General features: G+C 58.8%; 49 protein-coding genes (2 of these 49 running past the window's edge). 23 read left to right on the top strand and 26 right to left on the bottom strand.

Features of this window, described 5'->3' with window-relative positions; all coding sequences use genetic code 11:
• A protein-coding gene (locus LDB26_RS08800) for a glutamine amidotransferase (RefSeq protein ID WP_257541704.1) crosses the window boundary here: on the bottom strand, positions 1–570 show its 5' portion. Its footprint begins 180 nt before the window's first position; only the first 570 of its 750 coding nucleotides appear in the window; it begins with the start codon at positions 568–570; the stop codon falls past the left edge of the window.
• A 180-nt stretch (positions 571–750) separates the two neighbouring features.
• On the opposite strand from LDB26_RS08800, the gene LDB26_RS08795 reads away from it, so the two are divergent.
• Positions 751–2,064 carry an aminotransferase class I/II-fold pyridoxal phosphate-dependent enzyme gene (locus tag LDB26_RS08795; protein ID WP_257541702.1) on the top strand — a complete coding sequence of 438 codons (1,314 nt, stop codon included), beginning with the start codon at positions 751–753 and terminating at the stop codon, positions 2,062–2,064.
• Positions 2,065–2,120: 56 nt separating this feature from the next.
• On the opposite strand, the gene LDB26_RS08790 is transcribed toward LDB26_RS08795, so the two are convergent.
• The 5 genes from LDB26_RS08790 to LDB26_RS08770 form a co-directional block, all read right to left on the bottom strand.
• Positions 2,121–2,267, bottom strand: a complete 147-nt coding sequence (locus LDB26_RS08790; RefSeq protein ID WP_373886195.1) for a rubredoxin — start codon at positions 2,265–2,267, stop codon at positions 2,121–2,123.
• A 63-nt stretch (positions 2,268–2,330) separates the two neighbouring features.
• Positions 2,331–3,239, bottom strand: a complete 909-nt coding sequence (locus tag LDB26_RS08785) for a diiron oxygenase (RefSeq protein ID WP_257542031.1) — start codon at positions 3,237–3,239, stop codon at positions 2,331–2,333.
• Positions 3,240–3,879: 640 nt separating this feature from the next.
• Positions 3,880–4,170, bottom strand: a complete 291-nt coding sequence (locus LDB26_RS08780; RefSeq protein ID WP_257541697.1) for a putative quinol monooxygenase — start codon at positions 4,168–4,170, stop codon at positions 3,880–3,882.
• Between the two features lie 55 nt (positions 4,171–4,225).
• Complete coding sequence (locus tag LDB26_RS08775; RefSeq protein WP_257541695.1) at positions 4,226–4,633, bottom strand: type II toxin-antitoxin system VapC family toxin; 408 nt, start codon at positions 4,631–4,633, stop codon at positions 4,226–4,228.
• Entirely contained in the window at positions 4,630–4,884 is a 255-nt protein-coding gene (locus tag LDB26_RS08770; protein ID WP_257541693.1) for a plasmid stabilization protein, read from the bottom strand. The genes LDB26_RS08775 and LDB26_RS08770 overlap by 4 nt, the downstream gene beginning before the upstream one ends.
• Positions 4,885–5,207: 323 nt before the next feature.
• On the opposite strand from LDB26_RS08770, the gene LDB26_RS08765 reads away from it, so the two are divergent.
• The 7 genes from LDB26_RS08765 (at position 5,208) to hsdR (ending at position 15,806) form a co-directional block, all read left to right on the top strand.
• The gene (locus LDB26_RS08765) at positions 5,208–6,413 is read left to right on the top strand and encodes a tyrosine-type recombinase/integrase (protein ID WP_373886179.1); all 1,206 of its coding nucleotides are present in this window, start codon (positions 5,208–5,210) and stop codon (positions 6,411–6,413) included.
• On the top strand, positions 6,410–6,658 hold the full coding sequence (locus tag LDB26_RS08760; RefSeq protein ID WP_257541689.1) for a sigma factor-like helix-turn-helix DNA-binding protein: 249 nt from the start codon (positions 6,410–6,412) through the stop codon (positions 6,656–6,658). Before LDB26_RS08765 ends, LDB26_RS08760 begins: the two co-directional genes overlap by 4 nt.
• Before the next feature lie 52 nt (positions 6,659–6,710).
• Positions 6,711–7,640, top strand: a complete 930-nt coding sequence (locus LDB26_RS08755; protein ID WP_257542029.1) for a nucleotidyltransferase and HEPN domain-containing protein — start codon at positions 6,711–6,713, stop codon at positions 7,638–7,640.
• Positions 7,641–8,234: 594 nt separating this feature from the next.
• Positions 8,235–8,744, top strand: coding sequence for a hypothetical protein (locus LDB26_RS08750; RefSeq protein WP_257541687.1), 510 nt, complete (start codon positions 8,235–8,237; stop codon positions 8,742–8,744).
• Positions 8,745–10,162: 1,418 nt separating this feature from the next.
• The gene (locus LDB26_RS08745; protein ID WP_257541685.1) at positions 10,163–11,614 is read left to right on the top strand and encodes a class I SAM-dependent DNA methyltransferase; all 1,452 of its coding nucleotides are present in this window, start codon (positions 10,163–10,165) and stop codon (positions 11,612–11,614) included.
• Positions 11,611–13,476, top strand: coding sequence for a restriction endonuclease subunit S (locus LDB26_RS08740; RefSeq protein ID WP_257541683.1), 1,866 nt, complete (start codon positions 11,611–11,613; stop codon positions 13,474–13,476). Before LDB26_RS08745 ends, LDB26_RS08740 begins: the two co-directional genes overlap by 4 nt.
• Positions 13,473–15,806: an EcoAI/FtnUII family type I restriction enzme subunit R gene (hsdR, locus tag LDB26_RS08735; RefSeq protein ID WP_373886194.1), complete on the top strand. Its 2,334-nt coding sequence runs from the start codon at positions 13,473–13,475 to the stop codon at positions 15,804–15,806. Before LDB26_RS08740 ends, hsdR begins: the two co-directional genes overlap by 4 nt.
• Before the next feature lie 154 nt (positions 15,807–15,960).
• Here hsdR and arsH read toward each other — a convergent pair whose 3' ends face one another.
• Genes arsH through LDB26_RS08715 form a run of 4 tightly spaced genes read right to left on the bottom strand, consistent with a single transcriptional unit; the run spans position 15,961 to position 18,554 of the window.
• The gene (gene arsH, locus LDB26_RS08730; protein WP_257541679.1) at positions 15,961–16,716 is read right to left on the bottom strand and encodes an arsenical resistance protein ArsH; all 756 of its coding nucleotides are present in this window, start codon (positions 16,714–16,716) and stop codon (positions 15,961–15,963) included.
• A gap of 4 nt (positions 16,717–16,720) precedes the next feature.
• Entirely contained in the window at positions 16,721–17,779 is a 1,059-nt protein-coding gene (gene arsB, locus LDB26_RS08725; RefSeq protein WP_257541677.1) for an ACR3 family arsenite efflux transporter, read from the bottom strand.
• A 3-nt stretch (positions 17,780–17,782) separates the two neighbouring features.
• A complete protein-coding gene (gene arsC / locus LDB26_RS08720; RefSeq protein ID WP_257541675.1) occupies positions 17,783–18,211 on the bottom strand; it encodes an arsenate reductase (glutaredoxin) in 429 nt (142 codons plus the stop codon).
• A gap of 13 nt (positions 18,212–18,224) precedes the next feature.
• Entirely contained in the window at positions 18,225–18,554 is a 330-nt protein-coding gene (locus tag LDB26_RS08715) for a helix-turn-helix transcriptional regulator (protein WP_257541673.1), read from the bottom strand.
• A 192-nt stretch (positions 18,555–18,746) separates the two neighbouring features.
• Between LDB26_RS08715 and LDB26_RS08710 the strand changes: the two genes are divergently transcribed.
• Positions 18,747–19,232: an arsinothricin resistance N-acetyltransferase ArsN1 family B gene (locus LDB26_RS08710; RefSeq protein WP_257541671.1), complete on the top strand. Its 486-nt coding sequence runs from the start codon at positions 18,747–18,749 to the stop codon at positions 19,230–19,232.
• 327 nt (positions 19,233–19,559) lie between these two features.
• Here LDB26_RS08710 and LDB26_RS08705 read toward each other — a convergent pair whose 3' ends face one another.
• From LDB26_RS08705 to LDB26_RS08680, 6 genes are all read right to left on the bottom strand, one after another.
• Entirely contained in the window at positions 19,560–21,101 is a 1,542-nt protein-coding gene (locus LDB26_RS08705; RefSeq protein ID WP_257541669.1) for a recombinase family protein, read from the bottom strand.
• A complete protein-coding gene (locus LDB26_RS08700) occupies positions 21,098–21,397 on the bottom strand; it encodes a hypothetical protein (protein WP_257541667.1) in 300 nt (99 codons plus the stop codon). Before LDB26_RS08700 ends, LDB26_RS08705 begins: the two co-directional genes overlap by 4 nt.
• Positions 21,398–21,659: 262 nt before the next feature.
• Complete coding sequence (locus LDB26_RS08695) at positions 21,660–21,923, bottom strand: hypothetical protein (RefSeq protein ID WP_257541665.1); 264 nt, start codon at positions 21,921–21,923, stop codon at positions 21,660–21,662.
• A gap of 125 nt (positions 21,924–22,048) precedes the next feature.
• Positions 22,049–23,539, bottom strand: a complete 1,491-nt coding sequence (locus tag LDB26_RS08690) for a type IV secretory system conjugative DNA transfer family protein (protein ID WP_257541662.1) — start codon at positions 23,537–23,539, stop codon at positions 22,049–22,051.
• Positions 23,540–23,579: 40 nt separating this feature from the next.
• Positions 23,580–24,353: a hypothetical protein gene (locus LDB26_RS08685; RefSeq protein WP_257541660.1), complete on the bottom strand. Its 774-nt coding sequence runs from the start codon at positions 24,351–24,353 to the stop codon at positions 23,580–23,582.
• Between the two features lie 80 nt (positions 24,354–24,433).
• Complete coding sequence (locus LDB26_RS08680; protein ID WP_257541658.1) at positions 24,434–24,775, bottom strand: hypothetical protein; 342 nt, start codon at positions 24,773–24,775, stop codon at positions 24,434–24,436.
• A 191-nt stretch (positions 24,776–24,966) separates the two neighbouring features.
• On the opposite strand from LDB26_RS08680, the gene LDB26_RS08675 reads away from it, so the two are divergent.
• The gene (locus LDB26_RS08675) at positions 24,967–26,187 is read left to right on the top strand and encodes a hypothetical protein (protein ID WP_257541656.1); all 1,221 of its coding nucleotides are present in this window, start codon (positions 24,967–24,969) and stop codon (positions 26,185–26,187) included.
• A gap of 53 nt (positions 26,188–26,240) precedes the next feature.
• Here the strand turns inward: LDB26_RS08675 and LDB26_RS08670 are convergent, their stop codons facing one another.
• On the bottom strand, positions 26,241–26,438 hold the full coding sequence (locus tag LDB26_RS08670; protein ID WP_257541654.1) for a hypothetical protein: 198 nt from the start codon (positions 26,436–26,438) through the stop codon (positions 26,241–26,243).
• Positions 26,439–27,016: 578 nt separating this feature from the next.
• Between LDB26_RS08670 and LDB26_RS08665 the strand changes: the two genes are divergently transcribed.
• The 10 genes from LDB26_RS08665 to LDB26_RS08620 all read left to right on the top strand — a co-directional run bounded on the left by LDB26_RS08665 (position 27,017) and on the right by LDB26_RS08620 (position 42,438).
• Positions 27,017–29,527 (top strand): DNA methyltransferase, encoded by a 2,511-nt coding sequence (locus LDB26_RS08665; RefSeq protein ID WP_257541652.1) that lies wholly within the window; start codon positions 27,017–27,019, stop codon positions 29,525–29,527.
• A 64-nt stretch (positions 29,528–29,591) separates the two neighbouring features.
• The gene (locus tag LDB26_RS08660) at positions 29,592–30,950 is read left to right on the top strand and encodes a transposase (RefSeq protein WP_197672717.1); all 1,359 of its coding nucleotides are present in this window, start codon (positions 29,592–29,594) and stop codon (positions 30,948–30,950) included.
• Positions 30,947–31,246, top strand: coding sequence for a type IIL restriction-modification enzyme MmeI (locus LDB26_RS21530; protein WP_306812063.1), 300 nt, complete (start codon positions 30,947–30,949; stop codon positions 31,244–31,246). The genes LDB26_RS08660 and LDB26_RS21530 overlap by 4 nt, the downstream gene beginning before the upstream one ends.
• Positions 31,243–33,303: a DEAD/DEAH box helicase gene (locus tag LDB26_RS08650; RefSeq protein ID WP_257541648.1), complete on the top strand. Its 2,061-nt coding sequence runs from the start codon at positions 31,243–31,245 to the stop codon at positions 33,301–33,303. Before LDB26_RS21530 ends, LDB26_RS08650 begins: the two co-directional genes overlap by 4 nt.
• Complete coding sequence (locus LDB26_RS08645) at positions 33,284–34,513, top strand: GIY-YIG nuclease family protein (RefSeq protein ID WP_257541645.1); 1,230 nt, start codon at positions 33,284–33,286, stop codon at positions 34,511–34,513. Before LDB26_RS08650 ends, LDB26_RS08645 begins: the two co-directional genes overlap by 20 nt.
• Positions 34,510–36,516 carry an ATP-binding protein gene (locus LDB26_RS08640; RefSeq protein WP_257541643.1) on the top strand — a complete coding sequence of 669 codons (2,007 nt, stop codon included), beginning with the start codon at positions 34,510–34,512 and terminating at the stop codon, positions 36,514–36,516. The genes LDB26_RS08645 and LDB26_RS08640 overlap by 4 nt, the downstream gene beginning before the upstream one ends.
• The gene (locus LDB26_RS08635; RefSeq protein ID WP_257541641.1) at positions 36,509–38,071 is read left to right on the top strand and encodes a hypothetical protein; all 1,563 of its coding nucleotides are present in this window, start codon (positions 36,509–36,511) and stop codon (positions 38,069–38,071) included. The genes LDB26_RS08640 and LDB26_RS08635 overlap by 8 nt, the downstream gene beginning before the upstream one ends.
• Positions 38,068–40,407 (top strand): hypothetical protein, encoded by a 2,340-nt coding sequence (locus tag LDB26_RS08630; RefSeq protein WP_257541639.1) that lies wholly within the window; start codon positions 38,068–38,070, stop codon positions 40,405–40,407. Before LDB26_RS08635 ends, LDB26_RS08630 begins: the two co-directional genes overlap by 4 nt.
• Before the next feature lie 273 nt (positions 40,408–40,680).
• Positions 40,681–41,592, top strand: coding sequence for an ArdC family protein (locus LDB26_RS08625; protein ID WP_257541637.1), 912 nt, complete (start codon positions 40,681–40,683; stop codon positions 41,590–41,592).
• Between the two features lie 171 nt (positions 41,593–41,763).
• Positions 41,764–42,438, top strand: a complete 675-nt coding sequence (locus tag LDB26_RS08620) for a hypothetical protein (protein ID WP_257541635.1) — start codon at positions 41,764–41,766, stop codon at positions 42,436–42,438.
• A 60-nt stretch (positions 42,439–42,498) separates the two neighbouring features.
• Here the strand turns inward: LDB26_RS08620 and LDB26_RS08615 are convergent, their stop codons facing one another.
• Positions 42,499–42,636 (bottom strand): hypothetical protein, encoded by a 138-nt coding sequence (locus LDB26_RS08615; RefSeq protein WP_157081375.1) that lies wholly within the window; start codon positions 42,634–42,636, stop codon positions 42,499–42,501.
• Between the two features lie 322 nt (positions 42,637–42,958).
• Between LDB26_RS08615 and LDB26_RS08610 the strand changes: the two genes are divergently transcribed.
• Entirely contained in the window at positions 42,959–43,165 is a 207-nt protein-coding gene (locus tag LDB26_RS08610) for a hypothetical protein (protein WP_257541633.1), read from the top strand.
• Between the two features lie 16 nt (positions 43,166–43,181).
• Here the strand turns inward: LDB26_RS08610 and LDB26_RS08605 are convergent, their stop codons facing one another.
• From LDB26_RS08605 to secA, 4 genes are all read right to left on the bottom strand, one after another.
• Complete coding sequence (locus LDB26_RS08605) at positions 43,182–43,352, bottom strand: hypothetical protein (RefSeq protein ID WP_257541631.1); 171 nt, start codon at positions 43,350–43,352, stop codon at positions 43,182–43,184.
• A gap of 257 nt (positions 43,353–43,609) precedes the next feature.
• Positions 43,610–44,893 carry a relaxase/mobilization nuclease domain-containing protein gene (locus LDB26_RS08600; RefSeq protein WP_257541629.1) on the bottom strand — a complete coding sequence of 428 codons (1,284 nt, stop codon included), beginning with the start codon at positions 44,891–44,893 and terminating at the stop codon, positions 43,610–43,612.
• Entirely contained in the window at positions 44,890–45,258 is a 369-nt protein-coding gene (locus LDB26_RS08595) for a hypothetical protein (protein ID WP_257541627.1), read from the bottom strand. The genes LDB26_RS08600 and LDB26_RS08595 overlap by 4 nt, the downstream gene beginning before the upstream one ends.
• A 423-nt stretch (positions 45,259–45,681) precedes the next feature.
• Positions 45,682–48,417, bottom strand: a complete 2,736-nt coding sequence (secA, locus tag LDB26_RS08590) for a preprotein translocase subunit SecA (RefSeq protein ID WP_062065708.1) — start codon at positions 48,415–48,417, stop codon at positions 45,682–45,684.
• A 208-nt stretch (positions 48,418–48,625) separates the two neighbouring features.
• Between secA and argJ the strand changes: the two genes are divergently transcribed.
• Both argJ and LDB26_RS08580 read left to right on the top strand, forming a co-directional pair.
• Entirely contained in the window at positions 48,626–49,852 is a 1,227-nt protein-coding gene (gene argJ / locus LDB26_RS08585) for a bifunctional glutamate N-acetyltransferase/amino-acid acetyltransferase ArgJ (protein ID WP_257541624.1), read from the top strand.
• Positions 49,852–50,649 (top strand): inositol monophosphatase family protein, encoded by a 798-nt coding sequence (locus LDB26_RS08580; RefSeq protein WP_257541622.1) that lies wholly within the window; start codon positions 49,852–49,854, stop codon positions 50,647–50,649. The genes argJ and LDB26_RS08580 overlap by 1 nt, the downstream gene beginning before the upstream one ends.
• 80 nt (positions 50,650–50,729) lie before the next feature.
• Here LDB26_RS08580 and trxA read toward each other — a convergent pair whose 3' ends face one another.
• The 4 genes from trxA to LDB26_RS08560 form a co-directional block, all read right to left on the bottom strand.
• Positions 50,730–51,050, bottom strand: a complete 321-nt coding sequence (gene trxA / locus LDB26_RS08575; protein WP_062065695.1) for a thioredoxin TrxA — start codon at positions 51,048–51,050, stop codon at positions 50,730–50,732.
• Positions 51,051–51,115: 65 nt separating this feature from the next.
• Positions 51,116–54,526: a double-strand break repair helicase AddA gene (addA, locus tag LDB26_RS08570; RefSeq protein WP_257541620.1), complete on the bottom strand. Its 3,411-nt coding sequence runs from the start codon at positions 54,524–54,526 to the stop codon at positions 51,116–51,118.
• Positions 54,507–57,482: a double-strand break repair protein AddB gene (addB, locus tag LDB26_RS08565; protein ID WP_257541618.1), complete on the bottom strand. Its 2,976-nt coding sequence runs from the start codon at positions 57,480–57,482 to the stop codon at positions 54,507–54,509. The genes addA and addB overlap by 20 nt, the downstream gene beginning before the upstream one ends.
• A protein-coding gene (locus LDB26_RS08560; protein WP_062065687.1) for a nucleotidyltransferase family protein crosses the window boundary here: on the bottom strand, positions 57,475–57,671 show its 3' portion. 514 nt of this gene lie beyond the right edge of the window; only the last 197 of its 711 coding nucleotides appear in the window; the start codon falls outside the window, past its right edge; the stop codon is at positions 57,475–57,477. The genes addB and LDB26_RS08560 overlap by 8 nt, the downstream gene beginning before the upstream one ends.

Genomic DNA, 57,671 nt, shown 5'->3' with positions numbered 1-57,671 from the left:
ATGTCCAATGAGCCATCGCTCGAAGCCCGGCCCGCCGGCTTCGGGATGGAATTGCAGACCGAGCGCGTTGCCGTATGAGAATGCCTGGTTGAGGCAAATGTCTGTTGACGCGAGATGCTCAGCCCCGGCTGGCAGATCGAACGTATCGCCGTGCCAATGCAACACCGGTGCCCCGCCGAGCGCCACGAGAGGGGACCGTTCGCCGGCCGGGCTCAGGGTGACGGGCTTGAACCCGATTTCCTTCGCGGGGCCGGGATAGACACGGGCACCGAGTGCGCGGGCGATGAGTTGCGCCCCAAGGCAGATGCCGAGGGTCGGGCGGTTCGCGGCGAGTCGCTCCCTGAGAAGTTTGAGCTCATCGAGCAGAAAGGGATACTTATCGTCTTCGTAGGCGCCGATCGGCCCACCAAGGACAATGAGAAGCTCTGTCTTGACAGGTTCGAGTGTCCACAACTCATCGACCCCGATGTCGTAGTAGTGGACCTTGAAGCCCGCCTTCAGGAGCACCGGTTCGAAGACGCCAAGATCCTCGAATGCCAGATGCCGGATTGCAACGGCGGTTTTAAGCACATGGCCTCCATAATGACATAGGACATTATGATATTGACACAATCCATTTGTAATGTCTTGAAGGTTGATGTTCAAGCGCAAACGGGGGTCGCAGTGGCAGCTAGTGATTTTCGGGCGGTAATCGGCCATGACATGCAATCGGACGAGGGACGCGAATTGGGGAAGGAGGACTGGATACGAATGAAGCTGATCTCGGGAAGGACCGCAGCCGAAATCGCCGGTAGCGTTGAACAGGCCATCAGGACGGGTCGGATCGGCGCGGGCTATAAACTTCCGTCCGTGCGCGATGTTGCGGATCAATTGGGGGTCAATCGCAACACCGTAATGATTGCCTATTCCCGGCTAAGAGATGCGGGCCTGATAACTGGGGCCGGCAGGCAGGGATCGCTTGTTGCGGGTGTTCAGCCCCTTGATGCCTACCGGCCCATCATTCCAGCCGACGCACGTGATCTTGCATCTGGTAATGTCGACGCTTCGCTGCTTCCTGATTTAAAGACCTATTTGCAGGACTTGGAGATTTCCTCCGGTGGATATGAAATGGTCGATGATGATCAGCTGTTCATCGAATTCGGGAAACAGGTGCTCACTAGCGAAGGCATAACGGCCCGGCAGATTGGCGTTGTCTCCGGTGCCATGGATGGAATTGAGCGCGCCCTTCGTGCGCATGTCCGTTCTGGAGATGCCATAGGTGTCGAGGATCCCGGCTATGTCTCGGTGCTGCTGCTTGTCCGAGCGCTGGGTCTGCGCCCTGTCCCGATCGCCATGGACGATGACGGCATTACTGTCGAAGCACTCGGGGCCGCGTTGACGGCGGGTATCAAGGCCCTTGTCATCACCCCCCGCGCACAAAACCCCACCGGCGCACGCCTGACCGCAGGCCGCGCCCGGGCCCTTCGCGATGTCCTCGACGCCTATCCCGGTGTGCTGCTCGTCGAGGACGATCACGCGGGGGGCGTGTCTGGGGCCAAGCGTTACACGCTCGCCCCGCGTGATGCCGAAAAGAGACCTTGGACGGTCATTCGATCAGTTTCCAAATTTCTCGGACCGGATCTGCGTCTTGCGCTGGCCGCCGGTGATGCCATGACGATTGCCCGTCTACGTGACCAGCAGGCGCTCGGCCCGCGCTGGGTCAGCCACATTCTTCAGCGACTAGCTTTTCGGATGTGGTCGGATCCGCAGACGACCCGGATCATTGACAATGCCTCCAAGACCTATGCCGGGCGTCGTGACAAACTCATATCCTGCCTCGCCGGGCGCGGATTGACGGGATATGGGGCGTCGGGTCTACATGTCTGGGTCCCGGTGGCGCGGGAGGCAGAAGCGGTGCAGGGCATGCTAGTGCGTGGCTGGTCGATTCAGGCCGGGGAGGTCTTCCGCCTTCGTAGTGAGCCCGGCGTGCGCATCGGTATTGCTGGTCTCAAACAAGGTGAAGAGGAAAGCGTGGCTGCGGCATTGGCCGAGAGCCTGATGCCTGGGCGGGCTGTCTACAGTTGACCGGTTCAGGACTCCCGCGCGATACCCCTGACAGGAGCGGTATCGCGCGGGTCAGTTCAATAATCTTTCAGGAAGAACTCAGACTTTCCGGCACCGCAATCCGGACAGCACCAGTCCTCATCGACATCTTCCCATGATATGCCGGGCGCTATCCCATGTTCGGGGCAGCCCTCGACTTCATCATAGACAAAGGAACAGAGCATGCATTTGTATTGCACGGGCGCTGCGTCCTGAAATGATGGTTGCATATTTCACCTCGAATATTTTCAGGCCGCAATGCCAAGGGCAAGGAAACCATCCTGGCCACATGCTGTGTCGAGAACGCCCAGGTTGCGGGCCAACTCTGTAACTCCGGAATAGTCGACGCGCAGGGCTGCATTCGCATTCAGCGGACGACAGTCGGCAATGATGCTTGCAGCGCCGGGAATCTGTAGTTGCTGGAGAACCGACTCCCAAACATCGAGCTCCATATCGGCGAACCAGGCTATGGGCTTGGGAAGAATCTCCGCGAAGAAAGCCTTTTCGACGGGCGAGAGTGCCGGATAGAACGCTTCCGCCAGAAGCGTGAAGATCTTGCTGTGCGCAAGCTCGTCGTGCCGATGCGCCGCGACAGTCGCGCGATTCATCGGTTGAATATCTTGGCAGTCGGAGAGTTGATGAAGATAGTCTGAAACGAAAATCTCCGAGACGACCGACGTCGCAAGTTGGATGAGGATGCGTTGCCATGGCTCGCTATAGCCAGCCTGTTCCATTTCCATAAATCGAACGAGATTAAACGTGGGAACGCGAATATGTCCGAGATCTCGGTGGAAGCGAGTCAGGCGATTGGCATTTTCCACGAGCAGAAGATGATAAGCTTCGTCGACCAAGGTTTCGCAGATGATATGGCGGAAAGTATCACCGCCAAGACCGGGAATTTGCCCGGCCAAAGCGTCATTGCAGGACGGCGTGACGATAGCTGTTTCGATTGCAACGGTCTTTTCATTGTATATCAACCATCCGCACGAAAGAATCTTCTGCCGGTCATTCGGTGAAAGCGACTGGAACCGTGGATGTTCGCAGAACGGTAGCAATTTCTCTAGGAAGTCCGCCTGCGTGGGGTCGAAGTCGAGTTCGACTGGCTCTCGTCGCACCTTCGCCCGTTTCATCCAGCCCTCCGCGATTCTGTGCAGCATAAGCTGCGACTGGGAGCAGGCATGCGTTTGGAGATCGATGGTTTGGCTCTGGCAGGTAAGCATTCGCAGATCCTTCCGTTTGCGTGGCTGACTTGATCCTTCACGTGCGTGGCGTATGTGCGCTCACAGAATAATGACCTATGCCAATATATAATATAGCATGGGTCATTATAGCGAATCGAAAAAGAGAGTCCAGCGGTAGAGGCCTGCTGGGCAGATGAGGTCGGTTACTGAAATTGAATAGCGGCGAAGCTTGTTGGCTGAAGGGAATGGCTTTGGTTCGCTTGCCAATTTGGTTTGGGCTATCGTGAAGCGCTTTAGGAAAGCGGGATCGTCTGAGCTTGGTCGCCCGCTTGCGGGTTCGGCGCTCTTTCGGGGCATTGCGGATCTCCGCGCTGGGCACCGAACGCCATTCTTCTAGCTCGAGACGAGTTACGGCAAAGCGGGTCCGCAGTCTCAGGGGGCGTTGCGGGGTCTCCTGCAGAAGGGGGTGTGCCGGCAACGCCAGTGCCGGTCAGGGCGAAGGCTTGCCCTCCTTGCAGACCTATCACGTCGTAAGGGCGGGAATACGCCAGAGCGGAAACACACAAAGCCGCCGATCAGCAAATATATTTTTCGCCGGGCAACCGAAAATCCTGGATCAAGCCGGAAACGCATCCATCAGAATGAATGTCGCATCCTGCCGCTGATGGGCATTAATGAGCAGCACCAGGCGCGTGAAATGCTCCCTCCGGCAATGAGCGTCCAGCGCCGCCCGATCCGGCCATTCCTCGCTGAAGATGAAGTGTCCGGGGTCTTTCTGGTCAATGAACAGGTCATGGGCGATGCAATGCTCTTCCTGTCGGGTTTTCTCGACCAGTTCGCGGTAGAGCGGCAGGACGATCTCGACCGCTTCCGGCTTGATGAAATCCTGGGCGATGACCTTGAGCATGAGACCGTATCTTTCTGGGAATTCGGCATTGCCGCTTTCCCTATTATGTTGCTGTTCAAGGGTGGATCACTGCGACTCCAGCGGCAACGAAGGCGCTATCGTCTCGTGTGGCGACCGCAAATCCGTGAACGGTGGCGATGGCCGCGATGTAGCCATTCGGTGTCGGAAAGCCCTTGCCAGCTTTGCGGGCGCTCACGGCAAGGTCGGCATAATGACGGGCGGCAGAAGTATCGAAGGGAAGGATTCTGCCGTCGAACAGGTCGAGCATCCCGTCGAGCGTGGCCGCGAGCTTTTGCTTGCGCCGTCCGTCCGGCAGGACTGCGATGCCGAACAACAGTTCGGCGACGGTGATGCTGGAGAGATAGAGGGTCTCGGCGGCCTGCTCGTCGAGCCAGTCGCGCACGGCGGGAGCCGGTTCCGGTTTCATCGCCTCGGAAACGACATTGGTGTCGAGAACGATCATTTAAAGCTCATGGGCTTGGCAGGCGTCCGATCGCGGCCCTGTTCCAGCGCCTCGAAATCGGCATTGGTCAGCCCGGCATCGCGGCTCAAGGCCGAGAGGGCCGAGCCGATGCGAAGACGGTTCGCGGGACGAACCGCCGCTTCAAGAATGTCGCGCATTTCGGCTTCGGCGCTGCGCCCATGATGGGCGGCGCGCACCTTGAGGGCGCGGTGTGTCTCGTCGGACAAGTTGCGAATGGTGACGGCGGGCATCTGATAGCGCCTCGTAAAAGGTGATGGCTATGCTATCAATATAGTTGAATTGCCATCATTTGCAAGGTGCGCTCGCCATCGCGCGTGTGCGTGGAACATCACGCATGGGGACCAAGTGGCAGCACTGGTCAAGCCGCCTCTGCCCACCTGAACCCAGATTGCTCGCTAATTTGTAGGGGCATGGAGGGCTATGGAGTAGATATAGTTCTCATCCGGGTCCCGCATGGCCCGCCAGGTTTCAATCCCACTCTTTCCCGAACCGTCTCCGAAACCCCAGCTTAGCTGCGGGTTTGAGATGCGATTCGCATCCCTGTGCGTCCCACATGATCCAGGCCGACATTTTTGCCAATGTGGGAACAAATTTTATGATCAGAGGGATGAAAAGCACTTCGAACGGGCTCTCGAGGCCCAAGGAAAAACAGCGGCGCGTGAGTCTCGGCGACGGCCTCATGCGCCTCGAACGGCCGGGGGGCACCAGCAGCTGGGTGTGCCGGGTCCAGAGCGACGGCGTGCGCCGCGATTTCGGCCTTGGCAGCTGCCAGAAAGTCAGTCTGGCTCAGGCGCGCGAAATGGCGCAAGAAATTCGCAGCCAGATCGAGATGGGCGTTGATCCTCAAATTGAGCGCCGCAAGCGACAGGCAGTGCCGACCTTCAAGGACGCCGCCGTCACAACCTACGAGATACACTCGAAGACGTGGCGCAACGGCAAGCATCACGCGCAATGGATGCGAACGATGGAGCTTTACGCCTTCCCGCACATCGGAAAATTCAAGGTCGATCAGATCACCGGTCCTATGATCCGCGACCTGCTCGCGGAAATCTGGCTAGCGAAGCCCGAGACGGCGCGCCGGGTCCGCCAACGGATCGGCGCCGTGCTCGATTGGGCTTATGCGTCGGGCTATCGCGATACCGATGCCCCGATGCGGGCGATCACGAAAGGCCTGCCCCGCCAGCCCCGCCGGGACAATCATTTCGCGGCGATGTCCTATGAAGATGTTCCCGCGTTCGTGCAGCGATTGCGTGAGCGGGAATCGTTCAGCCGCCTCGCGCTCGAATTTGCGATTTTCACGGCCGCCCGGTCGGGGGAGGTTCGCGGGGCGACGTGGGGTGAGTTCGACCTAGAAAAGAGGCTGTGGAAACTCTCCAAGGACCGCATGAAGGCCTATCGGGAGCATGTCGTTCCCCTCACCCGCCGCCCGCTGCGCATCGTCGAGCGGTGCGCGCGGCTCCGCATCAAGGGGTGCGATCTTGTCTTTCCCGGTATGCGGCGCAATCGACCGCTGTCGGATCAGACGCTGACCAAGCTGCTCCGGGAAATGGGCGAGCCATACACGGCCCACGGGTTCCGCTCGTCATTCCGGGATTGGGTGAGCGAGGAAACGAACCACCCGAGCGACGTTGCCGAAGCCGCCCTCGCCCACACGGTCGCGAATAAGGTCGAGGCCGCCTATCGGCGCGGCAACCTCCTCGAAAAGCGCCGCCTGATGATGGAGGATTGGGCGAACTATTGCGACGGGAGGAAGCGGTGAGCCGCTACACCCGCGCGCGGCGCCACCTGCTCCGTCAATATGAGCGCGCCGTCGATCGGATCGGCGAGGCCGACCGCGCCATCTTTCTCGGTCACCGTGTCGAGGAGCTCAGCTATCGCCAGCTTGCCGAGCGCCATGGCGTCAGCATTGCCGAGGTCGAACAAGCGATGATCCGCAGTTTGCGGGTCATCGCTCAGGCCGTCGATGGAAAGAACCGCAGGTGGTGGCAATTCTGGCGGCAGTGACGCCGCTTCGACCTTGCCAATCAGCCGCCGCGCCGACAGGGTGCCGCCAGCGATGAAAACCGACCTCGACCATCTTCCCGCCAACAAACAGCGCGAGCTTGAACGCGTGAAGGCAATCGTCTTCGAAGAGTTCGAAGATGCGATCGCACTCGGCACCATGGGCTGGAAGAAGAAAGGGCGGATCGACAAGATCATCCTTTACGGCAGCTACGCGCGCGGCGGCTGGGTCGATGAGCCGCACACCGCCAAGGGCTACCGCTCCGACTTCGACCTTCTCATCATCGTCAACGACAAGCGTCTGACGGAGAAGGTCGATTTCTGGGGCAAGCTCGAAGACCGGCTCATTCGCGAACTCGCGATCGACAAGACGCTCAAGACGCCGGTCAACTTCATCGTTCACACGCTGCAGGAAGTGAACGATGGCCTCGCCCATGGCCGCTATTTCTTCATGGACGTCGCGCGCGACGGAATCGCGCTCTACGAATATGACGACAAGCCGCTCCACACGCCCAAGCCAAAAACGCCGGAGCAGGCGCTGGCGATGGCGCGGGAATATTTTGACGAATGGTTTCCGTCAGCAATGGGTCGGGAAAAGCTCGCTCGATACGCGGTTCAAGAAGGCCTATTGAAGCACGCGGCATTTGAATATCATCAGACAGCGGAGACGCTTTATCATTGCGTCCTGTTGGTCTGCACCTTCTATACCCCGCACGTCCACAATCTCGCCTTCCTGCGCACGCAGGCTGAGCGCATCGACATGCGCTTGGTCGATGCTTGGCCACGTGAGCGCCGCGAGGACCGGGCAAGATTTGAAAAGCTGAAAGAGGCCTATGTGAAGGCCCGCTATTCGAAGCATTACCGCATCACCGGAGAGGAGCTGACGTGGCTTGGTAGTTGCGTCGAGGAACTCGGCCGCGCGGTCCACGCGATTTGCTCGGAGCGGATAGCCCAACTCGAAGCAAACGCTTCAACTCGCCCCTGATCGTCCAATGCCATACAAAAACCGCGCGGCTGCGCGCGGTTTCGCGTGCCGGGTATGGCATGTTTGCCCGGTGCCATACGCTCAAAGCCGCAGAAATCCGACCATCGCGTGCCGAAGGCTGGCACGGCTTTTATCTTGCCCTCTTAAAATCATCCTCACCAACTGCATTCCTGACGCAAGACCCCTCACCATCAACGGCTGAAATCGACCGATTGCGGACATCGGCTTTTCGAATAATACTAGCAGTATGAATCTGCGTCTCCTTCCTCTGCTAGCTGGACTTCTGTCGCTTGTTGGGTGCGCAAATCCAAATCGACCCATCGAGACGAAAGCTGGTAACCTCTCACAAGCGCAGGTTGATGCAATCGTTGAACGATGTGGCGGCACTTCGCGTATGGCTGTAATTGAGAGGGATACGCTGACAATTAAACCTGCGTCCGATTTGACGGTCACAGGGTGCGTGCTCAAAGCTTTGCACGCTACAGGGGAGACCTCGCTGCCCACCGTAGACAATCAGCGCTATGAGACGCCGGAACGGCGCTGACGCGCGTCCGCTTCCCACCCCATTTCGGGCGCTGCATCCGCGCTGCCGACATGGCGGCAAACGACCGTCTACCGACGTTGACAGTCGATGAGCCAACCCTTCATAGCCCGGCCATGCCCAACACTATTTATTTCGAATGCGAGTATCTGGACGGGCAAACACCTGCCCTGATGCCCTGTATCGACGGCAGTCGCCTCGCAGACCTTGTGGCTGAGTTCGAACGAGCAAGCGGTTTCAACGATCCTGCGGGTGGCTACGGCGGGATAGTGCCATCATACTCCAATCTCGGCCCGCTCTCGGACTATTTTTCTGGGCAGCAGGAACCAGTCGAAGGCGATGAATCGGGCGAAATCTATGCGCTGTTTTGCGATTGTGGTGAGGCCGGTTGCTGGCCCCTCATGGCTCATGTCCGCATAGAAGGGGAGCGCGTGCTTTGGGATCGCTTCGCGCAACCTCACCGACCCAATCGAGACTATTCTGGGTTCGGCCCGTTCGAGTTCGATCGATCAGCATATCGGCAAGCGATAGAGCGAATCGCGCCCTTCAGCGTCACGGATTGACGTCCGCTCCCACCCCATTTCGGCCGCTCGCCGCCGGGGATGGCCGAATGACGGCAAACGACCGATTGCTGCCGAACGGGATGTGAACCCCGGCGAAAGCCGGGGCCCAGAATTCCGATACGAACGTCACAGGTTGCCGCACTGGGCCCCGGCTTTCGCCGGGGTTCACGAGGGGACAGCTCCCCACCCCAAAACGGTCAATCGCCCCTGGGCTCGCTCAATTGCCGGAGCCGCATTTTTCGGGCCGCGATGCTTCGCATCGGACCCACAATTTATAATCACACACCTTACGCACGGGTGCATAGCGCTTTTCCGCCACTTATCGAGGCGACAATCCGACTACACCGCTGCCTCGTTTCCGCAAAGTGACGGTATTCTGCTACGTTTCGAGGCTGCGCATCGCACTCTCGCCGGACACGAATATGGCGGACGAAAATGACCTGAGCGGCGGATCAACCGCGCGCGAATTGGAAGCGCTGAACCGGCGTCCGGGTGACGTGTAGATCGTCCCTCCGGCCGAAAGCCGCTGTCCCTCGACACTCCGCCGGCGTCCGCAAACGCGTGGCGATGCTCCCGTATGCGGAGCGTCCGGCGACAACCCAGAGCATCCAACGGGGCGAGTTGCGGTAGCCGGGCGTAGAAAAACAGGCATTGGCGCACAAACGTCGTGTGGAACGGCGCAGCACAAATTTGGATAATCGGGCGAGACGGGGCGGCAACCCTTCCAGCCGCCCCGTCACCGTTCAAGAGCGAGGGTGCCGTTGTGCCATTTAAGTCCCCTGCCCCACCACCGTCCTCACCGCTTGCAATAGAGCCCATCAGCATGCGGGTTCCAGATGCTTGCCGATTTACGGGACTCAGCCGCAGTTCCCTCTACCTTCTCATCGCAAGGGGTGAAGTCGAGATCGTCAAGATGGGCGCCGCGACCTTGGTCCTGACGGAAAGTCTCCGCAACTTGATCGAGCGGCAGCGCGGCACTTCTACCAGCCAGACGGCGGTGCCAATCCGACGCCGCAGCGATCAGGGCGAAGTCCGGAAGTCTGGTCGGCAATCTCGCAGCAGGCGCGCGGCCAACGATTTTGCGTCTATTCCCCTCTTCGAGCGGGAATAGGCAGCTTCGCGCCCAATCCAAGCCGTTCGGTAGCCATTCTTTCCTGCCCGGAAGCGGCCATTAAATTGTGGCCGGGTCTGGGAACGAAGCCGTCGTTCCCGGCTCGCTGCTGGAATGACGGCTCTCAGCGAGAGCAGTCCCTCCCGCTTTGCAAAAGCGCCACTGGCGCTTGACGATGGTGGGTCGTCAGCGAACTGTGGGCCTATAACCTGCCATCTGAAAACTAATCCCAGGTGACTACGGATGACGAAAGGGGAGCGGTTATCCCCACTTGTGGTGGCTCGCCGTCCGCTGCTACCGCCGGTTCATGTTCGAACAGACCTTCAAGAACCTCGACGACATCCTGCGCAAGGAGGCCGGCTGCGCTTCCGAGTTGGACTACACGGAACAGACCAGTTGGCTGCTATTCCTGAAATACCTGGACGATCTGGAAGTCAGCCGCGCCACCGAAGCCGAGCTTCGCGGGAAAGCATACACCCCAATCATCGACACTGCGCATCGCTGGGGCCTGTGGGCCGCGCCAAAGGATGCCGCCGGCAAGCTCGATCACAATCGCGCCAAGACCGGGTCGGACCTGATCGCGTATGTGAACCGCGAACTATTTCCCTATCTCGAGGGGTTTAAGGGCCGCGCCACCAGCGCCGACACTATCGAATACAAGATCGGCGAGATTTTCGGCGAAATCCGAAACAAGTTCCAGTCGGGCTACTCGCTACGCGACGCAATCGACGCGATCGACCAACTGTCCTTCGGCAGCCAGATGCAGAAGCATGAGCTTTCGGAGCTGTACGAAGCCAAGATCAAGAACATGGGCAACGCCGGTCGCAACGGCGGGGAATATTACACCCCGCGTCCGCTGATCCGCGCGATGATCAAGGTGGTGAAGCCGACACTGACGGATACCATTTACGATGGCGCGGCCGGTTCCTGCGGCTTCCTGTGCGAAGCCTACGATTACCTCCGGCCGCTGGCGAAAACCGTCGACGACCTCGAAAAGCTCCAGAAGCGAACTTTCTACGCCAAGGAGAAGAAAAGCCTCGCCTACGTCATCGGCACGATGAACATGATCTTGCACGGGATCGAAGCGCCCAACATCGTCCATACGAACACTTTGGCCGAACCTGTGTTGGACATTCAGGAGAAGGACCGCTTTGACGTCATCCTGGCCAACCCGCCCTTCGGTGGCAAGGAGCGGCCGGAAATCCAGCAGAACTTCCCGATCAAGACCGGGGAGACAGCCTATCTGTTCCTCCAGCACTTCATCAAATCGCTGCGCGCAGGTGGATCGGCGGCGGTGGTGATCAAGAACACCTTCCTGTCAAACACCGACAACGCAAGCGTGGCGCTGCGCCGCGAGTTGCTGGAAAGCTGCAACCTGCACACCGTGCTCGATATGCCCGGCGGCACCTTTCAGGGCGCGGGCGTCAAGACCGTAGTGCTGTTCTTCGACAAGGGCGAGCCGACCCGCAGCATCTGGTATTACCGGCTCGATCCCGGCCGCAACATGGGCAAGACCAACCCGCTGAACGATGCCGACATGGCGGATTTCATCAATCGGCAGGCGAGCTTCGCCGAAGGGCCGAACTCGTGGAGCGTGACGGCGTGCACGCTCGATCCTGTGACCTTTGACCTGACCGTGCGCAACCCCAATACGCCCGAAGCCGAGACGCTGCGCAGCCCGCAGGAAATACTTGACGAGATTGCTGCGCTGGATGCTGAGAGCACCGAGCTTCTGGCGCGCGTGAGGGAATTGTTGTGATCAGGAGAGAGGTTGCTGCTCTAGGGACCGTGGCCCGATTTTGCGGCGGTGGCACTCCGTCGAAATCACAAGCGTCGTTTTGGAATGGCGATATTCCTTGGGTGTCACCTAAGGACATGTGGGTGGACGAGATCACAACGGCAGAAGACAAGATAACCGCTGAAGCTATTCGCAAGAGTGCGACCAACCTAGTTCCCGCGAACTCAATCTTGTGCGTCGTGCGTTCGGGCATCCTTGCACGCAGATTTCCCGTAGCCCTGACCAGTCGCGAAGTGGCGATCAATCAGGACATCAAAGCAATCGTTCCCGGCAAGAAGCTGGATGCTCGCTATCTGTTTTACTTTCTGAGAGCTTCAGAGCCGAGCATTTTGGCGAGCGTTACAACGGGAGCAACGGTGCATCGGGTTGGAACGGATGCGCTAAAGGCTCTGGAAATCCCCCTGCCACCTCTCGAAGAACAGCGGCAGATTGTGGCGGGGCTGGATGAGGCCTTCGCCGCCATCGCCACCGCAACCGCCAACGCCGAAAAGACCCTCGCCAATGCGCGAGAGCTATTTCAGGCCGAATTAGACGCCTCATTTGCTAAGCTCCATCCCGGATGGCGGCAGAGCAGCCTGGTGGACCTGATCGACATCACTCACGGTTTCGCGTTCAAAGGTGATGATTTTGTATCATCCGATGACGGCACTAAGCCGATTGTGCTAACCCCGGGGAACTACACTGAGGATGCCGAACTAGCGTTCAATTCTCGTAATACGAAGCGATTGATTAATGGAGAAACCCCGCCTGCGTTCACGTTCGATCCGGGTGATTTGACCGTCGTTATGACGGATTTATCATCGAAAATGAGAATATTAGGTCGCCCGGCATTTGTCGAAAATGCCAATGTTTTGCACAACCAGCGTATTGGGCGGGTAGTCTTTCGAGAAAAATCTGTTGATCCTCGACTGATTTATTATTCAATGCAAACTTCGACATCATTGTCGCGTATACGTGACACAGCGACAGGGACAATGGTCCGCCACACGGCACCAAAACGAATATTGGCAAATACAATTTCCTATCCTGCCGATCGGAATGAACAGAAAGCTTTGGTAGCGCGTCTGGACATGATCAGATTAGAGGCCAAGGCACTGCAAGCCATCCAAAAGACGAAGATGCACAAGCTTTCGGCTCTTAAGCAATCGCTTCTCGACCGTGCCTTTACCGGCGAACTCATAGCTGTTTCCACCTTGGTGGCCAACGATAACTGGAAAAGCCCTGCCTTTACCGCTCAAGTCATCGCGCTGGCCTATCGCAATCACGTCGCTTTGGGCACGCAGGCGACATTTGGACGAGTGAAAGCCCAAAAGGCGTTGCACCTCTGCGAAAGCGTCGGTGGTGTCGATCTGGGCCGCAATCCAGTCAAGGATGCAGCGGGGCCAAACGATTTCCAGCACATGCTCGCCGCAGAGGAATGGGCAAAGACGAACCAATTCTTCGAATTTGTGCCGCGCCCCTCCGGTAATGGCTACAGCTTCAACAAGCTTGCCCGTTTCGACGCTTTGGTCGCCAAGGGGTCGGCGGCTTTGCAGCCGGTGAAGGATCGCCTTGAGAGGGCTATCGGCCTGATTGCCCCGATGAACTCGGAGCAGGCCGAATTGCTCGCCACTGTCCATGCGGCTTGGAATAACCTGCTTATGGATGGCGCAGAGGCCAATGAAGCGGCCATCATCTATGAAGCTCGCGAAAACTGGCACATCGCTAAGCAGAAATTTGCCGAGGGTAAATTTTTCCAAGCGATTGCAACGATCCGGGCGAAGGGGATCGAGCCTGACGGATCAGCCAAACGCGTTGGTAGGCAGGAGGCATGGGTCTTTTGAATGAAGCCGAGACCCGCGCCGAACTGATCGACCCCGCGTTGCGCGAGGCCGGCTGGGGCGCGGTCGATGGCAGCCGTACCCGGCGCGAGGTGATCGCGCCCGGCCGGATCATGGGCAAGGGGAAGCGCGCCCGCGCGCTCTCCTGCGACTATGTGCTGGTCTATCGCAACACCAAGTTGGCCACGCTCGAAGCCAAGGCGGCTACGAAGAGCTATACCGAGGGTGTCGGGCAGGCGAAGGACTATGCCGCCCGCCTGCAATGCCGATTTGCCTATGCCAGCAACGGCAAGCAGATTTACCGGATCGACATGGAAACCGGCGCGGAAGGGCTGGTCGATGCCTACCCCACGCCGCAAGAACTATGGGATGCGACCTTTGCCGAAGCGAACCGCTGGCGCGACCGCTTCGCCGCAGTCGCCTACGAAACCGGCGGCGGGCGTTTCGAGCCGCGCTATTACCAGCACAACGCCATCGAGCGCGTGCTGGAGGCGATCAGCGAGGACCGTGACCGCATCCTGCTGACACTCGCCACCGGCACCGGCAAGACCGCCATCGCCTTCCAGATCGCTTGGAAGCTGTTCCATGCCCGCTGGAACCTCTCCGATTGGAAAACGGCGGATGAGCCGCAGCGGCATCCGCGCATCCTGTTCCTGGCCGACCGCAACATCCTCGCCGATCAGGCCTACAACAGCTTTGCCCCCTTCGACGATGGCGCGCTGGCGCGGATCACGCCAGGTGACATTAAGAAGAAAGGCGCGGTGCCGAAGAACGCCAGCGTGTTCTTCACCATCTTTCAGACCTTCACCAGCGGCACCGACGCCAACGGCGATCCCGCACCCTACTTCGGCGATTATTCGCCCGATTTCTTTGATTGCATCATCATCGACGAATGCCATCGCGGCGGCGCGAAGGACGAAAGCGAATGGCGCGCGATCCTCGACTACTTCGCGCCCGCCGTGCAGATCGGGCTGACAGCCACGCCGAAGCGGAAGAACAACGCCGACACCTACGCTTATTTTGGCCAGCCGGTTTACACCTACTCGCTGAAAGAGGGCATCAACGACGGCTACTTGACCCCGTTCAAGGTCCGCCAGATCGGGACGACGATAGACGAATATGTCTACACCGCCGACGATGCCGTGATCGAAGGCGCGGTGGAGGACGGCAAGCGCTACACCGAGGGCGACTTCAACCGCACCATCGAAATCCGCGAGCGCGAGTTGTATCGCGTCAAGACCTTCATGGACATGATTGATCAGCGAGAGAAGACGATCGTTTTCTGCGCGTCACAGCCCCACGCTGGCATCGTTCGCGACCTCATCAACCAAGTGAAGGCCAGCAACAATCCGAATTATTGTGTCCGCGTGACGGCCGCTGATCAGAAGATCGGCGACCAATGGCTGCGTACCTTTCAGGATAACGACAAGACAATCCCAACGATCCTCACGACCTCGCAGAAGCTGTCCACTGGGGTCGATGCCCGTAACGTCCGCAACATCGTGCTCATGCGTCCGGTCAATTCGATGATCGAGTTCAAGCAGATCATCGGGCGCGGGACTCGGCTATTCGATGGCAAGGATTATTTCACTATCCTCGATTTCGTGAAGGCCTATCAGCACTTTAACGATCCCGAGTGGGATGGCGAGCCGCTGGACCCTGAGCCGCCGAAAGGCCCGCGCGAAGGGAAGCCAGAGGGCGATCCACCAGAGCCATCCGAACCGGGGCCGGACCCCGAGCCGCCCAAGACCAAGCTGGTGATCCGGCTGGCGGACGGGAAGGAACGCGCATTCCAGCATATCAGCGCGACGACCTTTTGGAGCGTCGATGGCAAGCCGGTTTCGGCGCAGCAGTTCATCGAAGACCTGTTCGGCCAATTACCCGATCTGTTCCGCGACGAAGACGAGCTGCGCGCGATCTGGAGCCAGCCGGACACGCGGCGCAGGCTCGTGGAGGGCCTGGCCGAACGCGGATTCACCGGCGAGGCGCTCGACGGCATCCGCCGGGCGACGGATTCGCAGGAGAGCGACTTGTTCGACGTGCTAGCATTCATCGCGTGGGCACGTCCGCCCCTCAAGCGGATCGAGCGGGCAGACACTCGGCGCGCCACGATCCTTTCCCGATATGGCGATAAGCAGCGTGACTTCCTCGATTTCGTTCTCTCGCAATATGCGGCCATTGGCGAGAGCGAATTGGACGACGGTAAGCTTCCCGCCCTACTGGAACTGAAATACGGAACGCCAATGGATGCCGTGCGTGAGCTGGGGTCGGTTGCCGAGATCCGCTCCACGTTCCTGGGGTTCCAGCGCGGCCTGTATGAGCGTGAGCGCTGAAGCTAAGCTGATCGGCAGCTACCCAGTAATGCCGGTCGTTCATGTCTCAACATCGAGCGACTTAAGTTGGTCGGCACCGGGCGCTGGGTAAATGTCAGCTATCCACCTTCTCGCCCCTTAAAGCCGACGTTCGCCTACCGGCCAGAAATGCTCGTCAGGCGCGCGGAATTCCGGCCAATTCTGCCGGTGTCACTACGGGCTCTTTCCGATCTTTCCGCTCCGAATAGCGGTCGACGAGCTGATCGACATGGCCACGCGTGAGGACGGTGAAGCGCACTAGTTCCTCGGCGACATCGACCATCCGGTCATAATAGCTCGATGGAAGCATCCGGCCCGCCTCGTCGAACTCCTGATAGGCCTTTGCGACACTCGACTGGTTGGGGATGGTGATCATCCGCATCCAGCGGCCGAGGATGCGCAGCGTGTTGACGCTGTTGAACGACTGCGACCCTGCCGACACCTGCATGACCGCGAGCGTGCGGCCTTGCGTCGGCCGGAGGCCCTTATATGCGAGCGGGAGATGATCGACCTGCGCCTTCATGATGCCGGTGATCTGGCCGTGACGCTCGGGGCTGCACCACACTTGGCCTTCCGACCAGAGCGAATGCTGGCGCAGTTCCTCGACGGCCGGATGATCGTCATCGGCGACCTGATCGGGCAGTGGGAGGTCCGAAGGATCGAAGATGCGCGTCTCGCACCCGAATTGCTGCAGCAGGCGCGCGGTCTCCTCGACAACCAGCCGCGAGTATGAGCGTTCGCGTAAGGACCCGTAGAGCAACAGGATGCGCGGGGCGGGGGCGAGCGGCCCGAGACCGAGCGCGGGCTGCGCGCGGAGATATTCGGGGCTGAGCGCTGGAAGATGGTCAGGATCGGCGAGCGTGCGTAGGCGAGAGAAATTCTGGTCTGTCATGATTTCAATTGTCCGTAGGGGCCGTCGCGGGGAACCAGCGGCGGCCGAGCCGAAACGCGACGCTGACAAGCAGGATGAGAACCGGGACCTCGACGAGCGGACCGATGACCGCGGCGAAGGCAACCGGCGATGCGAGACCGAAGGCGGCGATCGCAACCGCGATCGCGAGTTCGAAGTTGTTACCCGCGGCGGTGAAGGCGACCGCGGTCGTGCGTGGGTAGTCGGCCGCGATGAGCTTGCCCATCCAGAAGCTGATGAGGAACTGGACCACGAAATAAATGGTGAGCGGGATTGCGATCCGGATCACGTCGCCGGGGATCGTGACGATCTCGCTGCCTTTCAGGCTGAACATGGCTACGATCGTGAACAGCAGCGCCACGAGGGTGATCGGCGCGATCTTCGGGAGAAAACGCGTCTCATACCATTCGTCCCCCTTGGCCTTCGCGAGAACGCGGCGCGTCAGGAAACCTGCGGCGAATGGAATACCGAGGTAGATAAGGACGGCCTCGGCGATCGTGCCGAAGCTGACATCGATGACGCTGCCTTCGAGGCCGAAGAGGGGCGGCAGCACGGCCAGGAAGAACCATGCGTAGACGCTGAAAAAGAGGATCTGGAAGATCGAGTTGAAGGCGACGAGCGCGGCGACATATTGATTGTCGCCCTTCGCGAGCTGGTTCCAGATGATGACCATCGCGATGCAGCGGGCGAGGCCGATCAGGATCAGGCCGGTCATATATTCGGGCTTGTCCGAGAGGAAAAGGATCGCGAGCACGAACATGAGGACCGGCCCGATGATCCAGTTCTGGATCAGCGAGATTGCCAGCACGCGGCGATCGTCGAATACGCGCGGCAACTCGTTGTAGCGCACCCGAGCCAGCGGCGGATACATCATCAGGATAAGACCGATCGCGATCGGGATGTTGGTCGTCCCGATCGACAATGCATCGATCGCGGCGGGCAGCCCCTCGAAGATCGACCCGAGCAGCACGCCGAGCGCCATCGCGAGGAAGATCCAGAGCGTCAGGTAGCGGTCGAGGAATGACAGCCGGTTGGTGTCGGCCATTGGTCAGTTGCCCACGCGGTTGCCGCCGGCGTCGACGACGGGCTCGCCATCTTCCTTGGCGAAAGCGCCAAGCTGGCGGGCCGGGAGAATGTCGAGCACGACCTCGGAGGGGCGGCAGAGCCGGACCCCGAGCGGCGAGACGACGAGTGGGCGGTTGATGAGCACCGGATGCGCCATCATTGCGTCGATGAGCTCGACATCGCCGAGCGCCCGATCGTCGAGGCCGAGTTCGGCATAGGGGGTGCCTTTTTCGCGAAGCAGGTCACGCGGCGCGATCCCGGCGCGGGCTATCAGCTGTTCGAGCAGCGGGCGCGACGGCGGTGTCTTCAGATATTCGACGACATGCGGTTCGATCCCGGCATTGCGGATGAGGCCGAGCGTGTTGCGCGACGTGCCGCAATCGGGGTTGTGGTAGATGATGATGTCGGTCACGGCTTCGCTCCGATCAGCAGCAGGCGAGTTCTGCAAGCAGGGGTTCGCAGAGCTCGGCGCGGCCCTGGCAGCAGTCCTTCGCGAGGAAAAGCATGAGGCCGCGAAGCGCATCTATGTCGGCACGCTGGATGAAGTGGCGCCCCCGCTTCTCCGACTGAACGAGCCCAGCCTTAGCAAGCACGGCAAGGTGCGTGGAGAAGGTGCTCTGGGTCAGGCCTGATTGTTCGACGAGTTGTCCTGTCGAAAGTCCCTCCGGTTCATGCTGGACGAGCCGCCGGAAAGCATCGAGCCGCGTCGGATGTGCCAGTGCAGCTAGGGCGAGCAGGGCTGAATCATTGTCCATGCATCGGAATTATACGATGCACATTGCCAAGTCAAATCGCATCGTGAATTTACGATGAGTTGACGGCAGCGACCTCGCTCAGCGTCTGGACTGGCGACGCTTGGGTACCGTGCATGCAGCAGTTGAGTGGTGTCTTGATTGTCCGACCGCGGCGGGTCAATGTGTCCAAGTCTGATTGGAAGTGGTGCAAAGATGGACGTGCGTCAGATAGACTTAGGGGACGCACCGGCAGTTCAGGCGATCTACGCACCCTATGTAACTTCCACCACCATCTCGTTCGAGGAAGCGCCGCCCGATATTGGGGAGATGGAAAGGCGCATCGCCGCCATTCTACCCAAATACCCCTATCTGGTCGCCGAAGTGGATGGGCAGGTTGTCGGTTACGCTTACGCCAGCGAGCACAGGACTCGCGCGGCCTATCGAACATCCGTCGATGTCGCAGTCTATGTGGCACCCGGCGCGCAGCGGGGCGGTGTGGCGCGTCGCTTGTATTCCCGTCTGCTGCCTGCCGCGGCGAGCTTGGGCTATCACGCTGCATTTGCGGGCATCGCACTGCCGAACGACGCGAGCGTCGGGCTGCACGAAGCTATGGGCTTCGAACAGGTCGGCATCTACCGCGAGGTCGGACGAAAATTCGATGCTTGGCACGATGTCGGCTGGTGGCAACGACTGCTGTGAGCGATGCGGAACAGCCATATCCGCTTCACACCATTCGCGCCCGCAAGGCGACCAGCCCCTTCCGGCCAGTCATACCCATCGAACGCCTCCCCGTTTGTTCGCTTCCCGATCTCGCACCTGCCAACTTCAGGCCTCAAATCTTCTGATGATAAATAGATTGGACTGTTGTCGATCTGCGATGGAGTACAAAAGAAAATGTTAGACAATCGTAGCGAACAATGGCAGAAGAGTTGCACGGACTGAATCATGAATTCAGACGCGCGGTGGAACCGTGTGGGTCCGAAATTACGTGGACGTGATTTGAAAAGTCATTTCAAATACATAGGTTTAAATTAATAAAACCACCCTGTCCGCCATTACTGTTTCTCGGTTTCCGAGCCGCCCTAACACCATGAACGGTAAGGATAATTCAGCGGTTCGAACGCCCTCATTCCAATCATATTTTAAATGAGAGCCTAAAGTGAGATTCAGCACGATCCGCTTGTCGTCGAACGTGCCATTAGTCCATAGATTGCAAGGGTTTGCGATGAAATCAAAAGCGGTTCGAAAAGTCGCATCGTAATCTCGCGCGACAGTGCCGCACAGAGCTGCCTTCTCGTTCAACACCAGCTTTTCCATTTCGAGTTTATCGACCTCGCTCTCAAAACGAGCGATCACCGAACGGCTTTCGGACTGGACAATCTTATCGAGAATTTGCCCGATCTTTTTCTCGATAGTCGCCATCTCACGCTTGATCGCGGCACGTCCGTCATGCGCTTTGGCTTCTGCCTCATTCCAACGCTTGCGGAAAATTTTCGCGAAGAGGCTGAGCAATTCCGGGCGCGGCGTCAGCTTCGTCAGCATCGCCTCGAATGCTCCTTCAACCGTATCCCGCTTCACGGACTTCCCAAAACGGTCGCAACCACGATGGCGGCAAACATAGTATGGGTAGCGGCCATTGCGCCCCTTGGTCCAATTCGCAGTCATTGGATGATCGCAGTCGCCACAGGCGACAAAGCCGCGCAGAGGGAAATCGACATGGATGTCCGAGCGCGTCGGGGCGAGCGGCTTGCCCGCAATCCGTTCCTGAACCTGATGGAAGGTTGCAAGCGATATGGTCGCCTCATGCTGCCCCGGACGCAGCGAAACGTCCCAAGCCTTGCTCTCGACGTAGCCCGCATAGATTGGGTGCGTCATGATGCGGTTGGCCTGCTCGTTCGTCAGGTGCCCGTGCCGCGTGACCGGAAATCCGGCGTGAGACTCGAGGAAGCGCTTCACTTCCGCCTTGGAGTTAAAGCGACCGCTGGCATAGCCTTCAAGGCCCTCCTGAATGATCGAGGCAACGGGTTCGTCGCGCACGAGAATGCTGCCACCAGCCGGACTCTTCTCGTACCGATAACCGAGCGGAGCCATGAACACCCAATAGCCGCCAAGCATCCGCGCTCTCATACGGTTGCGCGCCTGCTCGCCATTCTTCTGACGCTGATGCTGTGCAACGCTCGCCAACAGATGCTCAATGAGGATGCTGTCGGAGTCCGACCCGAACTCGATGGAAGGAGATTCCAGCGTCGCGCCCGCGCGAAAGATGGATTCTTTTAGATCGAAGTGGTTGCGGACATCACGCGCCATGCGGCTGATGTCGTCGATGATGACGACCATTCCAGCTTTGCGGCTTTTGCGGATCGAGGCCAGCATGTCGTCGAAGCCCGGACGCTGAGCCAGTTTCCCGGACACGTCATCGGTGAAGACGCCCACGACCTGATGGCCGCGATGCTTCGCATACTCGCGGCAGCGGGTTTCTTGGCTAACGAGGCCGTTGCCCTCTCTCGCCTGTTTCTTGGTGCTTACACGGCAGTATATAACTGCCTGCTGGTTCGTTTTTCTGGTCATGGCGCTAACTGCCTCATAGGGCCTTTGGTGTTGATCGCGCCCTCGCTATCGAGGTCAACAAGCTCCGAAACATCGGATTCCGGCAGATTAGCACGAGTTTCCGCGCCTTTGAAAGCATAGTTTGCGCGGTCGGACAGAGATAATTGAACAGAGCTTTTGCGGAAAGCCTGATGAATAAATGAGGCCGCAATGGCATCTAGGAAGCGGATGATTTCGTCTTTTCGGGATTCCGAAATAGCAAAGTCCGCAATTTCATTGCGAAGCTCCTGCATTTCTTCCGGTGACAACATTTTCATCAAACCCGCCCCGCCGCTATAGCGGCGCTCGATTGAGCAATGAGAGAGTCCGATTTAGAAAATAACCGTCATTCAGCCGGGGGGATTGTCCTCCCATGCTCTACAAATTTTAGTGGTTTAGCGGGGCTTTGGAGACAACGCTTCCGAGCCACCGCGTAGAGCATGTGAGTTTCGGATTTGCCAGTGGCAAAGATACGCACAATCCCCACAACCAGAATAGCATATTTTGTTACGGAATATCAACAAATCGCGAAGTTTTACTTCATCGTCCGAGATCGGTATTCTTAGATTGAAGCGTTTTCCCCGCGAGTAATTTTTCTGCGGCGCGATTTATCCCCGCAAGCCGTGTGGCATGATTACGGTTCACCATGTTCTCCGCCGCTCGCATCAGGTGAGCCTTGCGATCATCTGTTGCGCCCGGAGGCTGCAATACCAATCGCTCGCCGTCGCGGGCAAGAAGCTCACCATATTGACGACGTGTCCATTGCTCGCGGTTCTCGCGAAATTCCCTTTCCGCCCGCGCCATGGTGCGGTCTGCCCATGAGGCGATTTTCGCCGCTCGTTCAGGCGATACAGCTCGGGCGGAGGAACGCTCGCCGCTCGCGGCAGCGAAGGACGATGATATGACGCGAGACGCGGAGCCATCGGCGCTCATGGGGCCATTCCCTTATGCAGAGTGCGAACATCGCGGAGCTGATCTTTCCACGGATCGACATCATCGAAATGGACGCGCTCGCAGACGAGCAGATGGGACAGGCCCGCGACGCGGATAATCTGCCGCCCCGCCCCGATGCCACGAATGTCCTCACTTTGAAGGACGGCTCTTCGCGCTTCGCCAAGGTTGGCTCCGGCGGACTCTACCGTGCCACCGCTGCGATTGACCCCGTGCATGAGAACGGTGCGGTTCCCGCTCCATTTCTCGATGTCGCCCATGAGGTCGGGGTCTTCCACGGCGCTTGTGTTGAAGATCGCGGCCATATCCTCAAATTCCTTCACGGCTTCGCGCGACCACCGCTCTTCGAGCGAATAGCGACCCTGTGAAAATATCCAGAGCTGTAGCCCCTTACCCCTGTACAGTCGGAGGGTTTTAGTGATTGACGGCGAAGGCGGCAGCATAGGAAATTCGTCGAGCAGGAATGTCGTCTGCACAGGGCCGACCTCCCGCGCGACCGTCTCGATGATGTGGCTGATAATCAGGCTGATCCACGGAGCCGCAACGGCCAGCTTCTCGCTAGGAGCCATAAGGTAAACCGTGGTCGTTTCATGCTTGAGAATCTTGAAATCGAAATCGTGCGCGGAGGTCGCGCTATCTAGCGACTTCCCCGGCTCGAAAGGGTTGAGGGCTTCGATGCAGTCGGACTTGTACGCCTCAAATTGTTTCGGCGCATCCTTGGCGGTCGCCCGCAGAGCCCCTGCCTTGCCTTCCAGTCCCGACAGGCCGCATGTCGCCATCATGGCGAAGCCGATTTCCATCTCGTCCTGAGACGAGTTCACGAAACGCCACAGTCCGCTCAGCGTACAAAGCTCCGGCTCGAAGAGCGCCAGATATTCCATACGCACGGCGAGCAAACGACGTGCGCCTTTGCCCACCCAATCGCCGTCTTTGTTCTTCCCCGATGATGGGATGAGGATATGCGCGATTTCGTCGGCTTCCGTGTCGATTTGGTCGCCACGGCCCACGATGTCGATCAGGGTTTGAAGCGGATTGATCCGCGTGTTCAGAAGCCCCAGCAGTTTGAACGGATTGAGATAGACGCACCGCTGACCCAGCGTCTGGGAGCGATGCTCGCACGACGCAAAGCAGTTTTCTCCATCCTTTACGTCGATCACGATCAGGCTGCGATTACGGGTGTGCGCGAGGTTGGGCAGGATGAAATCACGGCCCTTGCCTGTGCCTGCACGGGCATAGGTTAGCAGCGGCGCATCGCCGTTATAAAAAAGGAGGCGCTGATTCAGCGCCCCCAAAAAGAGTCCGTTCGGATTGAGAAGGCCCGAACTTCGGACATCATGCAGGTTAGCGAGGCGACCGTTGCCTAAAACGCCGGAGGCTTGAGCAGATGCGATTTCGAGCCGCGTTTTTTCCGCCTCGCGCCGTGATGCCGCCGCGAAATCGGCTTCGACAGTTTTTTGATGCAGGGCCATGAAGCCCTGCATCCCCTTCATAAAGTTGCCGCCGCGCATTTTAGCGGTCGCTCCACGGGTTGCCGATAGTAACCCGCTGCTCACCCATCGGCGGCGGAGGCGGAAGGCGAAGCGGCTGGATGCTGGCGAGCTTCGCCGCCACTTCATCCGGCGTTGCCAGTCCACGCGCCCAATCGACGACCGGAGTACCTGCACCCTTCCGGGCTGCCTCCGTTACCTCATCCTGAAGCTGACCGCTGAGATCGTCGGCGTAGCCGAGCGCATTGTCACCAGCTCCGGCTTCCAAGCCATTCATGATGCGCCCGAACCCTCGCATGAAATTGATGATGCCGATGTCAGCGCCCTGTTCTTGAGTCTTCTGCCCCATGATCGTTGAAGCGTAGCGGCCCTGAAATTCGTATGCGGCTTGCGTTGCGATCTTCGCCTGATCGTAAGACGCGGTGTAGTTCGTCAGGACGCCTTCCGTGACAGCCTTGTATTGCTGGGATTGCTGATCCGCAGCGAGCTTCACGTTCGCAGCCCATGAGTCGAAACGGCTCTGCTGCTGCAACTCGGCAGCTTTGACGGCGGCTGCGATACGGGCATCGTATGTGCCCATGATTGTGGAAGGCCGATAGCCCTCTGGCGCTGCCGTCTCCATCGTGAAGAGGGCGGCTGCGCCAGCGAGAAAAACAGCGGTAGTTTTCAGGATGCTCGGAAACGCGAAGCCGCGCCGGGGAACTTCCACATACCGGATTGTAGGAGCGGATGCGCTTGCGCCGACCTCCTCGATTTGCTCGGGACGGTCGGCGGAGTAATCGACTTTGTAGGACATTAGGAATCTCCATGATGGTGGAGATTTCCGTTTTGCAGGATGGTGGGCCGCTGCCGGGGCGATAGCGGCCCAACATCAAATCATGGAAGAACGGGCGTCCCATTCATTTTCATCGCCGCATCCCAGAGAGCGAGGCGCAAAAGCATCGAATGGCGCGGACGCCGCTGAGCCGGACGACTGGCGAAGGTTTTGACTTCGCTGTTCCATGTGCAGGCTACATCCTGCCCATAGGAACGATCCACAATATCAGGATCGAGCCGGAGACGCCTTCCATCCCAATCGAGGATCACGCCTTCAAAGCTATAAATCTTGTCGGCAAGCCAGTCGGTGGTTTTGATCCGGGAAAGGTTCAGCTCGGTTATGCGATGCGCTAGGCCTTCGATGAAATCGAGGCTCAGCAGCCGCTCGCGCGGCAGCACCATAATGACGTTATCCATTTCGCTCTCCATCGGGAGGTGGGGAGCGGCCGCGCCTGAGTGCTGCTCAGGCCCCGATCGGTAACGAAGCTATGGATGAGGATTGGCCGTCACCGTGACCGGAGACGGCCCGTAGCAACCCGGAATTTGCCCGTAGGAATGGCGATCCCTATGCCGCGTGGGCTATGGGGTCGAAGATGGACCTGGAAGACATCGTTCGAGTATCGTCAGCCCTCAGGGCCGATTTGCGACGCGCCAGAAAGACTGGCTCACAAGCGTCCGCGCCACTGACGGCCATCATCGACGATTTGCAGTCGCGCTATGCTGGGTTCACCCCGAAGTATGAGGCCTTTGGTCGAAGGATCAGACCTTATGCCGAACAACTGAAAATCACCCTGAGAAAGGGGGACGCAGAGCTTCATAAGTGGATTGCTGATAATTTAGAGAATCTCAGAAAGGGGGCAGCTCCAAACCTTTCCAACCTGATAATATTTGATCTGGTCAGCACTAGACCATACTTTATCGCCGAACTAATCAACAACATAGAAGATTCAGGTCAAATACGCGGTTTGCCGGAAACCATAAATCGGCTACTTTCTGAGTTAGGCTCAACTCGGAAATTTGGTGCGCCGCTAATCACAGATAGGAAGACTCGCGGGCCGGAAAATATGTTTCATAGCAATATAACAGAAGGATTCAATTTAAGGGATTGGGAGATCGGGGCGCACAGGATTTTGCAAGAGCGCAAAAACCGGACTGGCACTCTCGACCTGTCCAAGCTTCGAATTGACTCTTTACCCGACACCGTGGGGGATATGGTTTGGCTTCGCGATCTGAGTTGCAGCCTCACCTCGATCACGAGGTTGGACGGAATCGATAAATTTGGGGATTTGGAAATCCTACATTGCAGCTACGGAAAATTGCGCGAGTTGCCGTCGTTGCGGGGCTGCGGAAAGCTTGTCCAGATAACGTGTGGCGTGACGCCTATCGCGAGTATCGATCCGCTCTCACAGTGCCCCTCGATCCAGAGATTATATTGCGGCAGCACCAACGTCGCCGATCTAACCCCGCTGCGTTCATGCCCGGAACTGACGATCCTGCATTGCGAAGATACGCGGGTGTCAGAGTTGTCCGGCCTTGAAAATTCCAGCAAGCTTCGCCTGCTGGACTGTTCCGATACGTCGGTGAAAAGCCTCCTCCCGATAGAAGGGCTTCCGTCACTCGAAACCCTATTGCTCAACGGCTGTCGTATCGAAGAGCACTCGCCAGCGTTGTGGCTGTCTCCCGCCTTGAAGGAAGTGATCTTTTGCCGGGGATCGCTGAAAGGGATTCCGGCCAGCATATTGAGCCGATCCTTCGACGAAAATTGCCTTCCTCGCATCCGGGAGTATCTGGAAACCTCGTCCCAGACCCTATGAAGCCGCAGGGTTACTGCGGCTTCGTCGGCAGATCGTCGTCGCGGGTACGATGGCTAAAACGGCACATCATCGTCGAGATCGTCGAGGTAGCCCGGAGGCAGTGACGGTCCCAGCAAGGCATCGGCTAGGATCGAATACAATGCGCGTTCCGGCGAACTCCATCCCGATGCGTCATTCAGCGCATCGGTCATTGCCGGATCGAACTGGACGTTGAAGGATAGGTCATTCAGTTTGGTGAGGTGAATCATCATGGCGCTTCCTTCCTGTGGTTGAGGAAGGTCGTGTGGCATCCACCGCACCTATGGGCGGGGCCATAGCGCAACGGCGCGTATCGGAAAAAGACGGGCTTACGCTGACCGCAAGATGTGCGTGGTAGTACCACGCCTATCTTGGCTAGGGAGACGCTGCGCTCTCCCGTTGCATCCCTCTGGCCTGCGGCGCTTCACAGGCATCGAGCCTGATCCGCACCGATGGGGAGCCTTCGGCGCTCCCCAAACCCCATCGACCAAGGGGCGTTCCTGCCCCTATGGAACCCAGCCGCCTCCGGCGTGGCAAGGGAGCGTTCCTGCTCCCATTGACCCATGACCAACCCTGCGCGGGTTGGATAAGCGGCGGGGACTTGGAGATATGCCTCTCCACCCCGCAACCGAACCATGCATCAAACGCGCCTGTAAATGGGGCCTCCCCCCTGTGGATAGATGATGCCCCGGCCTACCTTTCGGATGACATCCGAGGACGGTCGGCTTAGTCATTATGCGGGGCAAAACAGCGAGTCATCGCTGCTATCCGAAGGAGGCTCCGCATTTGACGTAATAGGACCGTGAAACGAATGAACGCAGTCGAGATTGAAGAAGCCGTGACCGCGTTGGCGGCTACCCCTTTCGACCGCGATGAGTTCCCTTTCGCGTTCCTTCAGGCGTTTGGAAACAAGGAAACCACCCTCAAGAAGTTGCGCTCCGGCACGTCGAACAAGTCCGACATTGGCGGCGTCCTTCAAACCAGCAACATCCATATTGCCGTCGCCGATCCGGGCGACGTGACCGCAAAGTTGAATGCGCTGCGGGCCAGCCCTGCAACCACGCGGGCCAAGGCCAAGTTCATTCTGGCGACAGACGGCGACGCGTTCGAGGGGGAAGATTTGCTGTCCGGCGAAACTCTCGCCTGCACCTTTGCCGAGTTCCCCGATCATTTCGGCTTCTTCCTGCCGCTTGCCGGGATCACCACCGTTAAGCAGGTGCGCGAAAGTTCGTTCGACATCCGCGCCACGGGGCGCCTCAACAAGCTCTATGTCGAGTTGCTGAAGGACAATCCCGACTGGGGCACTGCCGAACGCCGCCCGGACATGAACCATTTTCTGGCCCGGCTTATCTTCTGCTTTTTCGCGGAAGATACCGACATCTTCCACCGCAGCCATCCGTTCACTGGCACAGTGGAGAAGATGAGTGACCGGGACTCGTCCAACACCCATGAGGTGATCGGCGAGATTTTTCGGGCGATGAACACCGCGATCACGGATCGCGCTACGTCCTCGCTACCCCGATGGGCCGATGCGTTTCCTTACGTCAACGGCGGTCTGTTTTCGGGCAGTCTGGCTGTGCCGCGCTTCAGCAAGATCGCGCGGACCTACCTACTCCACATCGGCAATCTCGACTGGAAAAAGATCAACCCGGACATTTTCGGGTCGATGATTCAGGCCGTCGCCGACGACGAGGAGCGTGGAGCCTTGGGGATGCACTACACGTCCGTCCCCAACATCCTGAAAGTGCTGAACCCGCTCTTCCTCGATGACCTGCGCGAGCATCTGGCCGAAGCCGACGATAACCCCCGAAAGCTATTCAATCTCCGCAACCGCATGGCGCGTATCCGGGTTTTCGACCCCGCTTGCGGCAGCGGTAACTTCCTTGTGATCGCTTACAAGGAAATGCGGGCCATCGAAGCTATCATCAACGAGCGTCGCGACGAAAAAGAGCGGAAGTCGGACATTCCGCTGACCAACTTCCGGGGCATCGAATATCGAGACTTCCCCGCCGAGATCGCCCGATTGGCGCTCATCATCGCCGAGTACCAATGCGACGTTCTTTATCGCGGGCAGCAACTTGCGTTGAACGAGTTTCTACCGCTCAATGCCGAGAACTGGATTACTTGCGGAAACGCACTCCGGCTGGACTGGCTTTCTATCTGCCCACCGACCGGGACCAGCGTAAAGCTGGTTGGCGACGATCTGTTTCAGACACCACTGGACCAAGCCCAAATCGATTTTGAAAATGAAGGTGGCGAAACCTACATCTGTGGGAACCCGCCATATAAGGGAAATGCGAGAAAAACTGCTGAACAGAAAGAAGACTTGGAAAATCTTCTGGACGGGCGGTTTGAAAAATGGGGTCTTCTCGATTACGTATGCGGCTGGTTCTCTAAGGCTTATGATTTTTCGAGGGCAACTCCTTGTAAATTTGCATTCGTTGCAACGAACAGCGTAGCTCAAGGTCAGCACGTCTCGAATTTTTGGAAGCCGCTCTTTGACGGTGGGCTGCGATTCTTCTTCGGGGTGAGATCATTTAAATGGTCTAATCTTGCCGCAAATGATGCTGGTGTAACCGTAGTCATCATCGGCGCAAGCCTAGATCAAGGTGCAGCCACCTTGATTGATGGCGATAAGAAATTGAGTACCTCAAATATCAACGGGTACCTCTTGCCTCAGCCGAACTATTGGATTTCGGCGCGAAGCGCTGCGATTTCTGAGATTCACCCTATGATAAAGGGGAACTATTACGGCCTTTCCGACCACCTTATTTTTGATCAATACACCAAAAATGAATTGATCTCAGTCGGAATGCCGGAAGATATGATTATGCGCTTTTATGGATCCACAGAAGTCATCAATGCAAAGCCAAGGTATTGCTTATGGTTCGAGGAAGCCCCTGACGATAAAACTCTTGATATTGCCGATTTACGTGAGCGCATGGCATCAGGCGTCGCGACCAGGAGCTTGTCTAAGGACGCGATCTCCAACGGTATGGTAAAAAGGCCTCATCAATTCAGGGAAATGAATCGAGGGAAAACAAGAACTCTGGCTATTCCGGTGGTATCATCTGAAAACAGAGATTATTTGCCGATAGATATCCTCAATAGTAGGGCAATTATTTCAAACAAGTGCTTTGCTTTATTTGATGCGCCTCTCTGGAACATGGCTCTGATAGCGTCTCGTTTACATTGGGTATGGATCGGCACGGTTTGCGTGCGGATGCGGACAGACTTCTCATATTCCAACACACTCGGATGGAACACTTTTCCAGTGCCTACACTGACAGACAAGAACAAGGCTGACCTAACAGGCCGTTGACGAAGTCGGCGGTGGCTGATTCAGTGCGGCAGTGGGATTGTCTGGCGGGTTAGCGGCGATGGCGATGGGGCGTGATAGCGAGGTCCAGTCCGATTTGATCGTGACGTGGGCGGAGATACCGCGTTCACCGGGGCATGTTTTCTACGACAAGCTCCAGAAGCTGCTGGCCGAGGCGGGCTTCGATGGCTTTGTCGAGAAGACGTGCAAGCCCTATTATGCGCCGCGGATGGGAGCCCCGTCGCTGCCGCCGGGCCGCTATTTCCGCATGCTGCTGATCGGCTATTTCGAGGGCATCGACAGCGAACGCGGGATTGTCTGGCGCTGTTCGGATTCGCTGTCGCTGCGGGAGTTCCTGCGACTGTCGAGCCGCGACAAGGTCCCTGATCATAGCTGGTTGTCGAAGACGCGGAGCCGCCTGCCGCACGAGGTACATGACCAGATCTTCGGCTGGGTACTGGCCCTCGTCGCCGGGCACGATCTGGTGAAAGGCGAGCGGATCGGCGTCGATGGCTCGACCATGGAGGCGAACGCCGCGCTGCGTACCATCGTGCGGCGTGACAATGGCGAGACCTACCGCGAGATGCTGGTGCGCATGGCGCAAGAGAGCGGCATCGACACGCCGACGATCGACGACCTTGTCCGGCTCGATCGCAAACGCAAGGGCAAGAAGCTGTCGAATGCGGACTGGGCGAGCAAGACCGATCCCGACGCGAAGGTCGCGCGGATGAAGAACGGCTCGACGCGTCTGGCCTACAAGCCCGAACACGCGGTCGATCTCGACACGGGTGTTATCGTGGCAGCGCCGATCCACCCGGCCGACAAGGGCGACACGACAACGCTCGACGCCACGCTGGAGACGGCAGCACGCAACCTCGCCGACATTGGCCTGGCGCCGACGTCCGGGGATCCCTGCGATCTTGTGACCGATAAAGGCTATCATTCGCGCGAGCTCCTCAAGGGTCTCGACGGCGACATCTGGAAGACGCGCATCGCCGAGCCGGCACCGCCGAATGGATATCTGCGCTGGCACGGCGACGAGGCTGCCCAGAAGGCCGTCTACGCCAATCGGTCTCGCCTGAAATCCGCCGTCGGACGCAAGGCGATGCGCAAGCGTGGTGAGATGGTCGAGCGTAGCTTTGCCCACGTCCTGGATCGCGGCGGCATGCGCCGCGCGTGGCTGCGCGGGCGCGAGAATGTTCACAAGCGTTATTTGATCCACGTCGCCGGGTTCAATCTTGGCATTCTCATGCGCGCCCTGTTCGGTTGCGGCACTCCGAGGGGCGCCAGGGGCGCATCCAAGGCATTCTTGTTCGTAGTTCAGACCGATGTTGCGCTCGTCATCGCCCTCGTCGCCGAGTTCGACGGAGAAAGGGCCATGCTCCTCATCGTTTTTACCCCTGAAGGCGCTGACAGACCCGGCTGAAAACCGACTTCGTCACCGCGCTGCTAACGCGTTGCGCCGAGGACATCCTTTTAGCGCGAGAGGCTCATTTTCCAGCCACCATTGCCGAGCTCTACGAGGTCAAGGACGGAGAGAGCAAAATGCCCGCCGATTTGCGCGAGGCGCATGAGCGCAACGACGAGGTGCTGGAGCGCATCTACATCGGGCGGCGCTTCAGAAATGACACTGAACGGCTGGAAAAACTGTTCGATCTATACACCAAAATGACCGCATCGGCGGGAGCAACCAAAAGGCGGAAGGCAGGGGCGGCAGCGTGACGATAGAAAAGAAAACAGTTCCTTCCGTATCGGTTTCCTATGCCCGCAACGGCAGCACCAACAAAGCCAACGCCCATGGCATGAGGCCGATGCAGGAACGCGCTTATGAGAAGCGCGGCGAGCAATATCTGCTTATCAAGTCGCCCCCGGCCTCGGGCAAGAGCCGCGCGCTCATGTTCGTCGCGCTCGACAAACTGGCGAACCAAGGAGTTCGCCAAGCTATCATCGTCGTTCCGGAAAAAAGCATCGGCTCCAGCTTTGCCGATGAGCCGTTGACCAAATTCGGGTTCTGGGCCGATTGGACCGTGACGCCGAAATGGAACCTCTGCAACGCCCCCGGCGAGGATGGCGGCAAGGTCAACAGCGTCGGCGCTTTCCTTGAAAGCGATGACAAAGTGCTGGTCTGCACCCATGCCACTTTCCGCTTTGCGGTGGAGCGGTTCGGCGTGGAGGCGTTCGATAACCGTCTGATCGCGGTGGACGAGTTCCACCATGTTTCCGCTAACCCGGACAATGTGCTGGGCAAGCAGCTCGGCGAGTTCATAGCCCGCAACAAGGTGCATATCCTTGCCATGACGGGCAGTTATTTCCGTGGCGATGCCGAGGCAGTTCTTGCGCCGCAGGACGAGGCTAACTTCGATACCGTCACCTACACTTATTACGAGCAGCTAAACGGCTACGAATATCTGAAGTCGCTCGACATCGGATATTTCTTCTACTCCGGCGCATATTCTGACGACATTCTCGCTGTGCTGGACCCAGCCGAGAAAACCATCATCCATATCCCCAACGTCAATTCGCGGGAAAGTACCGGGCAGAAAATCAAGGAAGTCGAACACATCATCGAGGAGCTTGGCGAATGGCAGGGCATCGACCCGACCACGGGCTTCCAGTTAGTGAAAACCGCAGAAGGCCGCATCCTTCGTATCGCCGACCTTGTGGACGACGACGCGGCCAAGCGGGATCGTGTTTCTGCTGCGCTCAAAGATCCCGCACAAAAGAACAACCGCGATCATGTGGACATCATCATCGCGCTTGGCATGGCGAAAGAGGGCTTTGACTGGATTTGGTGTGAACATGCCCTCACGGTTGGTTATCGTTCCAGCCTGACCGAAATCGTGCAGATCATCGGTCGCGCCACCCGCGACGCGCCGGGCAAAACCCGCGCCCGCTTCACCAACCTGATCGCCGAGCCGGACGCGGCGGAATCCGCCGTGACCGAAGCCGTCAACGATACCTTGAAAGCTATCGCCGCCAGCTTGCTGATGGAACAGGTGCTTGCGCCCCGCTTTGAGTTCAAGCCCAAAAACCCAACCAATGAAGCCACCCCCGGCTTCGATTATGGCGAAGGCGGTTATCAGGCGGACAAGTGCAACGTCGGCTTCAATGAGGAACGCGGCACCTTTCAGATCGAGATCAAGGGACTTGCCGAACCTAAGACGCCCGAAGCTGCCCGTATTTGCCGCGAGGATTTGAATGAGGTGATCGCCAGCTTCGTGCAGGACAAACCGAGCATCGAGCGCGGCCTGTTCGATGAAGAGCTTGTTCCCGAAGAACTCACTCAGCTTCGCTTGGGCAAGATCATCAAGGACAAGTATCCCGAACTGGACGAAGAGGATCAGGAGGCCGTGCGTCAGCACGCCATCGCGGCCCTTAATCTCACTCAGCAGGCCAAGAAGATTGCTCTTGGCGATGACGGTTCCGGTGACGGGCCGGGCGTCAACACCGCTCTGATCGACGGCGTTCGCAAGTTCGCGATGGACGTGCGCGAACTCGATATTGACCTGATCGACCGGATCAATCCGTTTCAGGAAGCCTATGCCATCCTCGCCAAGACCATGAGCGAGGACAGCCTAAAACAAGTTGCCGCTGCCATTTCCGCGCGACGTACCAGCCTCACCCCCGAAGAGGCAAAGCAGCTTGCCGTGCGAGCGGTGCAGTTCAAGAAAGAACGCGGACGGCTCCCCTCCATCAGTTCAACCGACGCATGGGAAAAGCGCATGGCCGAAGGTGCTGCTGCGTTCGTGCGCTTCAAGGATGAGGGCCGCTATGAGTGACCTAGACCTTGATGAACTGCGGGATGAACTGTCCGATTTCGCCCAGCCAGAAAAGAAAGTTGGGCGCGGCCCACGCGAAGAACGCATCATCGCGGGGTTCGAGGAAATTCAGCGTTTCACCGATGAACAGGGTCGCGCACCGCAGCACGGCGAGGAGCGCGACATATTCGAGCGGCTTTATGCCGTGCGGCTGGACCGGCTTCGTGCGTTGGAAGAATGCCGGTCGCTTCTCGCACCGCTCGACCGTCAGGGACTTTTGACCGGCGCAGAAATCGCCGCGCCTGCTACCGCCGATGACATGGACACCGACGCGCTCATGGCAGAGCTTGCCGGGGCGGCTGGTGATTCCGAAATCACCGACCTCCGCCATGTCCGCTCAACCGCCGAAAAGCGCGCCGCCGAAGAAATCGCGAACCGCGAGCCTTGCCCCGACTTTGATCGCTTCAAGCCGCTGTTCGAGCAAGTGCGGATCGACCTTGATTCCGGCGTTCGCATTACCCGACAGTTTGTGAAGGATGCCGGATTTTTGAAGGCGGACATCACCGAAGGCCAGTTTTTCATCCTTGGCGGTCAAGTGGCCTATGTTGCGGAAGTTGGTGAAACCTTCCGCGCTCCTAACGGTGAAAGTGACGCTCGCTTGCGCGTCATCTACTCCAACGGGACGGAAAGCAATCTGCTACTCCGCTCGCTGCAACGGGCACTCTATAAAGATGAGGCTGGGCGGCGCATCACAGAGCCAACCGCTGGCCCGCTGTTTGCCGACGAAAGCGACGAAGAGGATATTGCGAGCGGGACAATCTATGTCCTTCGCAGCAAGGCCGACCACCCGCTTGTCGCTGCCAATCGCGATGTGCTGCACAAGATCGGCGTGACCGGCGGTGACGTAGCGCGACGTATTGCCAATGCGAAGCTGGACCCGACCTTTCTCATGGCCGATGTGGAAATCGTAGCGACCTACACGCTCTACAACATTAATCGCGTGAAGCTCGAAAATCTGATCCATCGCATCTTCGCGCCCGCGCAACTAAACATCGAAATAAAAGATCGTTTCGGCAATCCGATAGTGCCGAGAGAGTGGTTTCTTGTTCCCAGATTTATTGTGGATGATGCTGTTACGCGGATCAAAGACGGAACAATTACGGATTTCGTCTATGATCCAAAAACCGCCACCCTACAGAAGACGAGCGCGGATAACGGGGGCGTGGTATGAGCAATGTCAACGTAAAACGCCTCGTGGAGAATATTCGCTCTGGGACGAGTGTCTATACCCCGCTCGTTGAGCTGGTCGTAAATGCTATTCAGGCGATTGATGAAAAGAAAATCGCCAACGGATTGATCGAGATCGAGGTGATCCGTAACGGTCAAGCAGATATAATTGACCGTCTTGAGGACGTGGATGGTTTCATTGTGAAGGACAATGGGATCGGCTTCACGAAGGATAATCGGGACTCATTCGACACGCTTTATACCGAGCAGAAAATTACAGACGGCGGCAAAGGATTTGGCCGCTTCACATGCCTCAAATATTTTGACCGAGTAAAAGTCTCCAGTACGTTCGAAGACGGCGGCGCATATCATGACCGTTCGTTCGGCATGGGCTTGGGAACGGACATCATCGTCGATGAGGAGGTCGCCCCTTCTCAGGAGCAGAAGAGCGGTTCCGTCGTCGAGATTTCGGGCATCAAGTCCGTCAGGTTCCCCGATAAGCGGCTGGATATAATTAGCCGTGTCGTCGTCGAACGGCTGTTGCCCTATTTCGTTGACCGGGAGCGCAACTGTCCGCGCATCGTAATCCGGGACGCCAAAAATCCTGCCGCCCCCCTTTCACTCAACGACTATCTGGGCAAGGACGATAGCCAGATCGTTGAGATGAAGGTCGATGAGGGCACGTTCACGCTGTCGGCGAATGATGAGCAAAAGGCTTTTCAGGTTCGGGTTTTCAAGTTCTTCTCTCCCCGTTCGGCAAAGAGCAAAGTCAGCTTGGTCGCCCATCGCCGAGAGGTTACGGACAACGCCCTTCAAGCCTACGTCCCGGAGTTTGCTGAGGAGTTCTACGAGCCGGGGCTGGATCAGGATTTGGCGAAGGGTCGGAATTTCGTCATCAAGGCGTATGTTTTCGGCGATTACCTGAACGACAATGTGTCGCTGGAGCGCGGCGAGTTTCGTTTCCAGACTGATACCGATCTTCTCAACGGCATCTCCCAGACCGATATCGAGCAGCGAGCCGCAGAGATCGCCCAGACTTCGGTTGGCGCAGAGATCGCCGCGCGAAAGCAGCGGAAGCAGGCGCGCATCGTCGAATATGTGGAAACTCAAGCACCGTGGCATCGGAGCTTGAGCGGTGAAGTCGACTTCAGCGCGCTGCCGATGAAGCCGTCAAATCAAGACATCGAACTTCATCTTCAGAAGAAAAAATTCGAGAAGGAGGTGACGACGAGGACGCAGGTGGCGGCAATCCTGAACTCAGACAACCCCGACGATCTGGCCGAGAAGATCGACGAGATCATGAAGAATATTTCTGACACCAGCAAGAACGACCTCATCCATTACGTCTCGATGCGGAAGTGCGTTCTGGACATCTTTTCGAAATCTCTAGAATTGGATGCGGAAGGAAAATACAAATCCGAGGGTGAGGTGCATGACGTTATCATGCGACGGCGGAAGGACTCCGACGACCTTGATTACGACGATCACAATCTATGGATTTTAGACGAGAGGCTTAACTTTACGTCCTATGTCTCCTCTGACAAGCCTATCGGTAAATCGAAAGGAGACCGGACAGATATCACCGTCTACAACAGGCGCGTCGCATTCCGTGGCGAAAACGAAGCCAGCAACCCCATCACAATTTTCGAGTTCAAGAAGCCCCAGCGGGACAACTTTGCCGATCCGTCATCGAAGGAAGACCCGATCCAGCAGATCGTCCGCTATGTGAACCAGATCAGGGAAGGAAAATTTAAAACCCCTGCCGGTCGTGACATCCTCGTGAACAATACCACGCCGTTTTACGGCTACGTTGTGTGCGACCTGACGGCCAAGGTCAGGAAGTGGCTGGAACTTGAACAGCAGTTTACCCCCATGCCCGACGGCCTCGGCTGGTTCCGATGGTTTGGGAATATCAGTCTTTACATGGAAGTGATTAGCTGGACGAAGCTCCTTCGCGACGCAGAAATGCGTAACAAGGTATTTTTCAATAAGTTGGGCATTGACTGACAAATACGAGTGGGGTGGCGTGGAACTGGGGCAAGGATTTCCTGAATGGACGGAGCTGGGTCAGGACAGCGGGCTTGACCCTCTCGGGATGCAACGCCCGATTGAGGTGATCTATCAATCCCTTGTTCCCGGCATCAGTACGATCACGCTCCGATATCGCTATTATTCCTTTTTCCCGTTCATCCTTCGTCATTATGAAGAGAACATTCGGCATCCTGATCCGAAGGAGTTCAGGAAATTCCAGCGGAGATGCGAGGCGCTGTTCGCACTGATTTGCACTCACGGGGAAGCCGAGCTTGGTATCACCGGATCGGACTGGGCGAACAAAAGGCTCAACGAGGTATCTGGCGACGGCGGCGTCATCGATTTCAGTGTTGGGGCTGATGCCGATGCCGACGAAAGCCTGCGATACCTGAGAAATAAGGGTGGTGCGTTCGGCGCGATCTACTCGACGCAGATGTCCGAGATGGGGCTTGTCCACTTCCCCGGTCCCGATCAGCCTAATCCAAACCCGGTATGCTCCGATATCGCGCTTCAGCTTGCGGACGCGCTCGCGTTCGAACTGGGCGATATAGCGGGCAGATTTTTCAAAGTCGTGGAAGCTGGCAAAATTGAGGCCTCCGAACTCGGTTCATTCGCGGCAATGAAGCCGACAAACCTGCAACCCGGTAGCCTTGAACACGCTCTGCTCAAGGATGTCCTGCTTGGCGTCAACGATCCGCGCGGCCTCACCGCCCAAATGCGGAGAAGCACGCTGAGGATGCTGCTTGAGATCACCGACACGTTCGGCTCAGTGCCTCGCGCCGAAGCAGTGAAATGGCATTGGTTCGAGAACGTGCCCGCCAGAGATTCCGCTGAACGCCATCAGGTTCCGCAGCTGTGGTTTCTCTATCAAGCCTGCGACCTGACGCGGCTTGCCTATGAAGTCATCCTCTCAGCCGCGCTCACGATGATAAACGCAGCCCCGCGCCGCCGAATGTCGCTGGGCGAATTGACGGATGAATTGGCCGATGCCGTTGAGATTGCCTCCGGCGAAAGCTGGGACGACTTTTCGGGCGGCATCAACGCGGAGGCGGAAGTCTCGTCAGCCCAACAATACGCGACCGCTATGCTGGACGCGATGAACGCGGGCGAAACAGCCCAGCAGGTGCAAAACGCCATATCGCTGATCGCCATTCTAGCAGAGAAGGCAACGACGGAAGCTGCGTTAGTCGAAGAAGCCCTCAGCGGCGCGGATTATTTCCAGTCCCTTCGGACGGAAGCCCAGTTTCTTGGCCGGAACCGCGCTGGCGATGCGAGGCGGGTGATTTCGGATTTGATCCGCGAGCGAGTGTTGAAGCGGCATCTGTGGGTTGCCTCACGCAAATTCCGAAACCAGAAAGCTTACACCTTTCATATGGAGCCGGAAGAAGGCGTCCTGCGCTACCGTGCGCCGATCCGAGTCTCGCCTAGCAGCCCAAGGCTGGATCAGGCACTCCGCTTCCTCCGCGATATCAGCCTCATTGATGACGGCGGCGTGACGCTCATCGGCAAGGCGGAACTGGCGGCGGCATGAAATATTTCGATGCCTTCGGCGAAGGCGGTTTTCATTCCGCCTTCATGACCACCTACGCTTTCGGATCGCTCGCGTTCGAGGATATCCCGTTCCCGAAGTTGCGCGGGGCCGGATGCCGGAACATAGTCGTGCTGGCCGACACTGGCATGGTCAATCAGGCGTTTTCGGATTTCGGCCCGCCGCGCTTCGCGGGCACGAGCTATCACCTAATCAAAGCCGCCGCGCCGGGCGCATTCCACCCGAAGATCACCATGCTACTGGGTGAGTCCAAAGCTCGGCTGATGGTGGGGTCGGCCAATCTGACCGCTCTTGGCCTAGGCGGAAACAAGGAACAGGTCGCAAGCATCACCTGGTCGTCAGATGCCCCCGAGAATGCCAAGTTTTTCATGTCTGCGCTTGCCTATCTCCGGCGGTATATCCCGGCGGACGATCAGTGGTTTCCGGTAAGCTTGCAACGCGCACTGCGATCATCGCCTTGGCTTCGGGACGACAGTTTCAATCCCGCCTTCAGCACCGAGGGCACGGAAGCCCTTAATCTGCTTTTCGACCGCCCCGAAATCAGCATACTTAACCAGATCATTGCATGTGTCGGCGACGATCCTATCGAACGGCTTGTCGTCGTTTCCCCATACTGGGATTCCAAGCTGGAAGGCGTTGCCCGACTAAAGGCTGGCTTGGGTAATCCCGTGACGGATATCCTGATCGAGGACGACGCGAACGGATTTCCCGTCAGCGAGCTTCCCCGTCTTTCCGACGTCGCGCTCTTCGATATCAGCCCCAACGCCGCCGGGCGTTTCCTACATGCGAAGCTGATTATCGCTGTCGGCGAAGCATTCGATCACGTCGTGTCCGGCAGCATGAATTGCACCTTCCCCGCGCTGATTGGGCCGACGCTTGGCGGTAATGCGGAGGCTGCCATCTACAAGCGCGTTCCACGAGGCTCCGCGTTGGAGGCGCTGGGTCTCGCAGATTATGCAACTTGCCCCTTCGAGAAGGAGCAACTCGCTCGGCTTGAGGAGACGTTCGAAGAAATCGAAACAACACCGCCATCCGTCGATGGCGGATTGCTGATCCTTCAGGGCGGAAAAGTAACATGGACGGCCCCCATGAAGCTGCCGTCCGATCCCCTGTCGGTCCAGCTCTATGATCGCGACGGCGAGGCGCTGGCGCTTATAAACATAGGCGGCGCGAAATCCGCTTCGCTGTCGATAGCTCCAACCAGCCCGCGTCCGAAATATGGCGTGTTGGCTTTTGCGGAGGGCACAGCGTCCGCCCCGATACAGGTCGCAGATTTGGATTATCTGGCCGTCACGACATTGCCGCCGCAGAAGGGACGGAAAAAGCGGCTGATGGATACGCTGGCCGAAGCGATCCATGAAGACTTGGCCCTCATCGAAGCCCTCAACCAGCTTGAGGCTATCGAGGACGAAGAGAGATCGTCTCTCTCCATTCCGAAGGCCAAGCCGCACGCGCAGGAGGAAGCTGCCCGCGAATATGCTGTTCTTCCCTACGAGGAATTTATTCGTGCGCGCACGCTCGCCAACGCGAAAGGCAAGCCGTTCGGCCTTTATCTCAATAGCCGCCATGACCGGGCGGTAAATCTGGTCAGTCAGTGCCTCAACCAGATGATAGGCCTCGTCGGGCCGGATTTAGCGGAGAGCGAAGAGAAAGACCTACAGGCGATCAGCGCCGTCGATTTCAGAACCACCGAACCTCAGTCGGTGGAGGATGGGCAGCAGGAAAGCGGCGACGGCTCCGGCGTATCGCGTCCATCGGTTGCGCCATCACAGGTGCTCGCAACCGCCAAGAAATTTCAGGAGGCTGTCATCGCATTCGAAAAGCGTTCGAAGGCGCTTGCCGACAAGCGCATTTCAACATCGGAAATGGTCCGGCTTCGGGCGCTAATGCAGATCATTTTGAGCCATGCCCAACCCATTGCAGGACCGTATTCTGCTTCTCAGATTCTCCCGGTTTATACCGCTGACGCCTATGATTGGCCGCGCCTCATCGGTCGCCTTCTCCAACTGCACTTTGGAGCTTCACGCGCTTTGCAGAATTTGGCCGTCGAGAATGACGAGGCTGAGCAACAGCGGGTAATTGAATATCTCGCTTTGTCGAACTGGGCATCACAAGCGGCATACGGGGCTGTGATGGCCAATAAGAAAGCCGCATCTTTGAGGCTTCCCCTGCAACGACTGATGGCCGCGCTCAAAACGCAGACGGAAGCAATTCTCTCGCTTGTCGAGGCTGATCGGACTTACTTCGACGAACTATCCGTACAGCTTGATGAACGATTTGAGCGCCGTCTTGGTCTGGCTAAAACAATCTGCGCCTAGTGCCATAACCCGATGTGCTGCGGTGTCCGGGAGACGATCAAGGAGACCGCATTCCTTCCACAAGCAATGAAATTGAACGTCAAGATTCTGCGCTCTTCCGCCGTTTTCTGAGACAATGCCGCGAATATGGCCCGGTGCGCCGCCCGGTCAACGGGTTGCCCGCTCCATTCGCTTCGCTCCCGTGTTGCCCGTTTCGCCTGCGGCTGACCGTTCGGCTAATCCCCCGAGCCTTCTCCTTCGCGTCCTCAGGAAACAGCGAAAGGAGATCAGGACATGACAAACTCAGCTTCATTCCGCTTCGACGTGTACGAAGCCATCACCAATCAGATCGTATCTGCCATCGAAGCAGGTCAGGGTCAGATTCAACTTCCTTGGCATCGCAAGGGGTCCGCCATCTACCGCCCCGTCAATGTCGCATCCAAAAATGCCTATCGCGGCGTCAACACCGTCGCTCTATGGGCCGCTGCCGACGCACAGGGTTTCGCGAACGGCGTATGGGGCACATACCGCCAGTGGCAGGACCAAGGCGCTCAAGTTCGCAAAGGCGAGAAATCGTCGCTGGTCATCTTCTACAAGGATTATCCGCCAGCCGAGGGGGCTGCATCGGAAGACGATCCCGAGCGTCGCTTCGTTGCCCGTGCATCCCATGTGTTCAATGTCTCACAGGTCGAAGGATATGTTTCGCCCGAGGCAGAGGCGTCCGTGGACCTTATCAACCCATCCCAAGCTGCCGAGGCTTTCATCGCTGCAACGGGTGCAAAAATCTCCATCGGAGGGGATCGCGCATTCTATCGCCCGTCCGCTGACATCATCGCAATGCCGGATCGTCATCGCTTCAACGGGACCGAAACCAGCACCGCGACCGAGGGTTGGTATTCCACCCTTCTCCACGAACTGACGCACTGGACAGGTGCTTCCCATCGCATGGACCGCACGTTCGGAAAACGCTTCGGCGATGACGCATACGCGATGGAGGAAATGGTGGCCGAGCTTGGCGCGGCATTCCTCTGCGGCGATCTTGGTATCACCGCTGAGCCGCGTCCCGACCACGCAGCCTATATCGACAACTGGCTTCGCATCCTGAAATCCGACCGCAAGGCGATCTTTACCGCAGCGAGTGCCGCGAACAAAGCCGCCGAATATCTGGCTGGCCTGTCGAAGATCGAACGAAAGGAGGCGGCCTGATGGCCGCCTCTATGGCAAGCTGACGGGAGCGCAAACTCTGTTTTCCGCTATCTTCGCCGTATGTTACTATTGAGAATGAGCCAAAAATATGCGGCACTCGCCGCCTATCTCGAAAATCAGAATATTGACCTCGTGTCGCTGTCGTTCACGCAGATCGAGAATATCATCGGAATGGCGCTGCCGGATAGCGCACGGAAGCATGGCGTATGGTGGTCCAACTCGCCATCGCGCGGGCGGCATAATCAGGCATGGTTAGGCACGGGATGGGAAACTACCAACCGCAATCTCAAAGCTCAAACGATCAGCTTTCAGCGGGCGGGCGAGCGAGCCAAATCGCAAGGACACATTGCAACTGCCGCGAGACCTCGCCGCGCGAACGGAGCAACATTTAATGCGGCAGTGCTGACCGAGACAGACTTCGCCGCAGACTGTGCTGTGACTCTAAAGCTGCGTTGGAAGCGCCTCGGCGCTGTCACCCTATCGCCCGCAGGGAAGCTGGATTTTCCCGCCGCGCCGGTGGAGGCAGGACTCTATCGCCTGATCGTCCGCGTTGGCAATCGAACTACCGTCTATGTCGGCGAGGCCGTCAATCTCAAGCGCCGTTTTGGTAACTATCGACGTCCCGGAGCAACGCAACAGACCAGCTTGCGTCTAAATGCCTTGTTGATTGAGGCGATAGGCCAGTGCGGGGCAATCACCGTCGATATCGCTTATCAGGACATCGGCCTCAATATAGGCGGCGTGGCAATGGATGCGGACCTTGCCGACAAGGCGGTGCGCCGAATGATTGAGCAGGCCGCCATAGTCGCGCATGGCGGCATCGACGTGGAAATGCTCAACCGTTAGCCTTCAAGAAAAAAGCGCCGCCAAACAACTGGCGGCGCTGATTATATCCATGGAAGTCGCTTACTTCTTTTGATTCTGAGCAGCGGCGAAAGCGGCATTATATTTTTCCCGCTCTTGCCATGTGGCGTTCTGCATATCGCGAGCTTGCTTTTGCTGGTCGGCATCGCGACGGGCGGCTTCGGCAGCGTATTCACTCATTTGCTTATCCCTTCTCCTGTCGGTCCCAATCGACCGATGCCTATTCCCTGCCAGCGTTGCCGTCGCCATTCGGGTGGATAAGACGAAGGCGGTTCGAAAATGTCGGTACGTTCTCGATGTAGGCCGCAGGCGCATTCCATCGGTTTTCTTCATGGGTTTTGGACCGGACGCGCCGGGGTTCAAGGCCGCTCCCTTCCTGCGTGCAGGTCCGCGCCAATGGTCAGGCTGCGCCTGAGCCTTTGATCCCCGGCTTGTTCGTCCGTTCCGCACTCTCCCCATGAACCGAGGGAATGATCCTTCGGCAAACATGAAGGAGAACATCATGTCCGACACTAATCAGAACCGCCCCAGCCATCGCCTCTTCACTGTGAACGGCGAAGGCGACAACGCCCGATGGACAGACATCGGCGTTGCATGGGCAACCCGCGACGGAAAGGGCTTCACGCTCAATCTCAACGCGCTGCCGCTCAACGGGCGCGTCGTTATGCGGATCAACGATGCCAAGGACGAAAAGAAGGGGCGCAGATAGCGCCCCTTCACCGTCCCTATGGGGATGGACCGCGTTTGGCGATTTCGGCGCGGATCATCGCGAGAAGCGATTGCGCCGATGCGAGGTCGGATTTGGTGGCGATCAGGCCTTTGCTTGCCTCTTGAAAGAGAGCGAAAAGCTGAGCGTTCGTTTTCGAGGCAAGATCGCCTTTGGTCATTTTGAACATGGATTCCTCCTGTCTGTCTTGCGCCGCCCCCGTTGGGCCGCGTTGAGACGGAGAAATCAGGTTGGATGAATGAGGTGCATTGCCCGCCAAGCGAAACGGACGTGGAGAAGGCTGTTCACACGCCTTGCACCCATGGACATTCACCGGACGATAAAACGATCACAACGCGACCCGGCGGGGCGCGAAGACTGCGGAGGAAAACTGGAAGGCCAAAGCGATCAGGCCGGACGGACGACAGTTTGAGTTTAAGGCCAAGCCTATCGCCCCAACTCCGGGCCGCGCGTCGCAGGTCGAGCGCGTTCCGTGCCATCGCGATCAAACTGTCCATCCCGCATCATGCGGCGATATTGGGCCGCGTCCCGATAGAGGCCAAGCAGCTGACGAGCATGACGATCACGCAGGACGCCGATTTGGGATTGTAGGCCCGCCCGCTCTTTTAGCTGAGCCGAAATCAGATCGTGCCGCTGCGCCCGGTCGCGTTGCAGTCCAAAGAAAGCTTCCACCTCATTCTGCTTCCGCACCTTGAAATAGCGCCCCGTCACGATGTCCCATAGACCCTTTGCGCCTGTGCGGACGCGGGCCGACCGCTCCCGCTGCTCGCCGTCACGACGCTCGCGCTGCATACGGTCCAGCTTTGCCCGTTCGGCTTGATGGGCATCTTTCATCGCCGCCTTTTGCTCATTGAGCGGCCTGATGGCGTTCTGGGCCACGCGCTTGGCTTCCGAAATGAAGCGCGAAAGGCGCGGCGCGACTGTCTCGCCGATATGGCGAGCGGTGTCTGCGACCGAACGCAGCGCCTTCGGATCGCCGAGCCGCGCCGTGACTTCCTTCGATTTCCTGTCGATCATGCGAGCGATGGCGAACGCCTCGCCCTCTATCGACACGGCGACATGCCCGCGCCGATCACCTTGTGCGAGGAACAGGCCGCGCTCCTCCAATGCCTTCGCAAAGGCAGGGCCGTTGTCCGACATGGCCCAGCATTCCTGAATGGTAGCCTTGATTTGCTTAGCGTCGAGGCCCGCCCGCTTCGCCTGTTGCCATTCGTCGAGCGTGAAATTGCGAGGATCGCGCAGGCTGGAATCCCGAAACCCCTCCGGCATCTTCCAGCCGTTTTCGAGGTAGAGTTCCTTGGCGATGTCCCGCAGCTTCGTTTTAAAAAACGGCAGCGGCTTTGCGGTCATCGTGTCCGCGTCGATACGCGACCACACGGCATGGGCATGACGACGCCCTTCCTTTTCATGGAAGACGATCATGCGCGGCTGCCCTTTCAGTCCTAGCCGCTCTTCGATCACGTCGCAGGCGTTCTCGAAAACCTCGATCCGCACCGACTCGCCTACAGGCGGATTGAGGGACACTGAGAAGAGGAATTGCTTGCACTTGGTCCCGAGCGACAGCGCATGGGCTTCCTTCATCGCACCCATGAGATCGTCGGACATGAAGCCGCTGACCTCATGCACTTCCACATGCTCGTTTTCCTCCGTCTTCATAAGATGAAGGCCGAGCTGCTTCGCGCCGCTGCGCTGGGAGGCCTTGAGGATCATGGCTCGACCGCAAGGGTCAGGGCTTCCATCAACAGGAGCCGGATTTCCCGGATTTCCGCGACGGCAGCGAGAAGCGCCGCTTCCGTGTCGGGCGTGAGAGGCAGGCTTCCCGAATTGGCTGACCGGGCCAACTGGTTCAGGTTGGATGACAGGCGGGACTGGCCGAGTTTGCCTAATACCTGCGCTAAGGCCTGATGGTCCTTTACCGGACGCTTGCCCCGGCGACGCGGGGCAGGGTTTTCAGAATCAAAGAGACGCGACTGGATATAGGCCGCGAGGGACATGCCGCCCGCGTCCTGCTCCAGTCGGGCGCGTTGCTCGAAAGTGAGCCGAAGCGAGAATGGGGCTGGGCGTTTGTCCGCCATGCTGCCCCCGCTTATGCCGTCTTGCGCCTCCGCCCGACAGCCGGACGGCTATCGCGCGGGGCGCGTCCATCCTCCCGCTCATTGTTGTTTTCAGGCTGTGGGCAACCGAGGCTGGAATGCTTGAGAACGGCTGACCATTCCATTAGCATGTCCGACAGTTGGTTCGAACCTGATCCCATCAGGTCCGCCAATATTACGTGTAATTCACTGTTTTTACGTAAATATTTGGCGATTCCCGGTCGGTGTCCGTCCAAAGTGTCACTCAAGAAATCGGAAGCATTGGGACGGTTCACAAACCCTCCGTTGCGAAACTGAGGCAGTGTTTTGCCATCGGCGATCCATCCGATCCGCCAGCCCATGCAACCTCGGGTGAGCTATGCTGGAATTACCCCGGTTGATAATCGCAACCGGGGATTTCCCGCGTCAGTTCAGCGACCCGTGACAATGCTTGTATTTTTGCCCTGAACCACAGGGGCACGGTGCATTGCGGCTGATGTCCAGATTGGCAAATTCGCCTGGCTCGGCATTGCCCACCGGCGGACGGGGAATAGTCGTCGTGATGCTGCCCGCCTGCCCTGCATCCATGTCCGCGCTATTGTCTTCGCCGGAGAAAGGATCGATGTGCGTGGTGATGAAGTCCGGCAGCACGGGAAGGTCGAATTCCGGCATGGGTGCCTGATCCATACGGAATTGAACCCGTGCGATGGAGCCCGTCACGTCCTCCCGAATATTGCCCAGCATGCGCTCGAACAGCGCGAAGGCTTCCTGCTTATATTCGTTGATCGGCGTTTTCTGGGCATAAGCCCGCAGATGCACGACCTGACGAAGGGCATCCAGGGTCGACAGATGCTCCTTCCAATGATGGTCGAGGCTCTGGAGCAGGATGCTCTTCTCGATCATATGCCAGTCAGCCTGATCGATATCCTTGATCTTTTCGGCAACCGCTTCGTCCGCCAGAGCGACAAGCCGTTCCTCGATCATTTCCGGATCGACGGCATCTTCGGCGAGCCAAGCGTCGAAATCCGGCTCCAGCCCCAGAATTTCCGAGATCCGCGCCTTAAGCCGCTCCATATCCCATTGTTCAGGATAGGTTCCCGGGGGGCAGGATGCGCCGACGAGATCGTTGACCGTTTCATGCCGCATGTCGACGACCACATCATCGACCGTTTCGGCATCCATGATGTCGGCGCGCTGTTCATAGATGACCTTGCGCTGATCGTTCATCACATCATCATATTCGACGACCTGCTTGCGGATATCGTAGTTGCGGGCCTCGACCTTCTTCTGCGCGGTTTCGATCGCCTTGCTGAGCCATTTGGACGGCGGCAGGGCTTCCCCATCTTCCAGATTGGACCGGATCATCTTCGCAAACATCGTGTCCGGCCCGAATATCCGCATCAGATCGTCATCAAGACTGAGGTAGAAACGAGAGAGGCCCGGATCGCCCTGACGGCCCGAACGACCACGTAGCTGGTTATCGATGCGGCGGCTTTCATGACGTTCCGTTGCGAGCACGAACAGTCCGCCTGCAGCGAGCACTTCGGCCTTTTCCACTTCGATCTCGGCATCGATGCGAGCGATGGCGGCCTCACGGTCCGGCCCTTCGGGCATATCGCGCAATTCGTCCTCAACCCGCATTTCCAGGTTGCCGCCCAATTTGATGTCCGTGCCGCGGCCCGCCATGTTGGTCGCGATGGTGACGGCGCCCTTGCGGCCCGCCTGCGCGACGATATGCGCTTCCTGCTCATGGAAACGCGCGTTGAGCACGGCGTGCTTCACGCCTTCCTGATTGAGGAATTCGGAGAGCATTTCGGACTTTTCGATGGACACCGTGCCGACCAGCACCGGCTGTCCCTTCTCGGCATGTTCCTTGATCGTCCTGGCGATGCCCCGGAACTTGTCTTCCAGATTTTTGTAGAAAGTGTCTTCCTCATCCACGCGCTGCACCGGCCGGTTGGTCGGGATGGTGACGACGTTCATCTTGTAGATTTCGTAAAATTCCGTCGCTTCGGTCGCAGCCGTGCCGGTCATGCCGGACAGCTTGGGATACATGCGGAAATAATTCTGGAAGGTAATGGATGCCAGCGTCTGGTTTTCAGGCTCGATATTGACGCCTTCCTTGGCTTCCACCGCCTGATGCAGGCCATCGGACCAGCGGCGGCCATCCATCATGCGGCCGGTGAACTCATCGATGATAACGACCTTGCCGTCCTTCACGATATAGTCAATATCGCGGCGAAACATCACATTCGCCCGCAACGCCTGGTTCACATGATGAACGACGGCGGTGTTTTCGAAATCGTACAGATTTGCGCCTTGCAGCAATCCGGCGGCTTCCAGCATCCGCTCGATCTTTTCCGTGCCGTCTTCCGTCAGCGTGACGGTCCGCTGCTTCTCATCCTTTTCATAGTCCGCTTCACCGACCTGCTTCACGATCGCATCGACCGATATGTATAGTTCCGACTTGTCGTCCGTCGGGCCGGAGATGATGAGCGGCGTGCGCGCTTCATCGATCAGGATCGAGTCCACTTCATCCACGATGGCGTAATTGAAGGGGCGCTGCACCATGGACGCGCGATCATATTTCATATTGTCGCGCAGATAGTCGAAGCCGAGTTCATTGTTCGTGGCGTAGGTGATGTCGGCATTATATGCCTCACGCCGCTGATCTTCGCTAAGGTTGGGGACGATGACGCCCGTGGTCAGCCCCAGGAAGCGATAGACCTGCCCCATCCATTCGCAGTCGCGAGACGCAAGATAGTCGTTGACGGTGACGACATGCACGCCCTTCCCTTCCAGCGCGTTGAGATAGGTCGCCAGCGTAGCGACAAGGGTCTTGCCCTCACCCGTCCGCATTTCAGCGATTTCGCCGCGATGCAGGACGATGCCGCCGATCATCTGAACATCATAATGGCGCTGGCCCAGCGTGCGCTTGGCCGCTTCCCGCACGGTCGCAAATGCTTCGGGCAACAGGGCGTCCAGCGTGACGCCCTCGGCAAGCTGTTGCCGGAACTTCACCGTCTGCGCGGCCAGTTCCTCATCACTCATGGCCGAGATCACGGGTTCGAAAGACGCTATCTGGTCAACGGCCTTTCCCATCGACTTGACGTAGCGTTCGTTGGACGATCCGAAGATGGACTTGGCGAGTGCGCCGAACATGGAAATTCCTGACCAAAAGGGAACGCACACCGCCCTGAAGGAAGCGCACGCAAACATGCGCCGCGATTTAGGGAGCGCGCGAACTTTAGTCAATCGAAGTGCAGCTTCGGAAAATGCGGAAACATATCGTCGCAAATGCCCTGCGCGTCCGAAAACTTTCATCCATATCCTGCGTTGACGGCCTTGCTGATTGCGCTAAGCGGCAAACATGACTGAACGCTCCCCTCTCGCTCCCGCGGCCTTCCCCCAACTGCCTTCCATCGCAGGGGTCACCCCGCATGTCGCCCGCGCCCGATATAAGGATTGGGACCGCTGCGATCTCACCTATGTGGAACTGGATGAGGGAACGGTCGTCGCGGGCGTCACCACGCAAAGCAAATGCCCTTCGCCGGAAGTGGAATGGTGCCGCGATGCCATCCCCTTGGGCTCGGCCCGGGCTCTGGTGGTGAACGCAGGCAATGCCAATGCCTTTACGGGGCATCGCGGCCGTGCGGCGGTGGAGGCGATGGCCGCAAAGGTCGCCAATCATCTGGGTTGCAAGCCATCCGACATATTCCTGTCTTCCACGGGCGTCATCGGCGTACCCCTGCCTGTCGAGAAGGCCGAGGCCGGACTGGATGCCGCCTTCGCCGCGCCCGCCTGTAGCTGGGAAGATGCCGCGCTGACCATCGGCACGACGGACACCTATCCCAAGGGCGCGCATGTATCCGCATTGATCGGCGGTCAGCGGGTGGAACTGGTCGGCATCATCAAGGGGTCCGGCATGATCGCGCCCGACATGGCGACCATGCTGGGGTATATCTTCACCGATGCCGCGATCGACGCCAGCCTGTTGCAGGATATGCTGTCGACCGCCAACCGGCAGAGTTTTTCCTGCATCACGGTGGATAGCGATACTTCGACCAGCGATACGGTTCTGGCTTTCGCTACGGGTAGAGCGGGGAACCCTCCCCTTACTTCAATGGACGATCCCGGAGCGGATGCTTTCCACGCCGCGGTGACGGATCTATGCCGCCAGCTTTCCCATTTGGTGGTGCGGGATGGCGAAGGCGCGTCCAAATTTATCGAGATCACCGTCGAAGGGGCGGAAAACGACGCAAGCGCGCACCGCATCGCCCTGTCGATCGCCAATTCTCCTCTGGTCAAGACCGCGATCGCGGGGGAGGATGCGAATTGGGGGCGGATCGTCATGGCGGTGGGCAAGGCGGGCGAGCCGGCGGATCGCGACAAGCTTTCCATAAGCTTCGGCGCAACTCAGGTGGCCACTGGGGGGCTGGCGGTTGAGGATTATGACGAGGCGCCTGTCGCCGCCCACCTTAAGGGGCAGGATATTCAGGTCGGCGTCGATCTGGGGCTGGGCAACGGGCGGGCGACGGTCTGGACCTGTGACCTGACGCATGGATATATTTCCATCAACGCGGACTATCGCAGCTGATGATCGGAAAGTTGCATGCGCCTGTCGCCGCGCTCATGCGACAGGTCGCGCGCGACATCGTGATGCCGCGTTACAGGAACCTTTCCGCCGACGAGATCAGCGAGAAAGCGGCGGATGATTTCGTCACCATCGCAGACAGGGAAAGCGAACTCAGGCTCGCTGAAGGATTGGCCAAGATCCTCCCTGAAGCCTCTATCATTGGGGAGGAGGCCTGCGCGGCCGATCCCGCCATATTGGAACGCGCGGGAGAAGGGCTGAACTGGATCATCGATCCCATCGACGGAACGGGCAATTTCGCGGCGGGCAGGCCTCCCTTCGGCATCATGATCGCTTTGGCCGACGCCGGCACCACATTGGCTGGTTGGATTTTCGATCCGCTAATGTCTCGGCTCTGCCATGGCGTTCTTGGCGCAGGAAGTCATATCAACGGTGAGCGCGTCCATGCTCGGGAAAGCGCCGCGGATTTGCCGGTGGCCGCACTGGCCGTCTATTTCATGACGCCGGAAGAAAGGGCAGAAATACAGGGCCGGTCTGCAGGAAAGTTCACGCTGGTCGACATTCCCCGATGTGCCGCGGAGCAATATCCCCGGCTTGTCCTGGGTGAAAACGACATATCCGTCTTTTCCCGCACGCTTCCTTGGGATCACGCGGCGGGAACGCTTTTTCTTAATGAAGCTGGAGGATGCTGCCAGCGGCTCGACGGATCGCCTTATAAAGTGGGAGATCAAAGGCGCGGGCTGTTGGGCGCATCATCGCCCCGCCTCTGGGATATGGCGGCAAAACTTCTCTTTCGGTGATCGCGAACGGCGGCGCACCCAGGTCAGGAGGGAGAGCATTCCCACCGGAATGAAACGGCTCTCCCCCTCCGTTTAAGGATTTAAAGGACGCTTTCGATCCAGCCCTTGAGCGCACCCTTCGGCGCTGCGCCCACTTTGGTCGCTGTCGCCTCGCCGTTTTTGAACAGGATCATGGTGGGGATGCCGCGCACGCCGTAACGGCCCGGAGCATCCGGATTTTCATCGATATTGATCTTGGCGATCGTCACCTTGTCCGCCAGTTCGTCCGAAATTTCTTCCAGAGCCGGGCCGATCATCTTGCATGGCCCGCACCATTCCGCCCAGAAATCGACGAGGACGGGCTTATCCGACGACAATACGTCATTCTGGAAACTCGTATCGGTTACCGCCTTAGTGGCCATTTTAGGATTCTCCTTGAATTTGTCAGTAATCTAAGGTGGCGATGGCATCGGCTCAACGGGTCGCGTCACAAATTGTCCTGTGCCGCCGCAAAGCCGGGCTTGTTTGCCTCCAACAGGTCTTGCGGCAGGGATATGAGGCGCGGCGCATTCGTATAAAGCAGGCCGGCTTCAATAGTCCGCTTGGGGAAAATCACCCGTAATGCCGAAACATAGGCGGCCATTTGCCGGATATGGGCCACAGGCACCTCCTCCACGGCCAGCGGCGCGATGCGGCCGGTCTTGAAATCGACGACCTGAATGAGATCGTCACTGATGCACAGCCGATCCACCGTGCCTGCGATAACCGCTTCGCCGACCACGGCGGCGATAGGCGCTTCGGCCAGAGAGCCGGGCCCGAACAGCGCGGAAAAACCCGGCATTTCTATAACGGCAAGCGCATGGTCCACAATTTCCCGCCGCATCGAAGCATCTGCGACGCCCTGCTGCTCCAGCCAGCGTTCCGCGCTTTCGCGGCGGCGGGCCGGAGCGATATCGGGCAACCGCTCGAACAACGCATGCAGCCAGCGCCCCCGTTCCGCGGCCGCGCGCATCGCAAGGCTGGGAGGGGGATAGGGCGCGTCGTCCTCCACCGAGGCCGAAGGGGCCAGCGGGCGTGGCGGCCGCGCCTCGATCGGAGCGGGTCGGTTCAGCCAGGCCGGTTTGTCCACAATGGCTTTTTCTTCGGCATGGATCGGCTGCAACGGCTTTGGCAGCAATGTTTCCATGCCACGCCAACGCCGTCTTGCGCCCCATAGCGGATCGGCTTCCCACTCCGCATCCAGTGAGATCAGGGCGTTCTCCACCGCGCCAAACCAGCTTTCGGCTTTCACCTCCCCTTTGGCGCGAGGCCCCAACGATCCGGCTACCACCAGCTTTTCCTCTGCACGAGTCAGGGCGACATAAAGCAGCCGCCAATGCTCCTCCCTGTCCGCATTCGCAGCCTCTTCGGCAACCTGTCCTATCGGTCCTCGCCTTTCCTCCTTCCGGGGCGGAAGGATGGGCAATCCATTCCATTCCAGCGCATCCGCCCGATGACCGGCATCGGGATCAAGGCAAGCGTCCGCAAGGATGACAATGGGGGCCTGCAATCCTTTTGCCCCGTGCACGGTCAGCAAACGCAGGGCGTCGCCCTGCGCGGCGGCGTCACGAACGATTTCTACTTCGCCCCGATCGAACCAGTCGATGAACCGCTGAAGCGAAGGATAATCGTCAATCTCGAAGGCCAGCGCCGCATTCAGCAATTCCTCGATGGGGTCGACGGCTTCGGGCCCCAGCCGCTCGATCAGGCGCCGCCGTCCGTCCATCGAACCGGAAAGAATGGCTTCCAGATAGCGATAGGGCGTCGTGAAATCCGCCGTGGCCAGCAGGTCGCGCAACGGCCGGACCAAATCCTCGTCCAGCGTGGCGGTCAGATGACGCCACAATCCGGTTTTACGGTCCCGGCCGATCAGCCGCGTCATCAACTCATCCTGGCTCCATCCGATCAATGGAGAAACGAGCAGCGCCGCCAGATTCAATTCGTCTTCAGGCTGCACGGCAAAGCGCAGCGCCGCCAGCAAATCGCGCACGGCCAGCGGCGCGTTGAGACGCAGCCTGTCTATCCCCGCGACCGCGACCTGTTCTTCATATAACCGCGCGACGATCAGGCGAGCCAGCTCGCTGCGACGGCGGACGAGTATCATGATGTCGCCGGGACGCACCGGCCTGCCTTTGCTTTCCAGCATCAAGCCTTCGTCCAGCCATTGCCGGATCTGACGGGCGATCCGGCCTGCAAGCACGCGCTCCTGATCGGCAGCCCAATCCTCCTCTCCTTCCGCATCCTCGTTCAGGCCCGCGACGATCGGTTTCCAGAGCAGGACTTCCCCGGGAAAGCGATTGGCGCTGATATGGCGGACATCCTGATCCTCCAGCCCGAACCGGTCGGCCCGCAAAGTGGCGATCATGCTATCCACCACCTCCAATATGGCTGGCGTGGACCGGAAACTGCGGTCGAGCGATAGCGTATGGAAGGGATGCGCCACATCCGTCGCATGTCTCTGGAAAGCCTTCTGGGCGGCGGCAAAGGCGACAGGGCTGGTGCCCTGAAAGCCGAAGATCGCTTGCTTGAAATCGCCGACCGTAAAGAGGGTTCTAACCCTGTCCCCCTTCGCGCCTTCACCCGCGAAAAATTCCGAAGTCAGCGCACCTATGATCTGCCATTGGCTGACATTGGTGTCCTGCGCTTCATCGACCAATATGTGATCGATGCGCTGGTCCAGCTTGTAACGTATCCAATCCGCAATCCCGTCCTGTTGCAGGAGGGTAGCGGTGCGAGCGATCAGATCGTCGAAATCGACCGCGCCCGCCATTTCCTTCGCCCGGGCATAGGCGCGAGCATAGGCGCGGCCAGCGTGCAACGCGCTGACAAGCAATTTCGCATAATCGGCAAGCAGCTTGACGCCGATCAATTCCGCGCAATGCTCGCGCATTGGCGCGGTCATCTCCAGATAGCCATCGACCGGAGGAACCCAGCCCTTGGCGGAGATGAGATCGCCGTCCGCCTTGGCCCATGCGGTATGCAGATCGTGCAACGACGCGGCGCGCTCCAGCGGTGCAAGGGCACGCCATCGCGCAATGCGTTGGCATCGCTCCAACCCGCGCCCCGTGCCCCAATCCGCATTGGCCTGCGCGATAGCGGTCAGGGTCCGCACGTCAAAAATGGCGTCGTCGCATTGCAGCGCCAACCATTGGTCAATATCGCCGGCCGGTAGTTCAAGGGCGGCCATCAGCCAGGGGCCGATATCCTCCGGCAAGCCATTGAGAGCATCCAGACGCGCCGCGCTTCGCAGGAGAAAATGCTCCGCCCCCGCCTCTCCCAATCGCAGGCTGAGTGCCTGCAATGCGGACGTAAGGGCAACGTCTCCATTCTCGTCCGCCTCCACCGCGAGGTCGGCCAGAACCTGCCGCGCCAGGGCAGCCTGCTCCCGCTGATCGAGCGGACGGAAACCGGCCGTGAGCCCCGCTTCCAAAGGAAAAGAGGTCAGCAACTGCTGGCAAAAGCCATGGATCGTCTGGATATGCAGACCGCCGCCTGTCGATTCCAGCACTTCGGCAAAGAGCCGGCGGGCGCGGTCGCGTGCCTCCGGCCCCCCATCCTCTCCCAATGCAGCCAGGTCGTTGAAGAGGTCGGGCTCTTCCATCTGCACCCATGCCGCCAGCCGGTCATGGACACGATCCGCCATTTCAGCGGCCCCGGCCTTGGTAAAGGTGAGACAGAGGATATTTTCCGGCCGCACGCCCTGAAGCAAGAGGCGAAAGACGCGGGCCGTCAGCACATGGGTCTTCCCCGTGCCCGCCGAAGCCGACAGCCAGACATGCGCGTCGGGCGCCGCCGCCAGCGCCTGCTCCCCGGCGAGCGGCTGAAGTGAGCTTACTTTCCTAACCATCGTCGCGGCCATACCATTCCTCCAGCCGCATCAACTGGTCATAATCACCATAATTGGCCACTTCCGGATTGACCTGAGCCTCGAAGGGTGTGGTTCCGTTCAGATAATCCGCCGCGATCTGATCGAAGAGACCATGGACATAGGTAGTGAATTCGGCCGTCACAATCTTGTCCCTCTTGCCCAGCGGATCGACCGGGCTTTCCCGATAGCCGAAGGCATCGCCCTTCTTGGCCAGCGACCAATATTCAAAGCATCCGGCGACAGGGCGGCCTTCGATGCCCGGAAAGCCGCCATGTTCAGCAATCAGCCCCAACAGCCCGAGCTGGAGCGCAAATCCGGCCCGGACCTGCTTCGCGCTGGGTGGTTTGCCCGTCTTGTAATCGACGATGGCCAGCGTTCCGTCGGGCATATGGTCGATGCGGTCAGCCTTTCCTGTCAGGGTGATGCCACCGATTTCCGCCCTGCCCTCGCTTTCAACCGCCAGGATGGTCCGCCCTTCCGCCTTATCCCTGGCCACTCCCGAAGCGATCCATCGGATAGCTTCCATCAGGCGCGGTTGCCATAGCGCGCGCAGCAAGGGATGGACTTCCGGCCGCTCGAACATCGCCTTTGCGCGGCTTTCCAGATCCGCCGGTTCAAGCGTAGCCGTTTCCGCCCAGCGTTGGAGGATTTCATGCACGGCGGTCCCCCGCCAGGCAGGCCCCGCATCGGCATCCACCGGGTCGAGCCGGGAAAGCCGCAGGATGCGGCGCGCATAAAAGGCGTAAGGGTCGGCCTTCAGGCGGTCGACATCGGTAACCGGCACTAGCTTTGGCCGGATCGAGGCAGGCGGCGCGGGTCTGGGGCGCTCGGCAGGCCGGACGAAATTGGGACGGTCGATGTTCCGGGCAAGTTCGGCATAGCGATCCGCCGATTTCCATTGTGGCCCGGCCATGGCCTTGAGCCGCAGCCAGAAACGCGACGCCACCGCCGGCCCCCCGGCCCCTCGCCGCGCGCGCGTGATCAGGACTTGCGGAGCGCCCAGTCCGCTCGCGAAATCATGTGCCGCCAGTCCGATGCGGCTTTCCAGTCCGGGCAATCCCAATTCCTTACGGATGCTGGGCGCCAGCCACGGATCGGGGGTGGGCATGCCCGGCCACACCCCTTCATTGAGGCCGCCCAGGATCATGAAATCGGCCTGCATCAATCGCGCTTCGATCAGGCCCAATATGGCAATGCGCGGATGGCCGCCCTGCGGCGGGCGCACGGATAAGCCGGCCAGCATGTGATCCAGCACCATCGGAAGCGCGCGAATATCAGCCTGAATCGGCCCATCGCCCGCAAACGCCTCCATCTCCGCGAACAGATCGGCTGCCATGCGGCCCTGATGCCCCGACCAAACAGCATCGCGCGTCAGCAACCCCGCCTGTTCTCGAACGGCGGAAAGTTGCGCGGAAAGATCGAGAGCGCCGGTAAAAGCCGCTTCGAGCGGAGCGAGCAAGGAACGGGCCTGCGGCCACCACGCGGCTATACGCGTCCGCAGATCTTTCTGTCTGTCCTCGCCATCGCGAGGGGCGAGCAACAGGTCTATGCCGTTCAGGCCAGCCTGAGGTCTGGGGCCGCGCAACAGAAGGTCAAGACCTCTGACCTGTTCAAGCCAGGGCAGGCGATCGGCGCCGCGCATGACCAGCGGATGCTTCAACAGCGCCAGCAATGCGACGGGCGCGAAGCGTTCTGCGACCGCCTGTGCCATCGCGATCAACAATGTGCCCGGCGGCAAGCGGGAAAGGGCCTGACCTGCCGAATCATCCGCCTCTATGCCCCATCTTTTCAAATGAGCCGAGACACGGACCGCCAATTGCCGATCAGGCGTTACCAACGCCGCGGTTTTCCCCTCGGTCTCCAATGCTTCACGCAAGGCAATCGCGATAGCCTGCGCTTCCTCGCCCGGCGTGGCGACTTCCAACGCCTCCACACCCGCCAGCGAGCGGTCGGCCGCTTTTAGATCGCGCCAACGCGTCGTCAGGCGCGGCGGCAGCATGGCATTGGAAATGTTGCGCCCCCGCACCGCGCGCGCATCATGTTCGCTCCCCCAACGCCACTGGGCCACATCGTCGCGGGTGGCGCTCATCCGGTCGAGCAGGCGTTTCAGGGCAAATTGAGGATGGGTTTCATGGCCAGCCGGAACGCGCCCCGTCACCGGGTCCGCCTCGAAGGGGCCGATGGCCTTCCACGCGCCCTCGTCCATATTCTGATCGAGGCCCGCAAAAACGACCATGGCGTTCGGCATGATGGCGATGCGCCGCAAAAGCCCCGCAACGGCGGGCGCAGCCGTGGACACGCCCGCCGCAATGACGAAATGTCCTGGCGGATTTTCCTTCCATCGCTCCGCCACGCGATCGAACAGCCTGTTCCTTCTCTCGGCAAGATCGATGCAGCCCAGCCGCTTCAATTCCTGGGGCCAACGATGGAGGAGGATGGACAGCAGGTTCAGCGACCTTTGCCAATGGGCGGAAAGCGCTTCTGAAAGTTGAAGATCCTGAAGAGCCGCGACGGGAATCCGCTCCACCTGCATCTGGTCCAGAACTGAGCCCAGCGCCTGGGCAAGCTGAAGCGACTGCCCGACATCCAGCGGTCTGGGCGATGCTTCCTGAACCAGCCGTGCCAGGATCATCTGGCGCTGCATCATTCCGACCGAAGGAGGAATGGCATCCTGCTCGCCCAAGGGATCGAGCGCGCCGCCTATCTGTTCGCCGAGTTCCGCATCGCCCAGCGCGACCAGTCGGGGCAACAGCAATCCGCCGCCCGATTTTCGTACGAAAGCGTCACTTATCGACCGGATCGCCCGGTTGCTGGGCAACAGCACCATGCCCTGCGCCAGTTTTATCGGGTCTCCGCCGTGCTGGGCAAGGATGCCGGTGACCAGCGCATCGGAAAAGGAACGGTGCGCGGGTATGTTGAACAGCGTGAGGCGGCTGCTATCACCCATGGCTCAACATGGATTCCACGACTGGAATGGCCCGCGGCGTGCCGACATCGAACCATAATCCCTGATGGGCAATGCCATAGAGCCGTCCCGCTTCCATGGCTCGGTTCCAGAAGATGTTGGTGGAAAACACGTCGGATGGCGGATCGGCCAGCAAAGCTGGCGACATGATCTGGACTCCGGTGAAAACGA

It is taken from the genome of Sphingobium sp. CFD-1, assembly GCF_024611115.1.
Lineage (GTDB): Bacteria > Pseudomonadota > Alphaproteobacteria > Sphingomonadales > Sphingomonadaceae > Sphingobium > Sphingobium baderi_A.
This window is presented reverse-complemented; position numbering and strand designations above follow the sequence as displayed.

Coding starts and splice junctions, on each gene's coding strand:
- LDB26_RS08795 (WP_257541702.1), top strand. CDS start 751: ATGAAGCTGATCTCGGGAAGGACCGCAGCCGAAATCGCCGGTAGCGTT.
- LDB26_RS08790 (WP_373886195.1), bottom strand. CDS start 2,267: ATGCTCTGTTCCTTTGTCTATGATGAAGTCGAGGGCTGCCCCGAACAT.
- LDB26_RS08785 (WP_257542031.1), bottom strand. CDS start 3,239: ATGCTGCACAGAATCGCGGAGGGCTGGATGAAACGGGCGAAGGTGCGA.
- LDB26_RS08780 (WP_257541697.1), bottom strand. CDS start 4,170: ATGCTCAAGGTCATCGCCCAGGATTTCATCAAGCCGGAAGCGGTCGAG.
- LDB26_RS08775 (WP_257541695.1), bottom strand. CDS start 4,633: ATGATCGTTCTCGACACCAATGTCGTTTCCGAGGCGATGAAACCGGAA.
- LDB26_RS08770 (WP_257541693.1), bottom strand. CDS start 4,884: ATGCCCGCCGTCACCATTCGCAACTTGTCCGACGAGACACACCGCGCC.
- LDB26_RS08765 (WP_373886179.1), top strand. CDS start 5,208: ATGATCCAGGCCGACATTTTTGCCAATGTGGGAACAAATTTTATGATC.
- LDB26_RS08755 (WP_257542029.1), top strand. CDS start 6,711: ATGAAAACCGACCTCGACCATCTTCCCGCCAACAAACAGCGCGAGCTT.
- LDB26_RS08750 (WP_257541687.1), top strand. CDS start 8,235: ATGGCGGCAAACGACCGTCTACCGACGTTGACAGTCGATGAGCCAACC.
- LDB26_RS08745 (WP_257541685.1), top strand. CDS start 10,163: ATGTTCGAACAGACCTTCAAGAACCTCGACGACATCCTGCGCAAGGAG.
- arsH (WP_257541679.1), bottom strand. CDS start 16,716: ATGACAGACCAGAATTTCTCTCGCCTACGCACGCTCGCCGATCCTGAC.
- arsB (WP_257541677.1), bottom strand. CDS start 17,779: ATGGCCGACACCAACCGGCTGTCATTCCTCGACCGCTACCTGACGCTC.
- LDB26_RS08715 (WP_257541673.1), bottom strand. CDS start 18,554: ATGGACAATGATTCAGCCCTGCTCGCCCTAGCTGCACTGGCACATCCG.
- LDB26_RS08710 (WP_257541671.1), top strand. CDS start 18,747: ATGGACGTGCGTCAGATAGACTTAGGGGACGCACCGGCAGTTCAGGCG.
- LDB26_RS08705 (WP_257541669.1), bottom strand. CDS start 21,101: ATGACCAGAAAAACGAACCAGCAGGCAGTTATATACTGCCGTGTAAGC.
- LDB26_RS08700 (WP_257541667.1), bottom strand. CDS start 21,397: ATGAAAATGTTGTCACCGGAAGAAATGCAGGAGCTTCGCAATGAAATT.
- LDB26_RS08695 (WP_257541665.1), bottom strand. CDS start 21,923: ATGGCGCGGGCGGAAAGGGAATTTCGCGAGAACCGCGAGCAATGGACA.
- LDB26_RS08690 (WP_257541662.1), bottom strand. CDS start 23,539: ATGGCCCTGCATCAAAAAACTGTCGAAGCCGATTTCGCGGCGGCATCA.
- LDB26_RS08685 (WP_257541660.1), bottom strand. CDS start 24,353: ATGTCCTACAAAGTCGATTACTCCGCCGACCGTCCCGAGCAAATCGAG.
- LDB26_RS08680 (WP_257541658.1), bottom strand. CDS start 24,775: ATGGTGCTGCCGCGCGAGCGGCTGCTGAGCCTCGATTTCATCGAAGGC.
- LDB26_RS08675 (WP_257541656.1), top strand. CDS start 24,967: ATGGACCTGGAAGACATCGTTCGAGTATCGTCAGCCCTCAGGGCCGAT.
- LDB26_RS08670 (WP_257541654.1), bottom strand. CDS start 26,438: ATGATGATTCACCTCACCAAACTGAATGACCTATCCTTCAACGTCCAG.
- LDB26_RS08665 (WP_257541652.1), top strand. CDS start 27,017: ATGAACGCAGTCGAGATTGAAGAAGCCGTGACCGCGTTGGCGGCTACC.
- LDB26_RS08660 (WP_197672717.1), top strand. CDS start 29,592: ATGGGGCGTGATAGCGAGGTCCAGTCCGATTTGATCGTGACGTGGGCG.
- LDB26_RS08645 (WP_257541645.1), top strand. CDS start 33,284: ATGAGGGCCGCTATGAGTGACCTAGACCTTGATGAACTGCGGGATGAA.
- LDB26_RS08640 (WP_257541643.1), top strand. CDS start 34,510: ATGAGCAATGTCAACGTAAAACGCCTCGTGGAGAATATTCGCTCTGGG.
- LDB26_RS08630 (WP_257541639.1), top strand. CDS start 38,068: ATGAAATATTTCGATGCCTTCGGCGAAGGCGGTTTTCATTCCGCCTTC.
- LDB26_RS08625 (WP_257541637.1), top strand. CDS start 40,681: ATGACAAACTCAGCTTCATTCCGCTTCGACGTGTACGAAGCCATCACC.
- LDB26_RS08620 (WP_257541635.1), top strand. CDS start 41,764: ATGGCGCTGCCGGATAGCGCACGGAAGCATGGCGTATGGTGGTCCAAC.
- LDB26_RS08615 (WP_157081375.1), bottom strand. CDS start 42,636: ATGAGTGAATACGCTGCCGAAGCCGCCCGTCGCGATGCCGACCAGCAA.
- LDB26_RS08610 (WP_257541633.1), top strand. CDS start 42,959: ATGTCCGACACTAATCAGAACCGCCCCAGCCATCGCCTCTTCACTGTG.
- LDB26_RS08605 (WP_257541631.1), bottom strand. CDS start 43,352: ATGTTCAAAATGACCAAAGGCGATCTTGCCTCGAAAACGAACGCTCAG.
- LDB26_RS08600 (WP_257541629.1), bottom strand. CDS start 44,893: ATGATCCTCAAGGCCTCCCAGCGCAGCGGCGCGAAGCAGCTCGGCCTT.
- LDB26_RS08595 (WP_257541627.1), bottom strand. CDS start 45,258: ATGGCGGACAAACGCCCAGCCCCATTCTCGCTTCGGCTCACTTTCGAG.
- secA (WP_062065708.1), bottom strand. CDS start 48,417: ATGTTCGGCGCACTCGCCAAGTCCATCTTCGGATCGTCCAACGAACGC.
- argJ (WP_257541624.1), top strand. CDS start 48,626: ATGACTGAACGCTCCCCTCTCGCTCCCGCGGCCTTCCCCCAACTGCCT.
- LDB26_RS08580 (WP_257541622.1), top strand. CDS start 49,852: ATGATCGGAAAGTTGCATGCGCCTGTCGCCGCGCTCATGCGACAGGTC.
- trxA (WP_062065695.1), bottom strand. CDS start 51,050: ATGGCCACTAAGGCGGTAACCGATACGAGTTTCCAGAATGACGTATTG.
- addA (WP_257541620.1), bottom strand. CDS start 54,526: ATGGCCGCGACGATGGTTAGGAAAGTAAGCTCACTTCAGCCGCTCGCC.
- addB (WP_257541618.1), bottom strand. CDS start 57,482: ATGGGTGATAGCAGCCGCCTCACGCTGTTCAACATACCCGCGCACCGT.